Here is a 56,414-nt window from a genome sequence, read left to right as displayed (position 1 = left end):
CCCGGCGGCCCAGCAGCCGCAGCAGATCCGCGGCCACGTCGTCCACGTCCGCCCAGCAGGCCGCGTGCGCCAGGTAGTTGAGGTCGCGGAGTTCACCGGGGGCGACGGGGAGGTCCGGGCGGTCCGCGATCCAGCGCTCCCAGGTGCGGCGTACGTCGCTCACCGCGCCGTCGTTCTTCCAGTGCTGGCCGAGCCCCATGGTGGCGGACCGGCCCTGGGCGGTGTCCAGGGCGTGGCGGTACTCCTCGACGCGGGCGTACTGCACGAGGACCGGCAGCGGGCAGCCCGGCGGGGCCACTCCGGCGGCGTCGCGGGCGAAGTCGTACATCAGTCCGTGCGAGCCGTGCCAGCGGGCCGAGTAGTAGTGCAGGACCTGGAGGTGGCCCTCCATGCTGTAGGGGTCGCGCTGGTGCAACTCGTCCCACCAGCGGGCCAGTTCCTGCCGGCGGACCCCGGAGGGGTACAGGCGGGCCACCGAGATGAGGGAGACCCACGGCGTCGGGTCGTCGAGGTACGCCTCGGTCGCCGACAGACACGCCATCACCGCCGCGTCGATCCGCAGCTGGTCGATCGGCACACCGCGGCCCGCCGCGATGGCCAGGTTGAACGCCCGGGCGGTCTCGGTGGCCGCCCGCAGCACCAGCGCGTCACCGCTGTGCGGCTCGGCGGCCAGCCAGCTCTCGGCCGTCGAACTGCCGGCGCAGGCCTGCGCCAGCAGCCGGACGCGGTGGCCGCGGGCGAGCCAGTCCGGGCCGGTCGCCCGGATCAGCTCCCGCAGCCCCTGCCAGCGGCCGATCACGATGTCGTGCCGGGCGGAGGACAGGGACACGTCCCCGCAGTCGGGGTCGAAGTCCGGAGCGAAACGGTCTCGCACCATCGGGTTCCCCCTCAGAAGTCGGTCGGGAGACCCTCGTAGGCGGTCGCGTGCGCGCCCGCGTGGCCGTCGGGCGCGTAGTCGGCCACCACGGTACGTGAGGCGTCGAGGCGGGCCGGCCGGTAGTAGTCACTGCCCTGCCGCCAGTACCAGAGCATCGGCACCAGTCCCACGATGAGCCCGCCGAGGCCGATGGCGATGGCCGCGGGGTGCAGGTCCCCGAGTGACTCCGCGAAGATCCAGAACATGAACAGGGCGCCGAACAGCGGCCACAGCCCGCCGAGCAGGAAGTCGGAGGCGGACCGCAACAGCGTCCTGCGGTAGGCGACCACCGCCGCGAGGCCCGCGAGGCCGTAGTAGACCGCGATCTGCAGCCCGATGGCCGAGATGGCGTCCTCGAGGATGTCGCCCACCGAGCCCAGCGCGTTGGAGGCCACGAACATCATCAGCGACACCCCGCCGACCACCCCGATGGCGATCCAGGGCGTGTTCCACACCCGGTGCACCCGGCCCAGCGCGGACGGCATCGTCCGGTCGCGGCCCATCGCGAACAGCGAGCGCGTGACCTGGATGAGGGTCGTCTCCAGGGTGGCGACGGTGGACAGCAGCACGGCGACGATCAGCAGTTTGCCGCCCACGCCCGGCCACACCTCCTCACCGAGTTCGGCCAGGACGTTCGCGCCGTTCTCCTCGATCCGCTGCGAGCTGAGGACCACGTTCACGGCGATGGTGAACACCTCGAACAGGAGGAAGACGATGCCGACCCCGATCAGGCCCGCGAGCCCGGTCGTACGGCGGCTGTCGCGGGTCTCCTCGCTGAGGTTGCTGGTCACGTCCCAGCCCCAGTAGTAGAACGCCGCCACCAGGGCGCCCGACGCGAAGCCGCCGACCCCGTCGAAGTGGCTGAAACCGAGCCAGGACCAGTCGAAGGGCAGGGCGTTGTCCTGCGTGTGGAAGCAGACCAGCAGCGCGAACAGGGCCAGGATCGCGAGCTCCACGCCCGACATGATCAGCTGTGCGCGTACCGTGAGCCGGGCCCCGCCCAGCACCACCAGGAGCATGATCACGAACCAGGCCGCGCCCACCGCCGTGGACAGCATGGTGTTGTCGGCGAGGTCCCGGTCGAACAGGGCGAGCGTCATCGACCCGGCCGGCAGCGACCCCGCCACCATGAAGATCGTCGCCGAGACGACCAGCGCCCAGCCGCTGAGGAAGCCCAGGAAGGGATGGAGCGTGCGGCCCACCCAGGAGTAACTGGCCCCGGCGTTCACGTCGATCCGGCTGAGGCGGCTGAAGGCCAGCGCGATGCCCAGCATCGGTATCGCGCAGTACAGCAGCGCCGCCGGGCTGGCCAGGCCCACCGCGCCGACCAGGACCGCCGTCGTGGCGGCGATGGAGTACGCGGGGGCGCTGCCCGCGACCGCCATCACCACCGTGTCGAAGGTGCCGAGGACGTTGGCCTGCAGCCCTCTTCCGGTGCTGTTGCTCATGCTTGTGCTGCTTTCCGTCGTGCACACCGCCGACGGGGGTACGGTCCCGTCGGCGTATGGGGGGTGAGGGTGGAGCATGGCGGTTACCGGCCACCAGAGCGTCCGGGGTCGGTCACACCGAGTGTGCGAGTGATGATAGCCCCAACGCTTTAGGTTTCAAGATTGGCGGGGGTGATCGGGGTGCGCCCGGCATGTGCCGTGATTGGAGCGGCCGTCACGGGAAACGCGGACGAGGTCAGTGACAACCCGGCGAACCAGGAAGGCATCCATGGGTACCGAGTCCGCGGCGATGGGCGACGACGCCTACCAGCCCACCGGCACGAACGAGGAACAGCAGGACGCGGCCCCGCTCGACCTCCAGGACGCCGTCGGCGAACGCACCTACGACGACACCCTCGACGAGGGCTACTCCCCGCCGGAGAAGCCCCTCGGTGTCACCAAGTACGGCACCACGGCGGCCGAGCAGCACGACGGCGAGAGCCTCGACCAGCGTCTCGCCCAGGAGGTCCCGGAGGTGTCCGGACCGGCCGGGGACGACGTGGGCGACCTCCCCGGAGGCGAGGGCGAACCCGTCGACCCCGAGGCGGGCGACCGCCGCGCCGGCCGCCTGGTCGCCCCCGACGAGGGCGCCCACGCCGCCACCACCAAGGAGGAGATCGCCGAGGACATCGGGATCGACGGCGGGGCGGCGGGCGCGGAGGAGGCCGCGGTGCACATGGTCGAGGAGTGAATATCCCGGTCCGGGGCGGTGTTCACTCCCCGATCCGGTCCAGCTGCCGCAGCCGGTTGGTGGCGTCCAGGGCGGCGACCTTGTACGACTCCGCCAGCGTCGGGTAGTTGAACACCGCGTCGACCAGGTAGTCGACCGTGCCGCCGCAGCCCATCACCGACTGGCCGATGTGGATCAGCTCGGTCGCGCCGGTCCCGAAGCAGTGCACTCCGAGCAGTGTGCGGTCCTCGGGGGACACCAGCAGTTTCAGCATGCCGTGGGCGTCACCGATGATCTGCCCGCGCGCCAGCTCCCGGTAGCGGGCGACACCGACCTCGAACGGCACGCTGTCCTCGGTGAGCTGGTCCTCCGTCTTCCCCACGAAGCTGATCTCCGGGATGGTGTAGATGCCGATCGGCTGCAGCTGGTGCATCCGGCCCACGGGCTCCCCGCAGGCGTGGTACGCGGCCGCCCGGCCCTGCTCCATCGAGGTGGCCGCGAGCGCCGGGAAGCCGATGACGTCACCCACGGCGTAGATGTGCGGCACCTGTGTGCGGAAGTGCTCGTCGACCTCGATCCGGCCACGAGGGTCCGCCGCAAGCCCCGCCTTGTGCAGGTCGAGTTCGTCGGTGAGACCCTGCCGGCCCGCCGAGTACATCACGGCGTCCGCCGGTATCTTCTTGCCGCTGGCCAGCACGGTCAGCGTGCCCCGCGGATGCCGCTCCACGGCGGCGACGGTCTCCCCGAACCGGAAGGTGACCGCCAGGTCCCGCAGGTGGTACTTGAGCGACTCGATGACCTCGACGTCGCACATGTCGAGCATCCCGGCCCGCTTCTCCACCACCGTGACCTTGCTGCCGAGCGCGGCGAACATGCTGGCGTACTCCATGCCGATCACACCGGCGCCGACGATCACCATGGACCGGGGGACCCGCTCGATCGTGAGGACGTTGTCGGAGTCGAGGATGGTCCGTCCGTCGAACTCCACGCTGTCCGGGCGCGCGGGCCGGGTCCCGGTGGCGATGATGATGTGCTCGGCGCCGATCAGCCGTTCCTGCCCGGTGATCTCGCGCAGCGCGATGGTGTGGTCGTCGGCGAACCGGCCGGTGCCGGCGAACAGGGAGACGTGGTTGCGGGACAGCTGGCTGCGGATGACGTCGGTCTCCCGGCCGACCACGTGCTGGGTGCGCGCGGTCAGGTCGGCGACGGTGATGTCCTCCTTCAGCCGGTAGCTCTGGCCGTAGAGGTCGCGCTGGGTGAGACCGGTGAGGTACAGCACCGCCTCGCGCAGGGTCTTGGAGGGGATGGTTCCGGTGTGGAGGGAGACCCCGCCGACCATGTCGGGGCGGTCGACGACGGCGACTCGGCGGCCCAGTTTGGCCGCGGCGATGGCGGCCTTCTGGCCGCCGGGACCTGATCCCAGGACGAGCATGTCGAAGTCGGGCACCCTCCGCAGTCTGACAGCGCGGAGGGTCCCGGGGAAAGGGCGTGGGGACGCGGGTTCCGGGAGAGCCGGCCCGCGGCGTCGCTCACGCGGATCGACAGGCCTACGGCAGCAGCTTCTCGATCGCGCTCGGTCCCTCCCTGTCGAGCTTGCGCCTGGCCCACTCGAGGTTGCGGGGGGTGAGGTCCCGTCCCGTGGCCAGGACCATGTCCTCCGGCGACACCTCGGTGCCGGTGCGGGTGTGGAGCAGGCTGTCCGGGGTGACGCGGTCCGGGGAGGGCCGGGCGGCGCCTGGCTGTGACGTCGGCATGATGTCTGCTCCTCGCGTCCGAAGGAATGTACTAACACCATTCATCCTGGAGCCGCACCCTGCAATGTCGATCAGATCCCGGGTCCGCCGGCGACCGGCCCCGCCCGAGATGCCGGGAAGATCGTGTTGTCGTGTAATGGGCCCTATGGCACCCACCACCGCCGGGAAATCCGGGCGCGGAGGACTGCGCAGGCTCGGCGCCTGGTGCGCCCACCACTTCCTGATCGTCATCATCGCCTGGCTCGTGGCCATGGTCGCCCTCCAAGTGATCGACCGTTCCGTCGGCGGGACCTACGAGGACAACTTCCAGCTGTCGGACGTGCAGTCCGAGAAGGGCCTCGACGTCCTGAAGGAGCACGACCCGCAGGCCGGCGGCTACAGCAGCCAGATCGTGCTCCACGACGACAAGCAGGCACTGAGCGCGCTCGGCTCGCAGATGTCCACCACGGTCGGCGACCTGCAGAAGCTGCCGCACGTGCTCAGCGTGCAGAACCCGCTCTCACAGACCCCCACCAAGATCGGTCCGGTGTCGAGCGACGGGAAGACCGGCTACATCACCATCCGCTTCGACGTCCAGCCCTCCACCCTCGGCGACGGCTACCTGACCGGCGTCGACCAGGCCGTCCAGCCGCTGCGGGCGGCCGGCGCCGAGGTCGAGTACGGCGGTTCGCTCGGCGAACTGGCCCGGCCCAAGGCCGACGACCGGGTCAGCGAGCTGATCGGCTTCGCGGTCGCCATCGTCGTCCTGCTCATCGGCTTCGGCAGCGTCATCGCCGCCGGGCTGCCCCTGATCACCGCGCTGATCAGCGTCGTCGGCGGACTCGCCATTCTCGGGCTGCTCGCCGCCGCCTTCGTCTTCGCCACCGTCTCACCGACCCTCGCCACCATGATCGGCCTCGGCGTCGGCATCGACTACGCGCTCTTCCTGACCACCCGGTACCGGCAGAACCTGATCGACGGCGCCGATCCCGCAGAGGCCGCCGGACACGCCGCGGCCACCAGCGGCCGCGCCGTCCTCGTCTCCGGCACCACCGTGATCATCGCACTCGCCGGCCTGTACGCGTCCGGGGTGTCCTTCATCGGCAAACTCGGCCTGGCCGCCGCCGTCACGGTGGTCTCCGCCGTCGCCGGCGCCCTCACCCTCGTGCCGGCCCTGTTCGGACTCATCGGCCGGCACATCGACCGCTACCACGTCCGCAGACCGGTCGCCGAGACCGACGCCGAACCGGGCGCCACCCCGCACGGCACCTGGCACCGCTACGCCAAACGCGTCGAGCGCAGGCCCTGGGAGTACCTCGGGGCGGGCGTCGCCGTCATCGCGATCCTCGCGATCCCCGTGTTCTCCATCCAGCTCGGCCACATCGGCGACGGCGCCGACCCGACCTCCTTCACCGACCGGCGGGCCTACGACCTGATGACCGACGCCTTCGGACCCGGCTCCAACGGCCCCCTCACCGTCGTCATCGACCAGACGTCCGTCCCCTCCGACAAACGATCCGCCCTCTCCTCCCAGGCACAGAAGACCCTCGGCGCCGTGCCGGACGCGGCCGTCGTCACCCCGCTGACGGCCACCCAGGACGGCGACGTCCTGATCGCCACCGTCTACTCCACCCAGGCCCCGCAGGACGCCACCACCACCGACCTGACGAACCGGCTCATCGACCACACCCTCCCCGACGCGGTCTCCGGCTACGACGCCAAGGGCTATGTCACCGGCACCACGGCCGCCCAGGTCGACTTCCGCGACATCGTCGCCAGCCGGCTCCCCGTGATCATCCTCGTGGTCGTCGGCCTCGCCTTCCTGATCATCCTCGCCGTCTTCCGCGGCCTCCTCGTCGCCGTCAAGGCCGCCGTCCTCAACGTCCTGTCGATCACGGCCTCCTACGGTGTCGTCGTCGCCGTCTTCCAGTGGGGCTGGGGCGGGCCCGCGCTGGGCGTCAACGGCGATGTGCCCATCGAGAGCTATGTGCCGATGATGATGTTCGCGATCATCTTCGGCCTCAGCATGGACTACGAGATCTTCCTGCTCTCCCGCGTCCACGAGGCCTGGCTGCGCACCGGCGATGCCAAGGACTCCGTCGCCCACGCCCTGGAGATCACCGCCCGGGTCATCACCTGCGCGGCCCTGATCATGGTGAGTGTGTTCGCCGCGTTCATCATCAGCGACAACATCGTCGTCAAGATGCTCGGCCTGGGCCTCGCCGTCAGCGTGCTCATCGACGCCACCGTCGTACGCCTGCTCATGGTGCCCGCGGTGATGACACTGCTCGGCCCGCACGCCTGGTGGACACCGCGGTGGCTGGACCGGATCCTGCCGCACATCGACGCCGAGGGGGACACCGAGACCCTCAACGGCCCGCGGGATCCCCGGGGGCGAGAACGAGCATCGTGACGTCGTCACGGACGGCGGGGGAGTGGCGCAGGAGATCGGCCCAGACGCGGTCGGCCGTGGCCGCCGGGCCGGTGCCGTCGGTCAGGGCGGGCAGCCGGTCCGTGAGCGGATAGAAGGCGCCCGCGGTGTCCCTGGACTCCCAGACGCCGTCGGAGGCGAGGAAGAGCCGGTCGCCGGGGCGCAGCGCGAGGGCACGGCCGCCGGGCGGGGCCGCACCCGGCAGGCCCAGACCTAGGGGTGTCCACGGGACGACGGCCACCTCCGTCGCCGTACCGTCGCGCAGCAGCACGGGCGGCGGATGCCCGCACACCACGATCCGCACGGCGTCCGCGGCCGGTGTGAACTCCAGCAGGACGGCCGTGGCGAAGAGTTCGGCGTGCGCGACCCGCGCCGAGTCCACCGCCAGCCGCCGGTCCAGACGGGCCGCCACCTCCTCCAGGGACGGCCGGTCCAGCACCGCCTCACGGAACGCCCCCATCAGGGACGCCACCGTAGCGATCGCCGCCAGTCCGTGCCCCTGGACGTCCCCCAGCACCGCCCGCACCCCGTGCGCGCTCTCCCGCACGTCGAAGAAGTCGCCGCCGACCAGCGTCCCGCGCTCGGCCGCCCGGTACAGGCCGGCGCAGCGCACCGGACCCACCCGCTCCGGCACCGACGGCACCACCGCGCGCTGGGCCGCCTCCGCGACCGTGCGCTCCATGTCCAGCTGCATGTCCCGGCGGCGGCGCACGAACGCCACGAACACGCTCAGCGCGGCGACGAAACAGATCGTCAGCAGGTCCGTCTGGCCCGGGTCGTCCAGCCGGAACGCCGGCACGTTCAGTATCACCACCACGGCCGCGCCGAGCACCGCGGTCGCCACGGGACCGTAGGACAGCACGGCCAGCGGCGGGATCGCGCCCAGCAGGAAACCGATGTCCAGGGGATCGGGGTCGGCCAGGGTGGCCGCGGACACCCCCGCGATCAGCAGGATCGGCAGCGCCCGCACCCACGGCGGCGGGGGCGCGCCCCGCAGCCAGCCCCGCCGCTCCCCGTCCACTCGTGCCACACCACCACGCTCCCCCCGGGCACCGGCGGACGCACGCCGAAAATATCGGTTGGACTCCCCGTCGGACGATCTTCTACTGTGTGACCGCACGCCCGGACACCACGGAAGGAGGCGAGCGCCGATGAACCTCTCATCCACCCCGCGCTCCCACCCCGTGACCCCGGCGTGCCTCGCCTGACCTCCGTGTCGGGCGCCCGGGAGCGCATCACGTCATACGCATCCCGGAGGAATCCGTGACCGATCTGGTCATCCGCGCTCTCGACGAGAGCGACGTCCATGTCTTCGACACCCTGCCCGACCCGCTGCGCGCCGCCGAGGCGTTCGGCAACGACACCTACCGGCCCGAGTGGAAGCGGGTCGCGCTGCGCGACGGCCGGGTCGTCGCCCGCGCCGCATGGTGGGGCGGCCCCGACGACGCCGAACCGGTGACCGTCGAGTGGTTCGACTTCGCCGACGGCGAGGAGGAGGCGGGCGCCGAACTGCTGCGCACCGCGTCCTGGCGGGTCGGCCTCAACCTGGTCCTGCCCACCGGCTGGCGTGAGGACCCCGCCACCCGGGCCGCCGCCGAGGCCCGCTACGCCGCCGCCCGCGCGGCCGGGTACACCCTGCTCGTGGAGCGCTTCGTCTACCGCTGGACCCCGGAGTGCGGCCTGCCCGACCGTCCCGGCAGGCTGCGGTTCGCCCCCGAACCCGACGACGCGGTGTTCTTCGACGCCCTGCGGCGCATCCACTCCGACACGCTGGACGCCCACGCCCGCAAGGCGATCGAGGAGGGCGGACCGGACCGGGCCGCCCAGGAGGAGCTGGACTTCTTCCGCTGGTGCCCCTCCCCGCGCGAGTGGTGGCAGACCGCGTACACCCCGGACGGCGAGCTGGCCGGCATCCACATCCCGGCCCACAACCCGGTCGGCCCCTGCATAGGCTTCATCGGGGTCCTCCCACAGCACCGGGGGCACGGCTACGCCTACGACCTGCTCGCCGAGTGCACCCACTACCTCGCCGAACGGGGCGCGCGGTTCATCGCCGCCGCGACCGACCAGGCCAACTTCCCCATGGCCGCGCACTTCACCAGGGCGGGCTACCCCGTCGCACGGGAGCGGGCGAACTTCGAGGCCCGCTGATTCAGTCCGCGGCGCCGGCGCCGGAGCCCAGCAGGGCCTCGGCGTCGGCGAGGATCTCGGTGACCCGCAGGCCGAACGCGGCGTCGCAGGGGTGGGCCCGGCCGTCGCGGGCCGCGGCGAGGAGTTCGTCGGCGGCCCGGGTGAGGGCGTCGGCGGCGCTTCCGGTGGGCTCGGGGAGACGGGCGGTGCCGGTCTCGCCGTGCAGGGCGACGGCCGCGCCCGAAGCCGAGGGCGGGGCCGTCAGACTGAGCGTCACGGTGCTGGAGGCGCCGCCGGTGTGATCGAGGACCAGGTGCACGGTGTCACGCGCACCGCGGGCCGCGGCCGCCACCCGGCGGACGTCGCCGAGCACCGGCAGCAGCACCGACAGGGCGTGCGGGCCCACGTCCCACACCGCGCCCTTCTCGCGCCGCCAGGGCGTGGCGAACGGGCTGCCGTTCTCCTCGGCGAACACCGACCCCAGCCACTGGGCGTGCGCGGTGAACCAGCCCCCGGCGGCCGTCTGCGCCGCGATCCAGTCCGCGGTCTCGGACAGGTACCGGGTGGTGAAGAAGACCACCGAGGCGACCTGCGCCTTCTCGGCGGCCCGCACCACGGCCCGTGCCCCGTCCGGCGTCGTGGCGACCGGCTTGTCCAACAGGAGGTGGCAGCCCGCCGAGGCGGCCCGGACCGCCAGCTCGGCCTGCACGTTCGGCGGCAGCGCGACGGCGACGGCGTCCACGTCCGCGAGGAGGTCGTCGACCTCGGCGTAGGCCCGCGTGCCATGACGGTCCGCCAGCTCCCCGGCGGCCTCCGGGCGGCGGCCCCACACCCCGGTGAACTCCAGCGCCTCGTGCGTGGCGAGTACCGGGGCGTGGACCATCTGGGCCCAGGGGCCGGTACCGAGCAGACCTATGCGCATGCCGTGAGCTTCGCACACCGGTCCCGCCAGGGCACACCCGGGTTCAGCGCAGCGACGGCACGGCGAACCCCGTCAGCAGGGCGTCCGCCCGGTGCAGTCCGCTCTCCGCGGAGATCTCCCGCACCGACTGCGCGGGCCGCACCGTGGCGAAGGCGGCCCGGCCGTCCCGCACCAGATACCCGTACACGGCCGGCCTCGGCAGGCTGTTGTACGCCCAGGGCGCCGAGAAGTAGTAGGCGCCCGTGTCGTGCAGGACGACCACATCGCCCTCCGCGAGCTCGGGCAGCGGACGCTCGTGGGCGACGACGTCCCCGGCGAAGCACAGCGGCCCGGCGATGTCGTGGGGCACCAAGGGACCCGTCTTCGGCGTGCCGTCCGGGCCGTACGCGGACACCCGCACCGGCCAGTCCTCCGGCATGAAAACCGTGCGCGTGGCGACCTGGGCCCCGGCGTGGGTGAGCGCGATCCGGCGGCCGCCGGACTCCTTGACGTACTCGACGAGGCCGGCGGTGAAACCGTTCTTGGCGAGCAGCGAGCGGCCGAACTCGGTCACCAGCTGATAGCTGCCGTCCAGCAGGGCCGGCTCCACGGCGGTCAGCGCCGCCACGTACTCGGCGTACGTCGGTGTGACGCAGTCGTCCGCGAAGTTCACCGGCAGTCCGCCGCCCAGGTCGAGGCTGGTGACCTGGCGGTGGCCGACACGCGCGTTGATCTCCTCGGCGAGCCGGTGCAGCGCCGCGAGACCCCGCGCGATCAGGGGCAGCGGGCAGCCCTGCGAGCCGACGTGGGCGTGCAGCCGGGTCAGCCAGGGGCGGCGCGCGTAGGCCTCGACGACCCGCTCCCGGGCGCCCGGGTCGCGCAGCGCCACGCCGAACTTGGAGTGCGCGGTCGCCGTGCTCATCGCCCCGATCGACCCGCCGCCGACCTGCGGATTGACCCGCACGCCGAGGACGGACGCGCAGTCGGCGGGCCGCAGGGCGTCGATCCGCTCCAGCTCGGCGAGGTTGTCGGCGTTCACCGCGATGCCCAGCGAGAGCGCCTCCTCGAGCTCCCGGCGGGTCTTGGCCGGGGAGTCCAGCACGATGCGGGAGGGGGCGAAACCGGCGTCCAGCGCCACCCGCAGCTCACCCGGACTGGCCACCTCGCAGCCCATTCCGGCGTCGGCGAGCAGCCGCAGCACGGGCACCAGCGGACAGGCCTTGGCGGAGAAGGCGTGCAGCACGTCCGGCACCCCCGCGAACGCCTCGTGCAGCGCGGCCACGCTCTCCCGCACCCCCTGGACGTCGACGAAGCCGGCCAGCGGCCGGTCCTCCCCGAGGAGCCCGTCGGCGACGGCCTGCCGGACGGCGAGCGTGAGGTTGTCGGTGCGGGGCGGTGCGGGGTGCGACACGTCCGGATCTCCTTCGCTGAGGGAGCACAACTCCAGGATCTCCAGGTTTGCGCGCGACCGCGCCACATGTCTTCGGCCTCCGGCACGAAGACGCCCGGAATCCTTGTGGTACCGGGCCTCCCGCGCCCGCAGCGCCCGCACGGCGAGGAAAAGAAGCGGTTTCTGTGACGCTGAGTAGTGGTACGGACGAGCTGGGTGGTTACTGTGTGTTACGCTGGGTGGAGGAGCGGAGGACGCTCGGTTGAGGCCGTTCGTGGCGCGATCGTGCCCCCGGAGGGTGACATGTGTCTCCCCTGTGCATGAATCGCCCAGGTCCGGGCACACGCGGTGCAACAACCGTAGAGAGGGGCGCGCTCGTGATCGTTCCCGACCCGAAGGTCGCCAGGACGTTGCTCACCCGGTACGCGACGCTGAGGATCGCCCAGTCGGAGCAGGAGCGGCCGGAGGCCGCCCGGGAGCTTCAGGACGTGACGTACACGCTCTGCGTGCTCATGGACACGTCCGACGTCGGGGAGGCGCTCGCGGCGGCGGACGCCCTGCTGGACTCCCTGACCCCGGCGACGGGCCGAGGGCTGTCCCTGGCCGTCTGAGGAATCGAAGGGCGCGGCCGGAGCCCCGGTGTGGGGCTCCGGCCGCGCCGTGGTGCCGTCAGGAGGTCGCCGAGCCGCAGCGGTCGGCGGTCCGGCGGTCAGACTTCGGGGCCGGTCCGGCCAGCCACTCCGCGATGGTGCGGGCGATCGGCTGACCGGTGTCCACCTCCACGAAACCGAACTGACCGGACTGGTTGCACTCCAGGAACCACCAGGTCCCGTCGGCGTCCTCCGCGAAGTCGAAGGCTCCGTAGGACAGTTCCGCCTCGCGCAGATACATCCGTACGGCCTCGGCGAGGCGCGGCGGGACGTCGGCCTCCCGCCACGGCGTCGTGGAGGGCGCGTACCGCACGTCCACCACGTCCGGGTCGGCGCCCGGAGCCGTGTCCTTGCGGGCGGCCAGGAGCCGCTCGCCCACCGCGGTCAGCCGTATGTCGGCCCGCTTGGCGATCCTGCGCTGCAGCAGCGTCGGACCGTAGGCGACGGCCGCGAAGTCGGCGCCCTGCGGGACCCGTGTGGTGGGCACCGCACGCGGCGGGTCCTGCGGATGCGCCCCGGACACCGGCTTGACCACCAGGTCCGGGTAGCGTTCCGCGAAGTCCCGCGCGGCCTGCGGGAAGCTCGTGACCAGGGTGGCGGGCACGGGCAGCCCGCTGCGCTGGGCGAGCCGCAGCTGCCACGGCTTGTGCCGGGCGCGCAGGGACGCGTCGGGATGGTTCATCCAGCGCGCCCCGGTGCCCCGGAGCATGCCGTAGAGGGCCTGCGAGGACTCCTCCGTGAGCCATGCGGACGGCTGCGCCGCCCGTGCCGCCGCGGTGCCGGGCCGGCGGACCCACACGGACCTGAGTCCGTCGAGGCTCACCAGCCGGCCGGCCGACGACAGATGGCCCCGGAAGGCACCGTGGACGAACTCGCCGGAGAGTGCGACGGTGCTGGTCAGGTCGGCCGGGTCGAGCCGTACGACCGGGACGCCCGCGGCGTTCAGGTGCACGACCACCATGTCCGCCGTGACGTCCTCTTCGCAGGTCAGGATGAGCACGGTCATCGATCTGGACCCGTGCTCAGTCGTCGAAGTGGGTCTTGGAACCCGCTGTGGAGGTGGTCGTCCCCAGTTCTCTGAGCAGGGCGTGGTCACGAGCGGCGACACGGCCGTCGAGGAGTACGTTCAACTGCAGTCCAGGGTCATAGGCGTACGGAGTTGCGAACTCCAACTTCGCCGCAGGGCGTGCGTAGTTGAGCGCGAACGGTTGCATGTTCTCTCCCTCGTCGGTACTGCCTCGATCAAGCGGTGCCGCTGTGCGACGTCACTCGGGCCCGCTGCATTGTTGCGACCTTCAGTCACTTATACGATTCGAACGGGTGGTTGGTTTCCTTACTCTCCGTGATCATCGGCGAGTCGGGACACCAGCAGGGCGCGGAGCAGGGGAGATGGGCCGAACGGGGGGTGAAAACGTCTTCAGATACGGTCAGTTGGGAGCCCCGCGCGCTCGGGAAAGCGGCGCAGGGAGCGCAGGGCCAGGAGCAGGACACCGATGTCGTCGAGATAGACCGGGTCGGGCAGTACGTCGGTGGGAAGCACGAAGTACAGGACGGCGCCCCAGAACACCCAGCGCGGGCCGGAGGGCAGCCCGGCACGTCTGAGGTCCCGGCGGGCCCGGACCAGCCGCACCAGGACCACGACGGCCAGGGCCAGGAGGACCGCGGCCACTGCCGCGGCGACGACGAGCACGGTGGTCGTGTCCATGGGCCTCTCCCTTCGCGGTCCGTCGTACGGCGTGCGCCCCGGTCGGCCTGCGCTGCGCAGCCCTTGTTGGTCGAATTCCCCGATTTCGGTTCCCGAATTCCCGTTTCCGGGTCGATTACCGCATCGGATGGGGCACTTTCCGGCCGTTCGGCGACCCCTGTGCGCCCCCAAAGGGGCCGCGTCCGAGGGCGAGTTGCGTCATATGACCGTGGTTCAGGTCGGCGTAGGGCCGCGTGTCGCACCTCGGAGGCGCAGGGTGGCCGCAGTCTTCGGGGCGATCCGCCCGGCGGCCGAAAATCGTTCCCGTGGACGGCTCCCACGGGGTGAGCCGGTCGTCCCGGAACCCCGGGCCGCACCCGGCGCCGGGCCGGTGCGGGGCCATGTCGAGCCGACGGGTGTGACCGACCTCACCCGCGCGATCCTCGTCCCGGCTACTGACCGGCTGTCGGCTCGGAGCCGTCGGCGGCCCTGTGCCCGGCCGTCTCGGCGGCGTCGGCAGGTGCCTTGTCCGTCGCCTCGTCAGTGGCTTCGCCGGAGACCTGCCGGGCTTCGTCCCGGACCCGGGACGACTCCGTCGACGCGGGGCGCAGGCTGCCCATGGTGGACTCCTTCAGCCGCTCCAGGGTCCGGCCCAGCTGCTGGAAGGGCGAACCGCTCTTCTTCGGCGCAGGCGCGGACCCCGGCGCGGACGCCTGCGCCGGCAGCCGCGGCTCACCGGCCTCGGCGGCCGCCTCCCGGTACGCGGCCAGCGCCTCGTGCGCCTGTTCGGCGGCCTCCCGGTACAGGTCCCGGGACTGCGTCATCGCCTCCAGGGCCTCCTTGTACATGGCGACCAGCTCCCGTTCCCGCGCGAGCTCCTCCTCGAGGGTGAGCAGCTGCCACTTCTCCCGCAGCAGGGTCAGCAGGGCGTCGCCGCCCTCCGGCAGCGGTGCGGGCAGAGCGGCGTACCGCCGTACCGAGTCCAGGACCTCGGTCGGGTGCGAACCGTCCAGGAAGACACTGCGCACCGCGAAGTCACCGGCGTCGTACCCGTCCGGCGCCGGGCTGCCCGGCAGGACCAGCGCACCGCCGCGCGGCACCTCGACCCCGAAGTCCTTCAGGGCCCAGTTCACCGTGCGCAGCTGATGCGGCGCCGCCCGGTGCTCCACCACCCGGTGGTGCAGGCCGGGCGGCAGCAGCCCGACCAGGGAACGCCGGCCCCGCTCGTCGGGCGTCATCGCCTCGTGGACGACGAGATGGACGGTCCAGGTGTCGTGCAGGGCGGCCCGGAGCGTCCGGCGCAGCTCCTTGTCGTCCGCCGGCAGCGGGTTGGTGTCGAGGAACCGCAGACCGGTGACGGTCTCCTGGCCCCACGCGGTGTCCGTCTCCCACGGCCAGAACATTCCGGCGGGCGACGGCCATCGCAGGTCCCAGGGCCGCTCCGCCTCCGCGACCAGCGCCCATTCCTGACCCCGGCCCGACCACTCCGACAGCTTCAGCCGGGCGCGCACGGTCACCTCGTCCGGCACCTGCCAGCGGGCCTCGAACGCCGACTCCCCCTCGGCGGTCTCGGTGTCGGGCAGCTCCGAGAAGTCCTGGAGGGTCCCGCTGTCCTTGCACTCCCGGAGGTGTTTGCGCAGCACGTCCGGCCCCGTGGGACCGGTGTGGCGGCCGCGGGCGAGCCAGACCGTGGAAGGGGTCGGGGGCGGGACGGTCGTGGAGATGTGCATGAGTCCGTTCGTGAGGGATGGGCGCGAGGTGCCGTGCGTGCGGTACGGGGTGTGCGGGCGGGGCGTGCGGGGTCGTCGACGAGCGTGACCCGCGAAGGCCAGTATCGCCCGTCGTGAGGTGTGGTTGATCACATGGGGGTGGGCGGACGGCCTTCGGCTTGCGCCTGCCCAAGCGACCGCGCGGTCACGCGTCCCACCCCCACATTCGTACGGGGTGTGCCCGGCGCACACGGCGTGGACTTGTTTCACCACGGCCGCCCCGCCCGCACCCATGGGCCCCGGAGCGCCCCGCCCCGACAATCGACCGGGTGGACAGGGCCCGCCCACCATCCGCGTCGGGGCGGGTCCTGTCCGCGTGCCCGCGCGGACAGGAACCCGTTCGCCGCGTCCCTTCAGCTCTGTCGGCGCTCGGCGCCCTCGCGCAGTTCCCGGCGCAGCCGTCCGGGGTTCCAGTCCTCGGTGACGGCCTGCCAGAGGGTGTCGGCCTGGGAGGGCGGGGCGAGACCGCCGACCGGCGGGTCGAGGTCGAGGTTGGTGGGGAAGGGATAGCCCTCGGCGGTGGCGGCGACCACCCGGCGCAGCCAGTCCTCGCCGGCGCCCTCGGCCTTGCGCCGCAGCAGTACCGGGAACAGCGCCTCGGCCATCGCGGCGCGGTCCACCGTCTCCATGGCGCGGCCGAAGGCGGAGGAGATCTGCAGCAGGTTGGCCATGCGGCGGATGTCGCCCGAGACGTTGTGCCCGGCGGCGTGGAACAGGGCCGGGTTGAAGAAGGCCGCGTCGCCCTTCTCCAGCGGCAGCTGGACGTGGTGGGCGTCGAAGTACTCGACGAACTCCGGCAGCCGCCACGCCAGATAGCCGGGCTCGTACTTCTGCGAGTGCGGCAGGTAGAGGGTCGGGCCGGACTCGACGGGCATGTCGCAGTGGGCCACCGCGCCTTGGAGGGTGAGCACGGGAGAGAGCCGGTGGACGTGCGCCGGGTAGGCGGCGGCCTGCTCCTGGGAGAGGAAACCGAGGTGGTAGTCGCGGTGCGCGCTCTGCGCGGCGCCGCCCGGGTTGACCACGTTGACCTGCGAGGTGACCTGGTAGGCGGGGCCGAGCCAGGCCTCCGCGATCAGAGCCAGGATGTCGTTGGCGTAGTAGTCGGCGAACACCTCGGGCGCCCGCACCGCCACCTTGTCGAGGGCGTTCCAGACGCGGTCGTTGGCGCCCGGCTTGGCGAAGTGGTCGCCGCGGGCCGTGCCGGCGGCGCGCTCCTGTTCGATCAGCTTCCGGAAGACCTCGGACGTGCGGTCCACGACGGCCGGGTCGGTGAAGGCGCCTTTGAACACCACGATGCCCGGCCCGTCCAGCAGGGCCCGCACCAGCTCGCTCCGCACGGCCCGGAGGCCCTCAGGCGAGGCGGCCAGTGAGCGGAGCCGGCCGCTGTCGTAGAGCGGGACGTTCTGTTCGATCCGCAGGGCCGAGGGGTGGTCGGCGGGCTCGGTGCGCCGCTCCACGAGCGAGCGGAACGCGTCGAGATCGCAGTCGGCCTCGGTCAGCCAGATCCGTGATCGCGCGGCGGCGGTGGTGGTCATCGCGGGTTCCTTTCGCTGCCCTGGCACTTCTGCCAGTCTTGGGAACCCGAGCTCGTCATTCAATCCTCAGCAGCACATCAAAAGTCCATCAGCCGTCCGGGGGGATCAGCCATGCGGCACCCTTACACGATCAGGGAAATCGCCCGTCAGGCCGGGCTGAGCACGGCCACGGTCGACCGGGTGCTCAACGAACGGGGCAACGTCCGGGAGAGCACCGTCAGGGAGGTGCGGCAGGCCGTCAAGGACCTGGACCGCCAGCAGAGCCAGGTCCGCCTCGCGGGGCACACCTTCATGATCGACATCGTGATGCAGACCCCGGAGCGGTTCTCCACCGCCGTACGCGAGGCGCTGGAGGCGGAACTGCCCTCGCTGCACCCCGCCGTGGTGCGTTCCCGCTTCCACTTCCGTGAGACCTGTCCTCCCGCGGAACTCGTCGCGATCCTGGACAGGATCGCCGAGCGGGGCTCGAAGGGCGTGATCCTCAAGGCTCCGGACCTGCCGGAGACCACGGCCGCCGTCGGCCGGCTGACGGCGGCCGGCATCCCCGTCGTCACCCTGGTCACCGACCTGCCGCACAGCACGCGGCTCGCGTACGTCGGCATCGACAACCGGGCCGCGGGCGCCACCGCCGCCTACCTTCTCGGGCAGTGGCTCGGCGGACGGCCCGGCCATGTGCTCATCACCATCAGCCGGGGCTCCTTCCGGGGCGAGGAGGAACGCGAGATGGGCTTCCGCAGCGAGATGCGGCTGACGCACCCCGGGCGGTCGCTGGTGGAGGTCACCGACAGCGACGGCCTGGACGCCACCCAGCACGACCTCGTCCTCGAGGCGCTGCGGCGCGACGAGGACATCGTCGCCGTCTACTCCGCGGGCGGCGGCAACCTCGCGACGCTCGACGCCTTCGACGCGCTGGGGCGGGAGTGCGCGGTGTTCATCGCCCACGACCTCGACCACGACAACACCCGGCTGTTGCGCGAGCGCCGCCTCACCGCGGTCCTCCACCACGACCTGCGCCAGGACATGCGCCGCGCCTGCCAGATCGTCATGCGGGCCCACCGGGCGCTCCCCGACGACGGCCCCGCGCTGCCCTCGGCGATCCAGGTGGTCACCCCCTTCAACCTGCCCGTCACGAGGCCGTAGCCCACCGGACCCGTCCGCTTGTCGCCGCTCCGGTGCCGCACTACCGTGCCGGCGTGGATCACTTCTCGTACTCCTGGCAGGCGTTGCGCACGGCGGTCGCCGGACTTCCGGACGAGGACTTCACCCGGCCGTCGGGCTGCTCCGGCTGGCTCGTGCGGGACCTGGTGTGCCATCTCGTCATCGACGCGCAGGACGTCCTGATCACCCTCGTCACCCCCGCCGTCACCGAACCCACCGTCGACGCCGTGACGTACTGGCACGTCGCCGACCGTCCGCCGACCGGCGAGGACCCTCTCGACGCGCTGACCGTCCGGCTCGCCGCCGCCTACGGGGAACCGCACCTGCTCAGGTTCCACCTCGACGACGTCGGCTCCGCGGCCGGACGCGCCGCCGGGCTCGCCGACCGCGGCGCGCGGGTGAGCACCCGCGACGAGGTGCTCACGGCGGGCGACTACCTCACCGCGTACGTCCTGGAGTGGACGCTGCACCACCTCGACCTGATCGCCCACCTCCCGGGCGCCCCGCGACCGCCGGCCGAGGGCCTCGCCCGCTCGCGCGAGCTGCTGGAAAGGATCGCCGGCGCCGCGTTCCCGGCGTCGTTCACCGACACGGACGCGCTGATGGTCGGCACCGGCCGCCGGGCACCGACCGGCGCCGAGCGGACACAGCTCGGCGAACTGGCCGCCCGACTGCCGTTCGTCCTCGGCTGACCCGCCGGATCAGGGCCGCCACCGGGCCTGACGATGCCCGAGCAGCCGCGAGTGGTGTAGCTCGGGCCGCTGGTGAAGTCCCCCCTTCCCCACCGTGGGCGGCTCGTGGGCGGAACACTTCGACCTGCTCACCGGCCTGCCGAACCTGTTGCGCGGGCATCCGGACCCCGATGTGCGGTACCGGGCCCACGAGACCGCGACGTCGACGGAACGACCGCCACTGTCCCCACTGCCCCTCCATCCGCTAACATAGAATAATTAGATAGATGATTTGTCCAATGGTGGCGAGGAGTGGCCGTGGACTTCGGGCTGACCGACGAGCAGGACCTGTTGCGCGCGACGGCACGGCAGTTCGTCGCCGACGTGTGCCCGGCCGAGCGGGCGAAGCGTTGGGACGAGGAGAGCGTCGTACCGCCCGAGTTGTTCCGGGGCATGGCCGATCTGGGCTGGTTCGCCCTCCCGTTCAGCGAGGAAGAGGGCGGCGACGGCGGCGGGCCGCTCGAACTCATCCTGATCGCCGAGGAGTTGGGACGGGCAAGTTTCGACGTCGCCATGTGCTACATCGGGGTGCTCATCCCCGGGATCACCGTGTTCCGGTGGGGCAGCGAGACACAGCGGGACTTCATCCGCGAGCAGGTGATGACCGGGCGCCACCGGCTCGCCGTCGGTCTCAGCGAGCCGGACAGCGGGTCCGACGCGGCGGCGCTGCGCACCACCGCCCAGGATCACGGGGACCACTTCCTCGTCCGCGGCCAGAAGGCGTGGTGCACGGGCGGCGGACTGCCCGACACCACCATCGCGACCTATGTGCGCACCGGGCCCCGCGAGCCCAAGCACGGCGGGATCAGCCTGCTGCTCGTCGACCCCGCCACGGAAGGCGTCGAAGTGCGCCGCACCCCGACCCTGGCCCGGCACATCCTGGGCACCAACGAGATCTTCTTCAACGACGTGCTGGTGGCGAAGGAGAACCTCGTCGGGCCGCGCGACGAGGGCTGGAAGGTCATGCTCTCCAACATCGAACTGGAGAAGGTCATCATCAGCGGCGGCTATCTGGGCGCCGCGCAGGCCACGCTCGACGAGATGCTCGAGTACGCCCGCGCCCGGCACGCCTTCGGCCGGCCGATCGGCAACTTCCAGTCGCTCGCCCACGCCATGGCCGACCTGCAGACCGAGATCGACTCCGCCCGGCTGCTCGCCTACCGCGCCGCCTGGCTGCTGGCCCAGGGCAAGCCCTGCACCCGCGAGGGCTCGATGGCCAAGCTGAAGGGGTCGGAGACCTATGTGGCGGCCGCCCGGCTCGGAATGCAGGTCTGCGCGGGGCACGGCTTCTCCACGGAGAGCATGATGAGCTTCCGCTACCGGGAGTCGATCGTCGCCACCATCTCCGGCGGGACGAGCCAGATCCAGCGCAACGGCATCGCCCGCAGCATGGGGCTGCGCTCCTACTGATCCTCACCCCGCCCTTCCTGGGCGGCCAGCCACTCCTCGTGCCGCGCGAAGTGGCCCGGGTCGCGGGTCACCCAGATCCCCGAGGCCCGGGCCAGTACGGCCCGGTTCGGCAGCAGCACCATCTCGCCCGCGATGTACCAGCGCCGGCCCTCCCGCCGCTCGACCCAGGCCCGCACCTCGAGCGGCCGCTCCACCGGCACCGGTTTCACGAAGCTCACGCTCAGTTCCGCCGTCACGCTCAACACCCGGTGCAGCAGCGGGAGATGGCCGAGGCAGTCATCGAGGACGGCGGCCGTCCAGCCGCCGTGCGCCACATTGGGACCGCCCTCCTGGTCGCGGGGGCAGGTGAGCCCGAACCACGCCGCACCGTCCTCGTCCAGCCGCTCGCCCGCCACCCCGAGCCGGCAGGCACCCGCGACCCGGCAGGCGCCGCACAGCGCCACCCCGCCCGGGGTGCGGGGCGGCTCCTGGAAGTCCGCCCCCGCCCAGTGGCCGTCCGTCGTCGTCACCATGCCGCCTCTCCTCGTGTCAGACATCGGCAAGCAGCGGGCGCAGCTTGCCGGCGATCAGCTGTACCTGCCGGGCCACCATCTCCTCCGGCATTCCGGCCAGCGAGGCCCACAGGAACACCCCCTCGACGGGCAGGCCCGCGACGTACGCCTTGACGGCGTCGGCGGTCTCCTGCGGGGTGCCGTAGAGGAACTGACCGACTCCACTCGCGCGCAGGCCGGTCTGCCGCCACTTCTCCGGATCGATGGGGCGGGGGGCCGGCTGGTCGGTCCCCTCCACCATGTACCGGCGGTAGCTGTCCCACTGGTAGGACAGGTGCTTGCGGACCACCGGCCAGTCGCCGTCCGGGTCCTCCGTGACGAACGTCGTGAACGAGCCCTGCATCCGGGCCGCCGCCGCGTCGTGCCCGCCCTCGGCGAGGCCCTCCCGGTACGGCGTCAGCAGCGCCGGGTTCAGCGACAGCAGCCCGGTGCCGAGCCGGCCGGCCCGCCGGGCGCCCTGGGGGCCCTGGTAGCCGAGCCAGATCGGCAGCGGGTCCTGGACCGGGCCGGGGGTGACCGCGGACCGCGCCCACAGGTCGCGGATCTCCCGGACCCGCTGGTCGGTGGTGGTGTAGCGCTTGGCGAGGTCCGCCCCGAACAACCGGTACTCGGGCACGCGGTAACCGGTGCCGAGACCGAGGTCGAGGCGGCCGCCGCTGATGATGTCCACGATCGCGGCCTGCTCGGCGATCTCGGGGGCCGCGTGCAGCGGCGCCGGGAGGACCGCGGTGCCCAGGCGCACCCGCCGGGTGCGGGCGGCGGCCGCGGCGGCCATGGTGAGCGGCTGCGGGAGGTATCCGTCCTCGAAGCCGTGGTGTTCGGAGAACCAGACGGAGTCCAGGCCCAGCCGGTCGGCCTCCTCGCACATCTCCAGGGCGAAGCCGTACACCCGCGACCAACTCTGGCGCCACGGCGGAGGGTTGCGCAGGTCGAAGTAGATGCCCACCTTCATGAGGGGGTTCCTCCTGTCGGGTTGTCCGTGAGCCGGAGCGTCGCGTGCGCGACGACGACCCCGTCGCCGGGCGGCAGCAGCCGCACCGGGCGCAGATGCAGTGCCTCGATCGCGGGGACGTCCTCGACCAGGGCCGAGACCCGCAGGACGGTCTCCTCCAGAGCGGTGAGGTCCACGCCCGGGCCGCCCGCGCGGCCGTCGAGCAGCGGGGCCGCCCGCAGTGAGCGGATCATCTCCCGGGCGTCGCGGTCGCTGAGCGGCGTGACCCGGTGCGCCACGTCCGCCATGAGGTCGGCGTAGTCCCCGGTCAGCCCGAAGGAGAGCACCGGCCCGAACACCGGATCCGCGTCCACGGAGAGGAACGCGTCGGGGCCGGGTCCCGTACCGGCAGCGCGGACGGCGATCCCGTACGCGGCCAGCACCTCGGCGGCGACCGCCGCGGGGACCGGGCCCGGGGCGCGGCGCGCGAGCAGCGACCGGGCGCGCTCGGCGTCGGCCCCCGCGAGGTCCGGTACGACGCCGGCGGGGGTGCTGCGCCAGGCCTGGTAGGCGGCCGCGTGCCCGAGCGAGGCGGCCGCCGCCTCGGGGAACGTGTAGGTCGGCACGACCAGGTCGCCCCGGTGCAGCAGATCGGCCACGCCCGCGCCGCCCAGGAAACTGGTGACGACCGGCTTCTCGGGCCGGCCCGCCGCCGCGTCGAGGATCGCCGCCGCCACCTCGTCCGGCTTGTCCGCCAGCGGCGGCATGAACAGGACGACGGCCGCGTCGATGCCGTCGTCGTCCAGGACCGCGTCCAGCGCCCGGCGGTAGTGCGCGGCGGTGGCCGTCGGGGTCAGGTCGACCGGATTGGAGACCTCGGCGTGCGGCGCGAGGGCCGAGCGCAGCGTCCGCCGGGTGGCTTCGCCGAGCGCGGGCACCCGCAGACCGCTCGCCTCGCACGCCCCGACCGTCAGCGCGGCGGGCCCGCCCGCGTTGGTGATCACGGCGACCCGGTCGCCGGGCGGCGGGGGCTGGTGGGCGAGCAGCAGCGCCACGTCGAACAGCTCCTGGAGACCGCGGGTGCGGATCACGCCGGACTGCGCGAACAGCGAGCCGGCCGCCGAGTCCGCGGGGCCGGGATGCACCGCGACGATCGGTTTGCGCGGCGCGATGCGCCGGGCGACCCGCGCGAACCGGCGCGGATCGCCGAACGTCTCGACGTGCAGCAGGATCACCGAGGTCCCCGCGTCCCCCTCCCACCACTGCAGGAGCTCGTCGGTGGAGACGTCCACGGCGTGGCCCACCGACACGAAGCCGGAGAACCCGAGCCGCAGCCGCCGCGCGAAGTCGAGCACCGCGAGGCCGAGCGGCCCGGACTGGCTGGACATGGCGACCCGGCCGGGCGCCGGCAACGCGGGCGAGAAGGTCGCGGCCAGCCGGGCCGCGGCCGTCGTGTTGACCACGCCCATGCAGTTCGGGCCCACCAGCCGCATCCCGGAGGCCCGGGCGAAGCGGGCCAGCTCCCGTTCCCTCGCCCGTCCCTCGGCGCCCGCCTCCCCGAAGCCCGTCGAGACGACGACCACCGCCTTGGCGCCCACCTCCGCACACTGCCGTACGACGTCCGGCACCGCCTCGGCCCGCACCGCCACCACGGCCAGGTCCGGCGGCCCGGGAAGGTCCCGGACGCTGCCGTACGCCTGCACCCCGGCGATCCGCTCCGCCCGCGGGTTGACCGGCAGGACAGCGCCCTCGAAGCCGCCCCGCAGCAGGTTGGCCACGATCTCGTGACCGATGGTCAGCGGTTCGCGGTTGGCCCCGATCACGGCGACCGACCGCGGTTCGAGCAGCGGCCGCAGGGACCGCCGTACGGCCGTCTGCTCACGGCGCTCGGCCCGGGCGACCGCCGGCGCCTGCGGGTCGACGGCGATCTCGAAGTGGAGGATCTGGCCGGGCGGCCCGGTCTCGACCCGGTGGCCGGAGCCGAGGAACACGTTGATCATCCGGCTGTTGTCGGCGAGGACGTCGGCCTCCAGCACCCGGATGCCGCGGGCGCGCGCGGCGGCGGCGATGTGCTCCAGGAGCAGCCTGCCGAAGCCCTCGCTCTGGTGGTCGTCGCGGATGGTGAAGGTGACCTCGGCGCGCTCGGGATCCCCGGCGTCGCGTACGTAGCGCACCAGACCGGCTATCTCGTCGCCGGCCAGCGCGACGAGCGCCAGCTCGTCGAGGTAGTCCACGTGCGCGCCGCGCCGGATGACGTCGTCGCGGGCCCGGACCACCGGGCCGAGGGACCGGTAGGCCAGGGTGGCCCGGGACAGGCCGCCGACGAAGGCGACCAGCCGGTCGGCGTCCTCGGGCCGGATGGGCCGTACGAAGGTCGACCGGCCGGTCCTGACGAGCCCGGGCCGTTCCAGGTCCTCCGGATAGAGGTCCCGGCGGTCGAGGCCCTCGGGATACGGGGGAGTGGTCACGGTGCTGCGCCGTCCGCGCGGATCAGACCGCCGCCTCTCGTGCGGTCTGCTCCGGCAGCCGGAAGAGCTCGTTGAAGGTGCCGCGGGTGACCCGCTCGCGGACGTCGTCCGGCACACCGTCGAACAGGTCGTGCAGCGTGGCCTGGGTGTGCCCGTACGTCCCCTCGAGGTGGGGGTAGTCGTCACCCCACATGACGTTGCGGTAGCCGGTCGCCTCGACGATCTCCACCGAGCTGCGGTCGTGCTGGAAGGAGGCGTACACCTGCTGCCTGATGATCTCGCTGGGCAGCCGGCTGAGCTTCGGCCGTACGAACATGCCGTGCTGGCGGTACGCCTCGTCCATCCGGTCGCCGATGGCCGGCATCCAGCCCGCGCCGCCCTCCGCGATGAGGATCCGGAGGTCGGGGTGGCGGTCGAGGGCGCCGCCCGCGACCATGTGCGACACCACCCGCATGCCCGGGTAGGTCGTCTCCATGTAGTTGACGACCGCGCCTCCGGGCCCGCGGAAGACGACGTTCTCCCCGCCCGTGCCGATGTGGAAGCCCAGCACCAGGCCGGCCCGCTCGACCGCGGTCCACAGCGGTTCCCAGCGGTCGAGCGCGTACTCCTCGCCCGGCCTTGTCGAACACGGCAGGAAGATCGCCTGGAAGCCGAGTTCCGCGACCCGCTCCACCTCGGCGACCGCGTCGCCGATGTCGGCCGTGGAGACGCACGCGGTGGTGATGACCCGCTTGTTCCGCTTCAGGATCTCCTCGTGCGCCCAGTCGTTCCAGGCGCGCACGGTCTCCCTCGCCAGTTCCCGGTCGGTGATCGACACCAGCCAGAACCCCATGGAGGGAAAGGCCAGTTGGCCCCACACCCCCTCCTGGTCGAGATCCTCGAGCCGGACGTTCAGGTCCCAGGCGCCCGGCGGACGCATGGCGTCCATGAAGTCGCCGAGCTGACGGTCGATGCGCTCGCCGTCGATGTAGAGCACCTCGTACTTCTCGCCGCGCTCGCTGCGCGGGGCGCGGGCCCCCAGCCGTGCGGGCAGCCGCTCGGTCCACACGTCGGCGGGTTCCATCACATGGGAGTCCCCGGAGTTGACCCAGATCTTCGTCATGACGCCCCTTCGGGTCAATGGATGCAATCAGTTAGCGATTTTAGTTGTTTGGGGGGCGGAAGGGAAGGCTGGGTGGACGCCGCTCTTTTAATCAGTCCAATTGGTTGACTGATTGCGCTGATGGCTGCAAGATCTGGGCAGCTGAGCCGCGAGGAGGCGTCATGGTCGGTGACCGGGACACCGGTGACAGGTACTTCGAGCCACAGGTGGAGACCATGCCGCGCGCCGAGTTGCGGGCGCTGCAGGAGGAGCGGGTCCTGGAACTCGTCGACTACGCCTACGGCCGCTCCGCCTTCTACCGGGAGCTGTGGGACGCGCACGGAGTGCACCCGCGCGAGATCCGCTCACTGGCGGACTTCCGGGCACGGATCCCCTTCATCACCAAGGACATGGTGCGCGCCCACCGGGCCCGCACCGGCGACCCCTTCGGCGGACTGCTGTGCGTGCCGGTGGAGGAGCTGACCTCGGTCTCCTCCAGCTCCGGCACCACCGGCGACCCGGAGTTCTTCGCCGAGATCTGGCAGGACGCCCCGCCCCTGGTGACCGCGCAGGTCCGTGACCTGTGGGAGCTCGGCCTCAGACCGGGCGACCGGGTGCTCAGCCCGCCCGGCACCTTCCGCAACCTCATGGACCCCGGCTTCCAGGCGCTGGGCGCCGTGGTCATCGAGGTGGACACCTGGATGGGGAACATGCCCGAGGTCGTCGAGGCCCTGCGCACCTACCGCCCCGCCTATCTGCAGATGATGTACCCGCAGATGGTGGAGCTGGAGCACCTGGCCGAGCACACGGACCTGAAGGAGGCGTTCTCCTCCCTCAAGGGCGCCTCCTGCGCGGGCCAGCCCCTCAGCCGGCGGATGCGCGAGCGGATCCGCGACGACTGGGGCATCGACGTCTACGAGTACACCAGCGCCGCCGACACCGGCACCGCCTGGGAGTGCCGCGAGCACGACGGCTTCCACCTCTGGGAGGACACCGTCTTCGCCGAGTGCGTCGACGTCGGCCAGGACGGCGGCCGGCACGACACCCCCGAGGGCGACCTCGGGGAACTGGTCGCCACCGACCTGGACAACCGGGCGGCGCCGCTGATCCGCTACCGCAGCGAGGACCTCGTGCGCCTCTCGGGCGACACCTGCGGCTGCGGCCGCACCCATGCCCGGATGTGGGTGGCCGGCCGGCGCGGCGACGAGACGGTCGTGCGGGGCCGCTCCGTCGTCCTGCGCGACGTCTGGCAGGCGGTGGAGGACCAGCCGGAGACCGTGGCGGGGGTGTTCCAGATCGTCCGGGACCGCCGCGAGGTCGACGAACTGCGGCTGCGCGTCGGCTACGACCCCGCGCTCACCGGCGACGTCGACGCCCTCGCGGGCCGGCTGGGCGAGGCCGTGCGCGAGCGGACCGGAGTCAAGCCGGTGCTGGACCTGCGCACCGAGGAGGACCTGTTGAAGACCATGACCAGTGTCGCCAAGTTCCCCCGGGTGGTGAAGAGCTGATGGCCCGCGCCGACACTCTCGCCCGGGCCAGGACGCTGCAGCGGCCCGAACTCGCCTACCTCGTGCGCTTCCCCACCGCCGCAGGCATCGGGGAGACGGACCTGACCTGGGCGGAACTCGCCCGGGACACCGAGTGGGCCACCGCACGGCTGCGCGAGCACGGCCTCGCCGCCGGGCAGCGGGCCCTGCTCACCACCTCAGGCTTCGAGGGCTTCTGGGGCCACACGGTCATCGGCGCCCTGCGCACGCTGAAGGTGACGTACGGCATCGCGGAGGCGATGGGCTGGGACCACCGCCGCACCGCGGTCTTCCACCGCGAACTGACCCCGCATGCGGTGATCGGCCTGTCGGCCGAGACCCTGGAAGGGCTGGCCGGATCCGCCGACATCGGCGAGATGTTCCGGCCGACCCCGGTCGTGCTGGCCCGGCCCGCCGCCCTGCCGCTGCTGAACGGGGTCGGCATCGCCGCCTGTCTGATCTCCGCCCTGGGACCGGCCCTCGCCCTGGAGTGCCCCGAGCGCCGCGGCGCCCATGTCAACGCGGCCGAATGGCGGGTCGACGAGCGGGACGGACAGCTGTCCGTGGCGGCGGGCGAGGGCCGCGCCTCGGTACTGCCACCGACCCCGCTCGGCATCCCCGGCCGGGTCGTCACCGGCCGGTGCGCCTGCGGCAGCGACGACCCGAGGGTCCTGCTCGCCGAGGCCGGCCGGCCGTCATCATCGAGGAGTTGAGAATGTCCGAAGGAGTGGTCGACGGCCGGGTCGTGGTCGTCACCGGGGCCGGCAACGGGATCGGCCGGGCACACGCCCTGGCGTTCGCCGCGCACGGCGCGAAGGTCGTGGTCAACGACCTGGGCGGCGCGCGCGACGGCAAAGGCGCCTCGGCGGGCCCCGCCCAGGCCGTGGTGGACGAGATCCTCGCGGCCGGCGGCGAGGCCGTCGCCAACACGGACGACATCTCCGCCTGGGACGGCGCCGGCCGGCTGGTCCGGCAGGCCGTGGACACCTACGGCGGTCTGGACGTCCTGGTCAACAACGCCGGCATCCTGCGCGACCGGATGATCGTGTCGATGACCGAGCAGGACTGGGACGGTGTGCTCGCCGTCCACCTCAAGGGCGGCTTCGCCACCCTGCACCACGCGGCCGGGTACTGGCGCGAGCGCGCCAAGGCCGGTCACGGCAACGACGCCCGGGTGATCAACACCACCTCCCCGTCCGGACTCTTCGGCAACCCCGGCCAGTCCAACTACGGTGCCGCCAAGGCCGGCATCGCGAGCCTCACCGTCATCGCGGCCGCCGAACTCGCCCGCTACGGCGTCACGGTGAACGCCATCGCGCCCACCGCGCTCACCCGGCTCACCGAGGACATCGAGATGATGCGGCGGGCCGCCGAGGACCAGGACCTCACCCCCGAGGCCATCTCCCCGCTCGTCGTCTGGCTCGGCTCGGCCGCCTCACGCGAGGTCACCGGCCGTGTCTTCGGCGTGGTCGGCAACCGGATCACGGTCCTGGAGGGCTGGGTCAACGGCCCCGGCGCGGGGGCCGGGTCCCGCTGGACGCCGGAGGAACTCTCCTCGGTCGTCCCGAACCTGGTCGCCAAGGCCGCGCCGAACGCCGACGCCCTGGGCAACCGGAACGGAGCGTGAGATGACCACACCACAACTCCCGGTGGCCGAAGGCCTGTTCACCTCGCCACCCGCCCCGCTCAGGCTCATCGGCTCCGAGTGCGCGGACTGCGGTCTGGTGAGCTTCCCGGCCGCCCCGGTCTGCGTCCGGTGCGCGAGCGCCCAGCCGAAGGAACGGCTGCTGGCGGACCGCGGCACGCTGTGGACGTACACCACCCAGGACTTCCGCCCGCCCTCCCCGCCGTACGACGGCCCCGAGGCCTTCGAGCCCTACGCGGTCGGATACGTCGAACTCCCCGGCGAACTGCTGGTGGAGGCCCGGCTCACCGAACCCGATCCGCGGAAACTGCGCATCGGGCAGGCCATGCGGCTGACCCTCGTGCCGTACACCGTGCGCGAGGACGGCACGGAAGTCATGACGTTCGCGTTCGCGCCGGAAGACCAGCAGGAGGAGGGACAGTGACCGAGGCCGTCATCATCGGGGTGGGCCTCCACCCCTTCGGCCGGTTCCCCGGCAAGCCCGCGCTCGACATGGGCGCCGACGCGGTACGCCTCGCGCTCGCCGACGCCGGCGTCGACTGGCCGCGGATCCAGGGCGGTTACATCGGCAGCTACGAGGTCGCCAACCCGGACGCCATCGTCGCCCGGCTCGGCCTGACCGGCGTACCGCTGCGCGGAGTGTTCAACGGCTGCGCCACGGCCGGCACGGCGGTGGCGCTGGCCGCCCGTGCCATCGAGACCGGCGAGCACGACCTGACCATCGCGATCGGCCTGGACAAGCACCCGCGCGGCGCGTTCGCCGCCGACCCGTCCGTGGCCGGCATCCCCTCCTGGTACGGGCGGACCGGGCTCTTCCTCACCACCCACTTCTTCGGCATGAAGATCAACCGCTATATGCACGACCACGGCATCTCCCACGAGACGCTCGCCCGCGTCGCCGCCAAGAACTTCGGCAACGCGGCCGGCAACGACAAGGCCTGGCGCCGCACACCCCTCTCGGTCGAGGAGATCCTCGCCTCCCCGGTCCTCAACCACCCCCTGCGCCAGTTCATGTACTGCGGTCCCAACGAGGGGGCCGCGGCGCTCGTGCTGTGCCGCGCCGACCAGGCCCACAAGTACACCGGGAAACCCGTCCGGGTCCGCTCCACCGCCCTGCGCAGCCGCCGGCTCGGCGCCTTCGAGGTGCAGAGCCCGTCGTTCCCCGTCGGGGACGTCGTCGAGAGCCCGACGGTGGACGCCTCCAGGGCGGCCTGCGAACTCGCCGGCATCGGCCCCGAGGACGTGGACGTCGCCCAGCTCCAGGACACCGACGCCGGGTCGGAGATCATCCACATGGCGGAGAACGGCCTCTGCAAGGACGGCGAACAGGAGCGGCTCGTCGCCGAGGGCGCCACCGGGATCGGCGGCCGGCTCCCGGTCAACACCGACGGCGGACTTCTCGGCAACGGCGAACCGATCGGCGCGTCCGGACTGCGCCAGATCCACGAGATCGTCCTCCAACTGCGCGGCACGGCCGGGGCCCGCCAGATCCCCGGCACACCCCGCGTCGGCTACACCCACCTGTACGGCGCGCCGGGCGTGTCGGCGGTGACGATCCTCTCGACCTGAGGGACACGTGATGCACCAGGACATGCAGGACTTCGCCGCCGAGGCACGCCGCTTCCTCGACGCGCACGCGGCGAAGGCCCCCGACCGCGCCGCCTTCACCTGGGGCGAGGGCGACGACTCGATGGCGTACTTCAGCAGCCTTCCGCCGGAGGAGGAACAGGAACAGGTGCGGCGGGCCCGGGCGTGGCAGCGGACCCGCCACGAGAACGGCTTCGGCTGGATCACCGGCCCGCCCGAGTACGGCGGACGCGGCCTGACCCCGGTCCACGACCTGCTCTACGACGCCGTCGAGTCCGAGTACGACGTCCCCGACACCGGCGTCCTCAGCGTGATCGGCCTGGGCATGATCGGCCCCACGATCCTCGCCCACGCCCGACCCCACCTCAAGGAACGCTGGCTGCCCGCGATGTACCGCGGCGACGCCATCGCCTGTCAGCTGTTCAGCGAGCCCGGCGCCGGGTCCGACCTGGCGAGCGTGACGACCAGGGCCGTGAGGGAGGGCGAAGGGTGGGTGCTGAACGGGCAGAAGGTGTGGACCTCCGTCGCGCAGCACAGCCGCATCGGCCTGGCCCTGACCCGGACGAACCCCGACGCGCCCAAGCACCGAGGCATCACCGCCTTCCTGGTCCCCATGGACACCCCAGGTGTCGAGGTCCGGCCGCTGCGGCAGATGACCGGCGGCGCCGACTTCAACGAGGTCTTCCTCACCGACGTCCGCGTCCCCGACGACCACCGCCTCGGCGAGGTCGACGGCGGCTGGACGGTCGCCCTGACCACCCTGATGAACGAGCGCGCCACGGTCGGCAGCGAGGGCGCCGGACCGGTCGCCGCGGCCCTGTCCCCGGACCGGCTCGCCGCGCTGATGCGCGCCACCTGGACCTGGGACGACCGCGCCCTGCGCGCCCGCCTCGCCGAGGTCCTCGTGGACGCCATGGCCACCGAACACCTCAACAACCGTGCCCTGCGCAAGCTGCGCGGCGGGGTGGCGCCCGGCCCCGAGATGTCCGTATCCAAACTGATGTACGGTCAGAACCTCACCCGGGCCGCCCACTTCGTGGCCGATGTGCTCGGGCCGCGCGCCATCGCCGACACCGGGCAGTGGGGCACCTACGCCTGGACCGAACTGCTGCTGGCCACCCCGGCGTTGCGCATCCTCGGCGGCACCGAGGAGATCATGAAGAACATCCTCGCGGAACGGGTCCTCGGTCTGCCGAAGGAGGCACGCGCATGAGCGACGACGAAAGCGGGCTGCGGGAACTCCGTTCTGCCGTACGGGAGTTCCTGGAAGCGAAGTCGTCCGAGGAGGCGGTCCGCAAGCTCATGGAGAGCGAACCCCGCTTCGACCCGGACGTCTGGGCACAGGCCGCCGACCAACTGCGGCTGCCCGCCCTGGCCGTCCCGGAGGAGTACGGCGGGGACGGATTCGGACCGGTCGAACTCGGCGTCGTCCTCGAGGAGATGGGCCGCGCCCTGTTCTGCTCGCCCTTCTTCGCCACCGCGGTCCTGGCCGCCCAGGCACTGCTGGCCTCCGGCGACGGCGCGGCCTGCGCGCGCCACCTGCCCGGGATCGCCGCCGGACACACCACCGCCACCCTCGCCGTCGCCGAGGAGGGCGGCTCCTGGGATCCCGTGCTGATCTCCGCACGGGCGGTGCCGGACGGGGACACCGGCTGGAAGCTGAGCGGGCGCAAGTGCTTCGTCGTCGACGGTACGACGGCCGGCCTGATCCTCGTCGTCGCCCGCACGGTCGCCGGGCCCTCGCTGTTCGCGGTGGACCGGACGGCCCCGGGGGTGACCGCGGAGGCGATGCGAACCCTGGACGCCACCCGGGCGATGGCCCGGCTGACCCTCGAAGACGTGCCCGCGACCCTCGTCGGCGCGGACGGGGCGGGCGGCCGCGTCATGGCCCGGGTCCTGGACCTCGCCACGACGGCGCTCGCCGCCGAGCAGGCCGGCGGGGCCCGCCGGTGCCTGGAGACGAGCACGGAGTACGCCCGCACCCGCCACCAGTTCGGTCGCCCGATCGGCTCCTTCCAGGCGGTCAAGCACAAGTGCGCGGACATGCTCGTCCAGGTCGAACTGGCCGAGGCCGCCTCCCGGGAGGCGGCGCGGCTCGCCGCCGAGGGCTCCGCGGGCTTCCCCGTCGCCGCCGCGGTGGCCCATGCCTGCTGCTCACGGGCGTACACCTTCGCCGCCACGGAGAACATCCAGGTCCACGGCGGCATCGGCTTCACCTGGGAGCACCCGGCCCACCTCTACTTCCGGCGGGCCAAGTCCTCGCAACTGCTCTTCGGGGGACCGGCGCTGTACCACGAGCGACTGCTCGACCGCCTCGGCATCTGAACCGGCCTCATCCGAACCGGCCTCGGATCAGCGCCAGTTCCACGCCTGGTTGCTGCTGCCCGCGCAGCTCCACGCCTGCACCCGCTGACCGTCCTGGCCGGAGCCGGAGGCCTCCGCGTCCAGACAGAAGCCGTCCGGGACGCTGACCAGGGTCTTGCCGCCGGGCGCACCGGAGTTGCCCAGGCTCCAGCGCTGCGCCGCAAGGCCGCTGCACCGGACGCCCTGGATCCCATGGCCGTTCTGTCCGACGCCGGCCGCGTCCGCGTCCAGGCAGCGGTGGTCGCCCTGGTTGACGACGACGTACTGGGAGGGCCGGCCGGGCACCGGGTACAGCGCCCACTTCTGGTGGGGGGCGCCCGTGCACTCCCAGATCTGCACCGTCTGCCGCGCGAGACCCGCCGTGCCGGTGTCGGCGTCGAGGCACCTCGCGACCGCCGCCCCGTTCACCGTCTCGGTCACGGTGAGCGTGCCGGTGCGGACGGCACCGCCCGGGCTGCCGTACAGCATCGCCTTGGTCTCCGTGCCGACCTTGCCGTCGGCGGTGAGCCCGGCCTCGGTCTGGAAGACCTTGACCGCCGCGAGGGTCTTCGCCCCGAACTCTCCGTCGACCGTGACATCGAGGCCGTAGCCCGACAGCAGGTACTGCAGCGCGGCGACGCAGTCCCCGTGGTTCCCCGAGATGATCTCCTTGAGGCAGGCGGCGGCCCGGAGGTCCAGCGTCCGCGGAGCCTTGGAGGCCTTCGCGGAGGGCTTGGCCGACGTGGCTTCGGACGCCGAGGCGGTGGCAGCGGAAGGCGTCGGATCCGGCGACGACGCGCCGGCCGTCGGGGCCGGGGGCTGCGTCCCGGCCGAGGTGGGTGCCGGGCCCGGCGCGGCTTCCACCGGGGTGTCGGACCGGTCCAGCAGCGCCACGGTGAGCCCGGCGGTGACCAGTGCCGCCACGACCGCCGCCAGCAGGATGTTCCTGCGCCGGCGGCCGCGCGAGACGGCCGGGGCGGAGGCCGTGCCGGTGCCGGCCGGAGGCGCGGGCGGACCGGCCGGCGCCGCCCGGTCCCGCGCCGAGGACACATCGCCGCCGGCGGACGCGCCGAGCGGGGCGAACGCGGAGAACGGGGCGTCGGCGGACCGCGGAGCGGACGCGGGGAGCGCGGCGGAATCGGCCGGCGCAGTGGTGCCACCGGGCCCGGCCGGCCGGTTCCGGGACGGGCCGTCGGCCGGCGCGGACAGCTGGTGCCCGATCGCCGTCCTGAACACCGCGTCCGGGGCCGGCCGCAGCTCGGGTTCCTTCTGCAGACAGAGGCGTACGTACGCGGCCAGCTCCGCGTCGACGGCCGCCACCTTGGCGAGGACGTCCTCGTGCGGCGGATCGAAGGCCACCCGGTGCAGCACGTCCACGCCGGTTCCCCCGCCGAAGGGCGCCTCCCCGGCGACCGCGTACGTCAGGGTGGAGGCCAGGGTGAACACGTCGGACGCGGCGGTCACCTCCTTGCCCCGCACCTGCTCCGGGGACATGAACGCGATCGTGCCCACGTTCTGGCCGGTGCCGGTGATGGAGGTGCCGTCTGCGGCCTGGACGATCCCGAAGTCGATGACCCGGGCCCCGTCGGCCGCCAGGATCACGTTGGACGGCTTGAGATCGCGGTGCACGATCCCCGCCCGCCACATCGCCTCGATCGCCCGGCCGAGGTCGGCCATCAGCCGCCAGGCCGCCTCCGCGCCGATCGGCCCGCGCTGCTCCACCGCCTCCTCGAGCGTCGGCCCCGGTACGTACTCGGTGGCCACCCACAGCACGTCCCCGTCGGTGCCGCTGCCCATCAGCCGCACGGTGTGCGCCCCCTGGACGCGGCCCAGCGCGCCGACCTCCCGCTCGAACCGCTTGCGGAACTTCGGGTCCTCCGCGTACTCGGGCCGGATCACCTTGACGGCGGCCGGTCCGGGCCCGCCCTCGGTGTCGCGGCCCAGAAAGACCCGCCCCATCCCGCCACTGCCGAGCACCGACACGAGAACGTACGGCCCGACCCGCTCGGGATCGCTCTTCCGCAGCGGGACCGGAGGCGGCGGCTCCATGCCGGCCGCCGCGTAGGCGAGCGCGTGGGACCGACTGTGGTGAGGGTCAGACATGGTGAATCCGGTCTCTCGCGTGACATGTGTGCTGTGCACGGCTGTTGTCGGTCAGCGGGAGACTATCGCAACACCTTTGCCGAAAAGACGAGTTGGTGTTCGATTCAATCGCGGCTCGCGTCGCCCAGCAGTGCCTTCGCGATGATCACCTGCTGGATCTGGCTGGTGCCCTCGTAGATGCGGAACAGCCGCGCGTCGCGGTAGAAGCGCTCCACGGCCACCCCGCGCATGTAGCCCGCCCCGCCGTGGATCTGCACCGCCCGGTCCGCGACCCGCCACACCATCTCGCTCGCGAAGTACTTCGCGCAGGACGGGCCGACCTTGAGGTCCGTACCCGCGTCGAAGGCGCGGGCGGCCTCCAGAACCGTGGCGCGTCCCGCGTAGTAGTCGGTCATCGAATCCGCGATCAGGCCCTGCACGAGCTGGAAGGAGCCGATCGTCCGGCCGGACTGACGGCGGGTGCCGGCGTAGGCGACCGACTCGTCGACCAGCCGCTCGGCCATGCCGACACAGAGGGACGAGATGTGCACCCGGCCGTGCGCGATACAGCCCATCGCGGTGTGGAAGCCCCGGTTCAGGCCCTCGTCACCGCCGACCAAGGCGGTGGCCGGCACCCGTACGTCGTCGAAGAACACGTCCGCCGTCCAGGCTCCGAACTGGCCCATCTTGTGGTCCTTGGGCGCCACGGTCAGCCCCGGTGTGCCCGCCGGGACCAGGAAGGTGGAGATGCCGCGGGTTCGCGGGGCGTCCGGGTCGGTGCGGGCGAAGACCATGAACACGTCGGCGAGCGGCGCGTTGGTGATGTACCGCTTGGCGCCGTTGATCACCCATGTGTCGCCCTCGATGTGCGCCTTCGTGGTGAGCGTCGAGGGATCGGAGCCCGCGTCCGGCTCGGTGAGCGCGAACGACGCGAGGACGTCGCCCGACGCGATCCGCGGCAGCCACTCCGCCTTCTGTTCCTCGGTGCCGCCGACCATCAGCACGTGTCCCGCGATGCCGTTGTTGGTGCCGAACATCGAGCGCAGGGACGGTGTCGTGTAGCCCAGCTCGAACATCAGCCGGGCCTCCTCGTACATCGACAGCCCCAGCCCGCCGTACTCCTCGGGCAGCGCGAAACCGAACAGGCCCATCTTCCTGGCCGCCTGCCGGATGTCGTCGGGCATCGCGTCCTTCTCGTCGATCTCCGCCTCCAGCGGTACGACGCGCTCCCGGACGAACCGCCGGACCTCCGACAGCACCGTGGTGAAGTCCTCCGCGTCCATGTACTCTCCCTCGCCCCTCACTTGTCCGTCTCGTTCGGCTTCTCGGCGGGCCGGTAGCAGACCGCGAGCAGGGCCGCCGCGCTCGCCCCGCCGAGCACGGCCGCCAGCAACGCCGCCCTCGTGCCCGCCCGCCGTCGCCCCAACAGCCCGTCCACCGAGTACCGGCCGTTGCCCAGCGCCGCCATCGCCACCGCCGCGCCGCCCACCACACCGGCGTACTCCCAGCCGCCCTTGAAGACGAAGAAGCCCTTGCCGCGGTGGTCCGTGCGGGCCGCCACGGTCATCAGGCCGACGGCCGCCGCGGCGGGCAGCGGATTCGCGATGCCCAGGGCGATGCCCGCCCCGGTCGCCATCTCGGTCCCGGCCGCCATCCGGGCGTGCACCCCGGCGGGCCTGAGGCCGAGCGCCTCGAACCAGCCCGTGGTGCCCTTCAGCCCGCCCGGACCCGCGACCTTGTTCCAGCCGTGGGCGAAGAGCATCGGGCCGAGCGTCGCGCGCAGGGCCAGGGCGGCGGCGTCATGGCCCTTCACTGGCCGGCCCCCGTGGCCCGGCCGGCGGGCATGACGCCGTACAACTGCGGTACGGCCTCGACGAGTTCGTCGTAGCCGAGGGCCTTTCCTGACCGGCTGGGGTGGACCGCGGCGACGGTCCAGCCCTGCAGCCGGTTCAGCTTGTCGCCCTCGATGCGCAGCACCTGGCCGGTCAGCCAGGCCGCGGCGTCGGAGGCCAGGTAGACGACCACGCCCGAGGCGTTGGCGGGGTCGCGCGGGTCGAAGTCGCCGTCGGCCGGGAGGGAGGCGCCGACTTCGAGTCCCTCCGTCATCCGGGTCGCCGCGATCGGCGAGATCGCGTTGGCCGTGACGCCGTAGCGGCGCATCTCCAGCGCGGTGAGGACGGTGAGCCCCGCGATCCCGGCCTTCGCGGCCCCGTAGTTGGACTGCCCCTGGTTGCCGAACAGGCCGGTCCCAGACGTGGTGTTGATGACCCGCCCGGCCACCTTCCCGCCCCGCTTGGACTCCTCTCGCCAGTACGCGCACGCATGCCGGGTCAGCGCGAACGAGCCCTTGAGATGGACGGCGATCACGGCGTCGAACTCGGCCTCGCTCATCGAGAACAGCATGCGGTCGCGGACGATCCCGGCGTTGTTCACGACGATGTCGAGCCGCCCGAACTCCGCGACGGTGTCCGCCACCATGGCCTCGGTCGCACCCCAGTCGCTGACCGAGCCGTGGTTGGCGACCGCCCGCCCGCCGAGCTTGGTGATCTCGGTGACCACCTCGTCGGCGGGGGAGTCGCCGGTCGCCTCGCCGTGCACGCCGGCGCCGAGGTCGTTCACCACCACCGTGGCTCCGGCTTCGGCGAGCGCCAGGCAGTGTGCCCGGCCCAGCCCCCTGCCGCCACCCGTCACGATGGCGACCTTGTCGTCGAGGATGCCCACGCCCTACCTCCCTTTTCCGTCCAGCTCGTCCAGTACGTCGGTGGTGTGCTCGCCGAGCGTCGGCGCGCCCGTGCGCGGCTTGTCGTCCACGCCCCAGAAGCTCACCGGCGTCGCCACCGTCCGCAGTGGCGGCGCGTCCCCCATACCGGGCTGTTCGACGAACGCCCCCACCGCCTCGGCCTGCGGGTCGGCCGCCACCTCGGCCAGCGTCTGCACGGGGGCCCACCACACGCCCTCGGCGTCGAAGCGGTCCGCCCACTCCTGAAGCGGCCGCCGGGCGAACTCCTCGTCGAACACGGCGATCAGCTCGCGGACATGACCGCGCCGGGCCTTGCCGGTCGCGAACCGCCCGTCGTCGAACAGGTCCTCGCGGCCGAGCGCCCTGACGATCCCGGGCCAGTGCCGGTTGCCCTCCAGGCCGACGAGCCAGAACCAGCGGTCGTCGGCGGCCCGGTAGCAGTTGTAGAGCGGGGACTCGTGCTCGGTGCGGTGCCGGGTACGGCCGCGCCGGCCGAAGAAGTTCTGCAGCGCCAGGTCGTTGCCGTTGGCGTACGTCCCGGACCGCAGCAGCGACACGTCCACCACCCCGCCCTCGCCGGTGCGTTCACGGCGCAGCAGCGCGGCCAGCACCCCGGCCACCAGGTTGGACGCGGCCGTACGGTCGCCGAGACCGGGCCGGATCCCCGGCGGCGGCTCCCCGGCCGGGTTGAGCATCGCGGCGATACCGGGCCGGGCCCAGAAGGCGGAGACGTCGTATCCGGCCCGGTCGCGCTCGGTCCCCGTCCAGCCGTATCCGGTCAATGTGCCGATGACCAGGCGGGGATGGCGGGCGCGCAGCTCCTCCGGGGCCAGCCCCAGCCGCTCCAGCGCGCCGGGCCGGAGGTTGGTGACGAACACGTCGGCGCGCGCCAGCAGCCGTTCCAGCGCCTCCTTGCCGTCCTCCGCGCGCAGGTCGAGCACGATCCCACGCTTGCCGCGGTTGTCGGTCTCGAACGGGGGCGCGCTGTCGATGTCCTGGCCGACGTGCCGGAGCGTGTACCGGTTGGGGTCACCGGTAGGCGCCTCCACCTTCACCACGTCCGCGCCCCAGTCGGCGAGCATGGTGGCCGCGGCCGGCGCGGCCACCCACATGCCCAGCTCGACGACGGCAATGCCCTCCAGTGGCCGCACGGCCCACCTCCTGAGATCTCTAGACACCGCGGAACTCACCGGGGCGCCGCTCACGGAACGCCTTCAGCCCCTCGGCCCGGTCCTCGGTGCAGAACAGCACCGAGACGGTCTCGCGCTCGTACGCGATCGCCGCCTCCAGGTCCATGCCGAGCCCGTGGTCGACCAGCCGCTTGCCCGCCGCGAGCGCCAGCGGGGCGCCCGCGGCCAGCCGGGCGGCGAGTGTCTCCGCGGCCTTCAACGCCCCACCGGGCGGGGCAACTTCGTTGACCAGCCCCAGTGCGTACGCCCGCTCGGCGTCGACGGGTTCGCCGGTGAGGATCATCTGCTTGGCGACGGCGGGCGGCACGAGACGCGGAAGCCGCTGGGTGCCGCCCGCGCCCGGCAGCACGCCGAGCTTCATCTCCGGCAGCCCGAGCCGGGCGCCGCGCTCCGCGACGCGCAGGTCGCAGGCGAGCGCCAGTTCCAGACCGCCCCCGAAGGCGAACCCGTGGACGGCCGCGACCGACGGCTTGGGGAACTCCTCGAGGAGCGCGAACGCCGCGGTGAGCCTTCCGACGAAATCCCGGAACTCCCCGGGCTTCGTGAACGACTCGATCTCGCCCAGGTCGGCCCCGGCCGAGAACGCCCGGCCGGCTCCGGTCAGCACCAGGGCGCGGACGCCGTCGTCGTCGCGGCACCGCTCCAGGGCCTCCCGCAGCAGGCCCACGGTCCGAGTCCCGACCGCGTTGAGACGCTCCGGCCGGTCGAGGGTCAACACGGCGATCCGGTCGCGGAGTTCGACACGCAGCACGGTGTCCACCTCAGACCATCGTGAGGCCGCCGCTGACCGAGAGCGTCTGCCCGGTCATGTAGGCGGCGTCGTCGGACGCGAGGAAGGCCACCACGCCGGCTATCTCGTCCGGCCGGGCGACGCGGCGCAGGGGGATCGCCCGCACGGTCGCGTCGTACATCTTCCGGCTGTACTCGGCGACCTGCCCGAGCAGCGCGGTGTCGGTCGGGCCCGGACAGACGCTGTTCACGGTGATGCCGTGCCGGGCGACCTCGCGGGCGAGGGCCTTGCCGAAGGCGATGACCCCGCCCTTCGTGGCCGAGTACACGACCTCGCCGGAGGAGCCGACCCGGCCGGCGTCCGAGGCGACCAGGACGACCCGGCCGCCCCCGCGCTCGATCATCGGGTCGAGCACGGCCCGCGTCACCGTGATCGTGCCGCGCAGATTGACGGCGATGATCCGGTCCCAGGTGTCCTCACCGCTGTCGACGAACCGGCCGATCACGTCCACGGCGGCGTTGTTGACCAGGATGTCCACCGGGCCGAGCGCGGTGGTCACCTGCTCCACGGCCGAGCGCACCGCCGCGCTGCGGGAGATGTCCGCGCCGACACCCGCGGCGCGCACCCCGTACCGCTCCGTGAGCCGGGCGGCGACCTTGCCGGCGGCCTCCGGGTCCAGATCGCAGACGGCGACCGCGGCTCCCTGGGCGGCGAGCCGGTCGGCGATCGCCTCACCGATGCCGCGTCCCGCCCCGGTGACGAGTGCCACCTTGTCCCGTACGCTCACGCGCCCTCCCTCGCTCACCCGCCGATACAGCGCTATCATATAACTGTTTCAGCTAAATAAGCGAGATGCATGAGTGGAGTCGAGTATGCGCCGTACGATCTTCACCGAGGAGCACGAGCAGTTCCGGGAGACCGCGCGCTCCTACTACCTGCGCGAATGCGCCCCGTATGCCGACCAGTGGGAACGTGACGGCCAGGTGGGCCGGGCCGCGTGGACGGCCGCGGGCAAGGCCGGTCTCATCGGCTGGGAGTTCCCCGAGGAGTACGGCGGGCAGGGCATCAGGGACTTCCGCTACAACGCGATCATGGCGGAGGAGATGGCGGCCACGGGCGCGGTCGGCATCGGGCTGGGGCTGCAGAACGACGTCATCCCGCCGTACCTGACGCGCCTCACCACTCCGGAGCAGAAGGCGCGCTGGCTCCCCGGAGTGATCAGCGGTGAGACGATCTGCGCCCTCGCGCTGTCCGAGCCGTCCGCCGGCTCCGACCTGGGAGCCCTGCGCACCACCGCCCGCCGGGACGGCGACGAGTGGGTGATCGACGGGTCGAAGACCTTCATCACCAACGGCATCCTCGCCGACCTGGTGGTCGTCGCCTGCAAGACCGACCCGGCCGCCGGGCACAAGGGCATCAGTCTGATCGTCGTCGAGCGGGGCGCCGAGGGCTTCGAGCGCGGCCGCAAGCTCGACAAGGTCGGGATGAAGGCCCAGGACACCGCCGAGCTCTTCTTCCGCGAGGTCCGCGTACCCGCCGAGAACCTCATCGGGCAGGAGGGTCGCGGCTTCTACCACATGATGGGCAACCTCCCCACCGAGCGGCTCGCCATCGCCGTCTCCTCGCTGGCGGCCGCCGAACGGGCGTGCGCGCTGGCGCTGGAGTACGCCAGAACCCGTACCGCGTTCGGCAGGCCGATCGGCGAGTTCCAGGCCAACAGGTTCGCCCTGGCCGACATGAAGGCGAGACTGAGCGCGGCCCGGGTCTATGTCGACGGCTGCATCATGGCGCTGGTCGAGGGGGAGCTGACCGCGGAGGAGGCCGCCGCCGCCAAGTACTGGACCTCCGAGAACGCCTGGCAGGTCATCGACCGCTGCCTGCAGCTCTTCGGCGGCTACGGCTATGTCAACGAGTACGAGATCGCCCGGATCTGGCGGGACAGCCGGGTGCAGCGGGTGTTCGGCGGCACCTCGGAGATCATGCAGGAGATCGTCGGGCGGTCGCTGGGGCTGTAGTCCGTCCACGACCCGGCCGGTCCACGCCCGGCCCGTCGGTCCGGTCAGTCCGTGCCGGCCCGTCCATGGCCTGGCTCATCTATTGACTACCTCGGTTCAATAGGTTAACTATTTAACGTGCCCCTCCGAAGCCTTGGAGCCAAGAGCATGCATCCCGCCCGTCGCCTGACGTTCGGCGACATCATCCGTGAGCACCGGAGGTCCTACCCGGACGGCGTCGCCCTCGTCGACGGCGCAGTCCGGTTGACCTGGCCGCAGTTGGACGAGCGCACCAACCGGCTCGCCCACGCCCTGACGGACGCGGGCGTCGGCCCCGGCGACCGGATCCTGTGGCTGGGGCAGAACTCCTTCCGGATCTGGGAGCTGCTCGGCGCCGCGGCCAAGGTCGGAGCCATGGTCTGCCCCGGCTACTGGCGCTGGGCCGTCCCCGAGATGGCGTTCGCGATCGAGGACTTCGCCCCCCGCGTGGTGGTCTGGCAGGAAGAGGAGATCGGCGACACGGTCCGCAAGGCCCGCGCCGAACTCGGCAGCGACCACAGGGCGTTGTGGCTGCGGCACGACGCCGAGGGCTCGGACTCCTATGAGTCGTTCCTGGCCTCCGGCTCGCCCGGGGACCCGGCCGCCGACGTCGACCCCGACTCCGCCCTCCTGGTCATCTACACGGCGGCGATCAGCGGCCGGCAGTCCGGTTCGATGCTCTCGCACCGCAACCTGCTCACGATGGGCGCGAGCGCCGCCTGGATGGGCGACATCGGCCGGGAGACCGCCTTCCTGGGCGCGGGACCGATGTTCCACATCGGCAACTACCAGTTCTGGGGCGTCCCCGTCTTCGTCCACGGCGGAAAGAACGTCGTCGTCCGCCGGGTGGTCGCCGAGGAACTGCTGCCGCTGCTGGCGGGCGAGCGGTGCACCCACGCCTACCTGATGCCGCCGACCATCGCGCAGCTGGTCGCGCTGAACCGCGAGGCCGGACACGACCTCTCTCACCTGCGCGCCGGCGTCGCCGCGACGCTGTGGCAGGGCACCGTCCCCACCGACGAGAGCCGCTTCACCCGCAACGGCGGCGGCGAGGGCCGCGGCTACGGCCAGACCGAGGTCACCGGATTCGCGGTCACCGGCGCCCACGGCGGCTCGGGCACCGGCAACGCGGGACGCCCCGGGCCCTTCGCCGCGGTACGCATCCTCGACGAAGCGGGGAAGGAACGCGGCGTCGGCGAGGCCGGCGAGATCTGCGTCCGCGGCGACCTCGTCCACCTCGGCTACTGGAACCGGCCCGAGATCAACGAGCGGCGCTTCCGGTTCGGCTGGTGGCACACCACCGACCTCGGCCGGCGCGAACCGGACGGCACGATCAGCTTCCTCGGCACCACGACCCGCATGCTGAAGTCGGCGGCCGAGAACATCTTCCCGGCCGAGGTCGAGAACTGCATCGAGGCACACCCCGCGGTGAAGGAGGCGGCGGTGATCGGCGTGCCCAACGAGCGGTGGGCGCAGGACGTCAAGGCCGTCGTCGTGCTCCACCCGGACGCCGCGCCGGTCACCGCCGAGGAGGTCATCGAGCACTGCCGGGCCCGGATCGCCTCGTACAAGAAGCCGAAGACGGTCGAGTTCGTCGACGCGCTGCCGCGGACGAAGGACTTCGGCAAGGACTACGACGCCCTCGACGAGCGCTTCGGCGGGGGCGGCTACCCGGGCGGCGACCAGCTCGGCGCCGGACGGTGAGCCCCGTGGACGGCCGGCGGCCCGTCGTCGTCGGCGTGTACGCCACCGAGCAGGCACTCTCCCTCCCCGACCGCGACGCCATGGACCTCGCCCTCGAAGCGGTGCGCGGTGCCGTCGAGGACGCCGGGCTCACCCCCGCGGACGTCGACGGCGCCCAGGCCGACTGGCCCGGCCCGGGCGGCGTACCCGGCGAGGGCAGCTCCTGGGCTCGCATGTTCGGCCGCGATCTGCGCTGGACCAGCGACTCCATGCTCGACAACGCGGGCTCGCGCGGCCTGCTGAAGGCGGCCGCGGCGGTCCGGGCCGGATTCGCCGACACCGTCGTCGTCGGCGGCTGCAAACTGGTCTCGCGCGGGACGGGGCCCGTCGGGGCCGGGGTTCCGCTGGAGTTCGCCGACGTCTGGGGCAGCTATGTCGTCGCCCAGTTCGCGCTGGTCGCGGCCCGGCACATGCACGAGTACGGCACGACCTCCCGCCAGCTCGCGGAGGTCGCGGCGACCATCCGCAACAACGGCACCACCAACCCGGAGGCGATGATGTACGGCCGCGGGCCGTACACGGCCGACGACGTGCTCGCCTCCCGCATGGTGGCCACGCCCTTCCACCTGCTGGACTGCTGCATCGTCGGCGAGGGCGGCGCCGCGCTCGTGGTGACCACCGCCGAACGCGCCCGCGACCTGCCCCACCCGCCCGTCGCCGTGCTCGGCGGCGCCATGGAGTACCACCAGGCCGCCTACGCCAACCCGGCGCTGTACCGGGAGGTGGGACAGCTCGGCCGGGACGCCGCGGCCCGTGCCTACGCCATGGCCGGTATCGGCCCGCACGACGTGGACGTCTTCTCCCTCTACGACCCCAACTCCTTCGAGGTCGTACGGCAGTTGGAGGCGTTGGGTGTGTGCGGGGAGGGCGAGGGCGGTCCGCTGGCCGCCTCCGGCGCCATCGCCGTGGAGGGAAAGCATCCGGTCAACCCGGACGGCGGCTGTCTGGCCTACGCGTGGAACGGCACCCAGCAGATGACCCTCAAAGTCGTCGAAGCCGTACGGCAGTTGCGCGGCACCGCGGTCCACCAGGTGGACGGCGCGGAGCTGGCGGTTGTCGGCAACGCCGGTTCGGGCGCGCAGCACTACGAGATGAGCGTGCTCGGGAGGATGCGATGACCGGCAGACCCGTACCCCGCCCCACCGCCCTGTCGGAGCCGTTCTGGGCGGCGGCCCGGCGCGGCGACCTCGTCGTCCCGCACTGCGCCTCCTGCGGGCTGCGCTTCTTCGTCCCCGAACCCGCCTGCCCGGGATGCATGTCCCGGAACTGGCGGTACGCGCCCAGCGCCGGACGGGGCACCGTCTACTCGGTGACCGTCGTCCACCGGGCGCCCGGCCCGGGCTTCGACACCCCCTTCGCCCTCGCCGTGATCGACCTCGACGACGGAGGCACCCTGCTCTCCCATGTCGACGCCGGCGATCCGGACCTCGTCAGGATCGGACTGAGGGTGCGGGTCGACTTCCGGACGCTGACCGGTGAGATCACCCTGCCGTACTTCGTACCGGACACAAGAGACTGAGGGCGGAGGTGGGCGCCGTGGCGAACACACCGGTACGGGTCCCCAAGATGGCCGAGCTGGTGGCGGCCCGGCTGCGCCGCATGATCGTGCGCGGCGAACTTGCCGAGGGCGACGCGCTGCCGTCCGAGACGGCGCTCATGGAGGAGTTCGCCGTCTCCCGGCCGACCCTGCGCGAGGCGTTCCGGGTGCTGGAGTCCGAGGCGCTGATCAGCGTGCGCCGGGGTGCCCGGGGCGGGGCGCGGGTGCAGATCCCGGAGGGCACGGTGGCGGCCCGCTACGCGGCCGTGGTGCTGGAGTACCGGCACACGACCCTCAAGGACGTCTACGACGCCCGTACGGTGATCGAGGCGCCCTGCGCCGGCCTGCTGGCCGAGCGGCGCACCGACGAGGACCTGCGGCGGCTGCGGGCCGCCGTCGCCGAGGCCGAGGGGCTCATGGACGACCCGTCGGCCTTCATCCGCGCCCACATGGAGTTCCACGCCCTCGTCGTCGAACTGGCCGGCAACCAGACGCTCAGTGTCGTCAACGGGATGGTCCGGCACATCATCGACCAGGCCAACTGGTCCCACGTCGACCTCGACGCGGGCAGTCCCGAGAACATCCGCGCCAACCGCCGGGGTTTCCGCGCCCATGTCGCCCTCGTCGCCCTGGTGGCCGCCCGCCGAGCCGAGGACGCCGAGGAACTGTGGCGGATCCACCTGCAGGAGGCCGAGGACTATCTGCTGCAGAGCAGGTCCATGACGACGGTCCTGGACCTGCTCGGCTGACCTGCCGTCAACTGCCGTGCAGCTCCTGCACGATGGGCTCCCACACCGACGCGCCGATCTCATAGGCGGTGTAGAAGGAGACCCGGTCGACCAGTGCGCCGTACCGTCGCCGGATCTCGGCCGCCACCCGGTCCGGCTCCGCCACCACCGCGAAGGTGTGCAGGACCTCGTCGTCGACGAGCCCGGTCATCGCCTCCCACCTGTCCTCGCGACGGGACGTCGACAACGTGTGCAGCTCGTCGCCGAGCGCCCCCCAGCCGTGCAGTTCCAGGACACCGCGGTAGGCGGGCGTGCTGCCGTAGAAGGCGATCTGCTGCCGGGTGCCGTCGATCGCGCGGGCCATTTCCTCCTCGGTGCGGCCGGTCGCGGTCAGCAGCAGGTGGGAGACCGAGAAGCCGGGTCGCGTGCGGCCCGACTTCACGAGGCCGGCCTCGACGGTCGGCAGGGTGACCTCCCGCAGATACCGCTCGGTGGTGAAGCCGTGCGCGAGCAGCCCGTCCGCCACCTCGCCCGCCACCCGGGTCATCGCCTCCCCGACGGCGGCCACGAACACCTTCGGCGCCCCACCGGTCGCGGGCGGCGGGGAGAAGAAGGGGGACATCAGCGTGTGCGAGTAGAAGTCCCCGCGGAAGTCGAGCCGTTCGCCCTCGTTCCAGGCGGCCCAGATGGCACGCAGCGCGCTTACGTACTCCCGCATCCGGGCCGCCGGCCGGCTCCAGGGCATGTCGAAGCGCCGCTCGATGTGCGGCTTGATCTGACTGCCCAGACCGAGGGAGAAGCGCCCGCCGGAGTAGGTCTGCAGGTCATGGGCGGTGTACGCCAGTTGCATGGGGGAGCGGGCGAAGGCGACCGCGATGGCCGTGCCGACCTCCAGCCGCTCGGTGTGCTCGGCCGCGAGCAGCAGCGGCAGGAACGGGTCGTGCTTGGACTCCGAGGCCCACAGGCCGTCGTAACCCGCCTTCTCGTGGTGCCGGGCCTCCTCGGCCACTTCGGCGGTGCCCCACACGCTGAGCTTGCCGTCGACCTTCATGCCGCTCCTCCGACCGTAACCGTGTCGATGTGCCGTGCGAGCAGCTCGCGGTGGTACGCGGAGTCGCCGAACAGCAGCTGTGATGTCTTCGCCCGCTTCAGATACAGATGGGCCGGGTGTTCCCAGGTGAAGCCGATGCCGCCGTGCACCTGGATGTTCTGGCTCGTGGCCCGGAGACAGGTGTCGGAGCAGAACGCCTTCGCCAGGCTCGCCACGGCCGGCAGTTCCGCGCTGTCGGCCTCGGCGGCGAGGAGCGCGTAGTGCGCGGCCGCCCGTGCCGACTCCACTTCGAGGAGCACGTCGGCGAGGAGGTGCTTGACGGCCTGGAAGGAACCGATGGGCCGCCCGAACTGGTGGCGCACCTTGGCGTACTCCACCGCCGTCTCCAGCGCCCGCGAGGCCACCCCCACCTGTTCGGCGGCCAGCGCCACCGCGACCCGGTCCAGCACCTGCGCCACCAGCTCCCAGCCGTCGCCGTGCGTGCGCAGCCGCTGCGCCGGTACGTCGTGGTAGTCGAGGCGGGCCTGGCGGCGGGTCGGGTCGAGCGTGGGCAGGGGAGTGCGGGTCAGCCCCGGTGCGTCGCCTTCGACCAGGAACACGCCGATGCCGTCGGCCGCCCGGGCCACGGTGAGGACCACATCGGCCGCGGCCCCGTCGAGGACGAAGGTCTTGTGGCCGTCCAGCAGCCAAGTGCCCTCGGTCTCACGGGCGTCGAGCGCCACTCCGGCGGCGTCCCAGCGGGCGGAGTCCTCCGTCAGGGCCAGCGTGGCGACGAGTTCACCGGCGGCCAGGCCGGGCAGCAGCCGCCTGCGGGCCTCCTCGTCGGCGGACCGCAGCAGGGCCGTCGTGGCCAGCACCGCCGAGGACAGGAACGGCGCGCACAGCAGAGCGCGGCCCGTCTCCTCCATGACCGCGCCCACCTCGACCGGCCCGCAGCCCGCGCCGCCGTACTCCTCGGGCACGGCCAGCCCCTGGAGGCCGAGTTCGGTGCCCATCCGGCGCCACAGCGCCCGGTCGAACCCCTCCGGCGTCTCCATCAGCCGCCGCACCTCGGTCTCGGGCGAGGTGTCCGCGAGGAACGCCCGTACCGTGCGCCGCAGTTCCTCCTGCTCCTCGCTGAACGCGAAGTCCATGCCTGTGCTCCTCTCCGGTTCAGCGACGGCCGCGCGCGGCGAGGATCCGCTCCACGGCGGCGGCGTGGTCCGCGGACCGCATGGTGTCCCGCTCGGCGAGCAGGGCCGGCTCCATCACGGTCTCCAGTGCCTGTTCCAGATGCCGGTTCACCGCCCGTTTGGTCTCGCGCAGCGCCTGCGCGGGCTGGGCGGCCAGCCGTCCGGCCAGCTCCATGGCCTCGGCCCGCAGCTTGTCCCTCGGTACGGCACGGGTGGCGAGGCCCAGCCGGACCGCGTCCTCGGCGGCCACCCGGTCGCCGAGGAACAGCAGCTCCTTCGCGCGGGTCGCGCCGACGAGCAGCGGCAGCAGATAGGCGCCGCCGTCGCCCGCGACCAGTCCGACCTGCACATGCGGGTCGGCCAGATAGGCCTCTTCGGCGATCAGCACCAGGTCGCTGAGCAGGGCGAGGCTGCATCCGAGGCCGACCGCCGGTCCGTTGACCGCCGCGACGACGGGCAGCGGGCAGCGGAGCATGCCGACGATGATCCTTCGGGCCTCGTCGACCTGCTGCTCCCGGAACGCCTCGTCGCGCTGGACCCGGGTCATGACCTCGAGGTTGCCCCCGGCGCTGAACGCCCGGCCGCGCCCGGTGAGCACGATCGCGCCCGCCTCGGGGTCGGCGGCCAGCTCGTCCCAGACCGAGGCGAGCCGGGTGTGCAGCTCCTCGCTCATCGCGTTGAGCTGCTCCGGCCGGTTGAGTTCCACCAGCCTGACCCGCCCGACCGCCGTCACCACCAGATCCGTCATCTCCACCGCCGTGTGCCTCCAGTGAGAACAGACCCTCTAATGAGTAAGTAGAGTTGAATGGTATAACTAATTCAGCTCAGCTGGGAACCGGGTCGCCGGACCGGCGGCCGGCGAGAGGACGCGCATGCAGTACGAGACCGTACGGGCCGAGACGGCGGACCGGATCCTCACCGTCACCCTGGACCGGCCCGAGAAGCTGAACGCCTTCAACCCGCGGATGATGCAGGACCTGCTCGACGTCCTGGACGCGGCCGACGCCGACGACCGGGTGCGGGTGATCGTGGTGACCGGCGCCGGACGCGGCTTCTGCGCCGGCGCCGACGTCAGCTCGGGCGGCTCCTCCTTCGACCACCGCAGGGCGGGCGCCTGGCACCGGGACACCGGCGGGCGGGTCGCGCTGCGGATCTTCTCCAGCACCAAGCCGGTCATCGCGGCCGTCAACGGCCCGGCGGCCGGCGTCGGGGCCAGCATGACCCTGCCCATGGACATCCGGCTGGCGTCGACCTCGGCCAGGTTCGGCTTCGTCTTCGCGCGCCGCGGCATCGTGCCGGAGTCGGCGGCGAGTTGGTTCCTGCCGCGGGCCGTGGGCATGCAGCGGGCCATGGAGTGGGTGGCCACCGGCCGTGTCTTCGGCCCCGGCGAGGCGCTGGCGGCCGGCCTGGTCCGCTCCGTCCACCCGCCCGAGGAACTGCTGCCGGCCGCGTACGCGCTCGCCCGGGAGATCGCCGAGAACACCTCGGCGGTCTCGGTCGCCCTGTCCCGCCAGATGATGTGGCGGATGCTCGGCGAACCCCACCCCATGACGGCACACCGGCTTGACTCGCGCGTCATGAGCCAGATCGGCGGCGGACCCGACCCCGTGGAGGGTGTCGAGTCATTCCTCGCCAAGCGGCCGCCGAAGTTCCCGGGCCGGGTCAGCGCCGACATGCCGCCCGTCTACCCATGGTGGCGGGACGACGAGTTCCGGCCGATCGACGAGTGACACGAACGCCCTGACCATGAGATCTGCCCGAAACATTGTCGTGGTTTCGGTGAGGTGTTAGCGTCCGGGGCGCGCCATTCAGCTGAATGCGTTAACCATTCATCGCTTGGACGGTCATCATGGGCGATGGTCTGCTTCAAGAGTTCCTGACCGGTGTCGACTGGGGCGTCGCCACCGCGGACACCCTCGCCGCCCCGCCGCCGCCCCCGCTGGAGCGGAGCGGCCACTTCCGGCAGTGGACCGACGACATCCGCCGGGTGGTCGGCGTCGTCCCGGACACGCACCGGATGGTCGCGGGCTGGCCGCTGCTCCAGCCCGACGGCCCCGGCAGCTGGAACCGGGCGGCACTGGACCGCTGTGACCGCGCCCTGGACGCACTGCTGGCCCGCGGCACCCGCCCCGGTCTCACGCTCGTGCACCAGGCGCTGCCGCCCTGGCTGGACGACTCCGGCGGCTGGCTCGCCCGCGGCGCCGCCGAGCACTTCGCCGGATACGCCGCCGAGCTGGGCCGCCGCTTCGGCGACCGGGTGGAGCGCTGGATCACCTCCACCGACCTGGCGAGCCCCACTCTGGCCGACCATGTGGCCGGACTGTATCCGCCGAGTCGCGGCATCGGCCGGGCCGGGCTGCGCTCCGTCCACCACATCCTGCTCGGCAACGGCCTCGCCCTCCAGGCGCTTCGGGCCGCCGGCGCGCACGGCCGGCTCGGCACCACGGTCACCCTCGTCGGCGGCTACGCCGCCACCGACGACCCTTTCGACCGGCTCGCCGTGGAGCGGCTGGAGAACTGGACCAACCGGATCTTCCTCGACCCGATGCTGCTCGGCACCCACATGGTGACCGAGGACGACGTCTCCCCCGTGGAGGCCACCGGCTGCGTCCACCCCGGCGACCTGGAGACCATCGCCACCGCGCAGGACGTGCTGGGCCTGTCCTGGCACACCCCGTTCCGGGTGACCGCCCCGGAGAACCTGCCCCGCGCCCTGCCGGCCGGGAAGTGCCCGGGCACGCTGAACGAGGTCAACCGCCTGCTGGCGGGCCTCGGCTTCGCGATCATCCCGTTCGACGACGTCGAGACCACGGCGTACGGCTGGCCCATCCTCCCCGAGGGTCTCGCCGACGCCGTCGCCGGACTCCATGACCTCTACGGCGACCTGCTGCCGCCGCTGTCCGTCGTCGACAACGGCATGGGCGACCTCGACCTGGTCGACGACAAGGGCCGCGCCGACGACGCCCGGCGCAGGTCCCTGCTGCGCGCCCGGCTGTCCTGGCTGGCCCGGGTCGTGGACCGGGGCGTGGACGTGTGCGGCTACGAGTACTGGTCGGTGCTGGACAACCTGGAGGCGAAGTTCCGCTACACCCGGCTGTACGCGATGGCCGTCCCGGACCATGAGCCGCCGCCGCGCCCCGAGATGCCGTCCGACTGGGTGCACGGCGGGGCTTTCGCCCCCGACACACCGGCACCCGCTGCCACCCCGGCACCGGGCCTGACCTTGGTGCCGAGCCCTCTCCGCTCCTAGAAAGTGCGGTGGGCCCGGCTATTGACCGGTCAATTGGGTGATTGTACGGTCGTCATGTGACCGTGCCGCTTTACGTACAGATCAGGCGAGAGATCGAAGCGAGGATCCGGGCCGGGGACCTGCCCTCCGGCGCGCGGCTGCCGACCGAGAAGGAACTCTCCACCCGGTACGGCGTCAGCCGTGCCACGGCCCAACGGGTCCTCAATGACCTGGCGGAGGCGGGACTGGCGATCCGCCGGCGACGCCACGGAACGTTTGTCGCGGACGTGACGAGGCAGATCAATCTGCTCAACTTCGTCACCCCGGCGGCAGCCGCGAAGGGTGTCCCCGGCAGACACGAAGTCGTCTCCGCGCGGATCGTCAGGGCCGCCGACGCCGTCCTGGCGCTCCCCGGTTGCCCGGCCGACACGGCCGTGGTGGAACTGGTCCGCCGCAAGCTCGACCTGCGCGAGGAGCCGCAGTCCGTCGAGCGGCACGTCGTTCTCTTCGCGGTCGCCCCCGACCTGCTGAACGAGAACCTCGAAGACGTCGTCACCCTGCCGTACCTCCAGCGCAGAGGAGTACCGATCGACGCGATCCGGGTCTACCTCGACCCGGTGATCCTCGATGAGCGCGACGCAGGATTCCTCAACAGCGAGATCGGAACGCCTGCGCTGATGAGGCGCAGGGAGTTGCGTGCCGACGACGGAAGCACCGTCGAGGTGGTCACGACCCTTGTCCGTCCGGGAACCGCCGAGTTCTTCCTGGAGCTTCCCGTCCCGGCCATGTGAGCAGCGTGTCGCTGCCGGAAAGGACGTGCGCACAATGAAGGTCGTCATCATCGGGGCCGGCGTGCTGGGCGTGAGCGTCGCGAGGCAGCTCGCCATCGCCGGCGAAGACGTTCTCCTGCTCGATCAACGGGGGGTCGGCACCGGTACGACCGCGACCACCTTCGCCTGGACCAACTCCAGCCGGAAGCCCGACCCCGACTACCACCGGCTGAACCTCGCGGGGATGGAGGAGCACGGCAGGCTCGCCGGGCAATTACGCGGCGAGCCGTCGTACTTCCCCAGCGGAGCGCTGCAGTGGGCGGACGCGGCGAACGAGCAGCGGCTCGCCGGCAACGTGGAACGACTGCAGTCCCTCGGCTACCCCGCCCACTGGGTCACGCCCGACGAAGCGACGCGGATCGCGGGCGACCTCCGGATTCCGGCGACCATCACGTCCATCGCCCACTTCCCGGGCGAGGGATACGTTCTGCCGGAACTCTTCGTGGGCAACCTGCTGGCGGACGCCGAGCGGCATGGAGCCGACTGGGCGATCGGCGAGGTCGTGGCCATCGACGACAGGCCTGACGGGGTGTCCGTCACCCTGGCCGGAGGCGAGGTCCGCAGGGGCGATCGAGTCGTCCTGGCGGCAGGCCGCTGGACGGAACGGCTCGCCGCCCGGGCAGGGATCGACGTTCCCATGGTGACGGAAGCCGGTCGCGGAGCGCAGGCCGTCGGTCTGCTCGGGTACGCCAGGTCACCGGAACTGGACCTGCGCTGTGTGATCCACAGCCCCGGCCTCAATCTCCGCCCCGCGGCCGGTGGGCACACCGTCCTGCAGGCTCTCGATCTGAACGCCGACGTCGATCCGGAAGACCCTCCGTCCGCGGACGGGGACATCGCGAACACCCTCGCCCGGCGGTTCTCCGCACTGCTGCCCGACCCGAGCCGGGCACCGACGATCGACCTGCGCGTCGGCATCCGGTCACTGCCCGCGGACGGCCACACCGTCGCCGGCTATGCCTCGACACACTCCCGCGTGTACTGCCTCGTCTCGCACAGCGGGGTCACTCTGGCGCCGATTCTGGGACGCCTGGCCGCGGCCGAGATCACCACCGATCGGGAAGAGGCACTCTTGCGGGCCTTCCGGCCCACCCGATTCGCCGGCGTACGGCGCTCGGACACCGAGGTGGATCAACACGCCACCGGTCTGGGTGAGCAGTAGCCGGCGGCCCCGCTGCGATTCCGGGACAGCTTTCAACCGCGGTCGGCCTCGTAGTCCCTGCCCCGGATCAGCCGTACCGGCGTATAGACGAGCACGTCCTCGTCCCGTTGGTTGCGTACGGTGATCCGGCTGGTGACCACGCCCCGGCCCGGCTTGCCGGAGGGACGGCAGCCGGTGGTCTCCACGACGGCGTACAGCGTGTCGCCGACGTACACCGGACCCCGCACGGTGAGTTCCATGTGCAGGAAGGCCAGACCGGTCCCGTGCAGCACGTTCGTCTGGAGTACGAGTCCCTCGGCGAGGCAGTAGGTGAGCCCTCCGGGGACGAGCCGCCCCGTGTATCCGCCCTCCGCGGCGTGCGAGGCGTCCCAGAAGAGGGGCTCGGTGAAGCCGCCCCAGGTGACGAAGTTGACCAGGTCGGTCTCGGTGACGGTCCGCCGGGCGGTCCGGAAGACCTGCCCGACCGGCATCTCCTCGTAGGTGAGTCCCCTGACCAGCGGGGGGATTTCGGTCGAAGTCGGTTCCATGGCGCGTCCTCTTCCGCAGGGATCACAGGCTCCACGGGCTTCACAGGTCGATCGGGTGCTTGGCGCCCACGCCCTCGAAGTCCGGTGTGCGCTTCTCGCGGTGCGCGGTCAGTCCCTCGGCCACCTCGTGGCCGCCGAACCCGAAGAACTCCAGACCCAGTGAGGCCTCGAAGATCGGCTGCGCGGTGCGGTACCAGTGGTTGAGGGACCGCTTGGTCCAGCTGATCGCGCTCGCGGGGCCGGCGGCCAGGGCCGTCGCCACCCGCAGGCCCTCGGCGTGCACGTCCGCGTCGTCCACGCACTTCGACACCAGCCCGATCCGTTCGGCCTCCTCGCCGGTGAGCGGTTCGCAGGTCAGCAGGTAGTACTTGGCCTTGGCCATGCCGCACAGCAGCGGCCAGCAGATGGCCGCGTGATCCCCGGCCGCGACCCCGAGGCGGGTGTGCCCGTCGACGATCTTCGCGGTACGGGCGGCGATCGAGACGTCCGCGAGCAGGCCGATGACCAGTCCCGCGCCGACCGCCGGGCCGTGGATCGCGGAGACCACCGGCTTGGAGCAGTTCATCACGCCGTAGACCATCTCCCTCGCCTCCCGCATCACCCGGGCGCGCACCGTGTACTCCTCGGTCATGGCCTCGATGGAGTCGAAGGTCCCGCCCGCCGAGAACGCCCGGCCTGCCCCCTGCACCAGCACCGCGCGGGTCTGCTCGTCCCGGTCGACGACCGGCCAGATGCCGGCCAGTTCGCCGTGCGTCCGCGGGTCCACGGCGTTGAGGTGCGGGGCGTCGAGCACGATGCGGAGCACACCGGGTGCGGGCCGCTCGAAGGGCAGGCTCGTGAACTGCTCGTAGAGATCGGTCACGTCACGCTCCTGGTGTATTCAGTGTGGATACTATAATTATCTAACTGTATCGAGGAGGGAGCGGCAAGATGGATCTCACCTTCAGCGAGGAACAGGACGAACTGCGCAAGGTCGTACGGTCCTTCCTCGCCAAGTACTCCGGCGAGGCGGACGTGCGCCGCCTCGCAGCCGACCCCCGGGGCCACGACCTCACCGTCTGGCAGCGGATGGCCGGCGAACTCGGCCTGCAGGGACTCGCCGTCCCGGAGGAGTACGGCGGCTCCGGTTTCGGGTACGTCGACCTCGGCGTCGTCTTCGAGGAGGCGGGCCGCGCGCTGCTGTGCGCCCCGTACTTCGCCACCGTGGCCCTGGCCGCCGAGGCCCTCCTGCGCTGTGACGACGAACAGGCCAGGCATGATCTGCTGCCGGGCATCGCCGCAGGCGGGACGGTGGCCACCCTGGCGCTCACCGAGGCCGCGGGCCGCTGGGACGAGCCGGGCATCCGGCTCACCGCCCGCGAGACGGCCGCCGGCTGGCGGCTCACCGGCGTCAAGACCTACGTCCCCGACGGCCAGGTCGCCGACCTGCTCCTCGTCGCCGCCCGCACCCCCGCCGGCATCAGCCTCCTCGCGGTCGACGCGGGCGCACCCGGCCTGGTCCGCACCTCCCTGCCCACCCTCGACCAGACCCGCAGACAGGCCCGGCTCGACTTCACGGACACCCCCGCCCGCCTGCTCGGCACCGAGGGCACCGCCTGGCCCGTGCTCGAACGCGCCCTCGCCACCGCCGCCGTCCTGCTCGCCGCCGAACAGGTCGGGGGAGCGGCCGCCGCGCTGGACGCCGCCGTGGAGTACGCCGGGATCCGGGTGCAGTACGGGCGGCCCATCGGCTCCTTCCAGGGGATCAAGCACAAGTGCGCCGACATGCTGGTCGAGATCGAGTCCGCCCGCTCGGCCGCCTACGCGGGACTGTGGGCGCTGGACGCCGGCGACGAGAGGGAGACCGCCCTCGCCGCGGCCCTGGCCCAGGTCCACTGCTCGGAGGTGTTCACCCGGGTCGCCGGCGACAACATCCAGGTCCACGGCGGGATCGGCTTCACCTGGGAGCATCCCGCGCACCTCTACTTCAAGCGGGCCAAGAGCTCCGAGATCCTGCTCGGCACCCCCGCGTACCACCGGGAACTGCTCGCCGCCCGGCTCGGCATCTGACGGAAAGCAACGGAACGCAAAGGAGCCGGCATGGAGTTGGACTTCGGGCCCGCCGTACGCGACTTCCGCGACGAACTGCGGGACTGGCTCGCGGACCACCTGGTGGGGGAGTTCGCCGCGCACCGGGGCGTGGGCGGCCCCACCGACGGAGCGGCCTGGGAGGTCCGCCTCGCCTGGGACCGCGAACTGTCCGCCGGCCGCTGGCTGGGCGTCGGCTGGCCCGGCGAGTACGGCGGACGCGGCCTCGGACTCCTCGAGGAGATCGTCTTCGAGTACGAGTACGCCCGTGCGGACGCCCCCTACCGGGCCACGGTCAACGCGCTCGACCTGCTCGGCCCGATGCTCCTGAAAGTGGGCAGCGAGCCTCAGCGGAAACGCTTCCTGCCGCCGATCCTCGCCGTCGAGGAACTGTGGGGCCAGGGCTTCAGCGAACCCGGCGCGGGCTCCGACCTGGCGTCGGTGCGCACCCGGGCGGAGCGTGACGGCGGGCAGTGGGTGGTCGACGGCCAGAAGGTGTGGACGTCCTTCGGCACACACGCCGACTGGCTCTACGTCCTCGCCCGCACCGACCCGGACTCCCGGCGCCACAAGGGCCTGACCATGCTGCTGCTGCCCACCGACCAGCCCGGCGTGGACATCCGCCCCATCCGCAACCTCGCAGGACAGGACGAGTTCGCCGAGGTCTTCCTCTCCGGCGCCCGCACCGAAGCCGACCTGGTCGTGGGCGAGGTCGGCGAGGGCTGGCGCACGGCGATGGCCACCCTCGGCATCGAACGCGGCACCACCCTGCTGCCGCAGCAGCTCACCTTCGAGCGGGAGGCACAGGCGCTTCTCGACCTGGCCCGGGAGCGGGGCGCGCTCGACGACCCGATGCTGCGCAGCCG

53 protein-coding genes (2 of these 53 cut by a window edge) are annotated in these 56,414 nt (G+C 72.2%); 25 read left to right on the top strand and 28 right to left on the bottom strand.

Translation table 11 applies throughout. From position 1 onward, the window contains the following. Nucleotides 1-877, bottom strand: partial view of a hypothetical protein gene (locus ABT057_RS03200; RefSeq protein ID WP_352340691.1) — the 5' portion only. The gene continues 83 nt to the left of window position 1, outside the view; the window shows 877 of its 960 coding nt (coding positions 1-877); it begins with the start codon at nucleotides 875-877; its stop codon lies off the left edge, out of view. An 11-nt stretch (nucleotides 878-888) separates the two neighbouring features. Then, nucleotides 889-2,364, bottom strand: coding sequence for an APC family permease (locus ABT057_RS03195; RefSeq protein ID WP_352340690.1), 1,476 nt, complete (start codon nucleotides 2,362-2,364; stop codon nucleotides 889-891). A 268-nt stretch (nucleotides 2,365-2,632) separates the two neighbouring features. Here ABT057_RS03195 and ABT057_RS03190 point away from each other — a divergent pair, with 268 nt between their 5' ends. After that, the gene (locus ABT057_RS03190) at nucleotides 2,633-3,094 is read left to right on the top strand and encodes a DUF5709 domain-containing protein (protein ID WP_352340689.1); all 462 of its coding nucleotides are present in this window, start codon (nucleotides 2,633-2,635) and stop codon (nucleotides 3,092-3,094) included. 22 nt (nucleotides 3,095-3,116) lie between these two features. On the opposite strand, the gene sthA is transcribed toward ABT057_RS03190, so the two are convergent. Beyond that, complete coding sequence (sthA, locus tag ABT057_RS03185) at nucleotides 3,117-4,520, bottom strand: Si-specific NAD(P)(+) transhydrogenase (RefSeq protein WP_352340688.1); 1,404 nt, start codon at nucleotides 4,518-4,520, stop codon at nucleotides 3,117-3,119. Between the two features lie 100 nt (nucleotides 4,521-4,620). Beyond that, on the bottom strand, nucleotides 4,621-4,827 hold the full coding sequence (locus ABT057_RS03180) for a hypothetical protein (protein ID WP_352340687.1): 207 nt from the start codon (nucleotides 4,825-4,827) through the stop codon (nucleotides 4,621-4,623). Between the two features lie 136 nt (nucleotides 4,828-4,963). On the opposite strand from ABT057_RS03180, the gene ABT057_RS03175 reads away from it, so the two are divergent. Continuing rightward, nucleotides 4,964-7,219: an MMPL family transporter gene (locus tag ABT057_RS03175; RefSeq protein ID WP_502973761.1), complete on the top strand. Its 2,256-nt coding sequence runs from the start codon at nucleotides 4,964-4,966 to the stop codon at nucleotides 7,217-7,219. Here ABT057_RS03175 and ABT057_RS03170 read toward each other — a convergent pair. Continuing rightward, the gene (locus ABT057_RS03170; protein WP_352340685.1) at nucleotides 7,176-8,267 is read right to left on the bottom strand and encodes a PP2C family protein-serine/threonine phosphatase; all 1,092 of its coding nucleotides are present in this window, start codon (nucleotides 8,265-8,267) and stop codon (nucleotides 7,176-7,178) included. The genes ABT057_RS03175 and ABT057_RS03170 overlap by 44 nt on opposite strands. Nucleotides 8,268-8,500: 233 nt before the next feature. Here ABT057_RS03170 and ABT057_RS03165 point away from each other — a divergent pair, with 233 nt between their 5' ends. Further along, complete coding sequence (locus tag ABT057_RS03165; protein ID WP_352340684.1) at nucleotides 8,501-9,388, top strand: GNAT family N-acetyltransferase; 888 nt, start codon at nucleotides 8,501-8,503, stop codon at nucleotides 9,386-9,388. A gap of 1 nt (nucleotide 9,389) precedes the next feature. Here the strand turns inward: ABT057_RS03165 and ABT057_RS03160 are convergent, their stop codons facing one another. Both ABT057_RS03160 and ABT057_RS03155 read right to left on the bottom strand, forming a co-directional pair. Further along, complete coding sequence (locus tag ABT057_RS03160) at nucleotides 9,390-10,289, bottom strand: Gfo/Idh/MocA family protein (RefSeq protein WP_352340683.1); 900 nt, start codon at nucleotides 10,287-10,289, stop codon at nucleotides 9,390-9,392. Between the two features lie 43 nt (nucleotides 10,290-10,332). Continuing rightward, entirely contained in the window at nucleotides 10,333-11,679 is a 1,347-nt protein-coding gene (locus ABT057_RS03155; RefSeq protein ID WP_352340682.1) for a type III PLP-dependent enzyme domain-containing protein, read from the bottom strand. Nucleotides 11,680-12,035: 356 nt separating this feature from the next. Between ABT057_RS03155 and ABT057_RS03150 the strand changes: the two genes are divergently transcribed. Next, nucleotides 12,036-12,269, top strand: a complete 234-nt coding sequence (locus ABT057_RS03150) for a DUF5133 domain-containing protein (RefSeq protein ID WP_352340681.1) — start codon at nucleotides 12,036-12,038, stop codon at nucleotides 12,267-12,269. Between the two features lie 58 nt (nucleotides 12,270-12,327). On the opposite strand, the gene tgmB is transcribed toward ABT057_RS03150, so the two are convergent. The 5 genes from tgmB to ABT057_RS03125 all read right to left on the bottom strand — a co-directional run bounded on the left by tgmB (nucleotide 12,328) and on the right by ABT057_RS03125 (nucleotide 17,296). Continuing rightward, a complete protein-coding gene (gene tgmB, locus ABT057_RS03145) occupies nucleotides 12,328-13,314 on the bottom strand; it encodes an ATP-grasp ribosomal peptide maturase (RefSeq protein ID WP_352340680.1) in 987 nt (328 codons plus the stop codon). A gap of 16 nt (nucleotides 13,315-13,330) precedes the next feature. Further along, entirely contained in the window at nucleotides 13,331-13,522 is a 192-nt protein-coding gene (tgmA, locus tag ABT057_RS03140) for a putative ATP-grasp-modified RiPP (protein WP_352340679.1), read from the bottom strand. 203 nt (nucleotides 13,523-13,725) lie between these two features. Next, complete coding sequence (locus tag ABT057_RS03135) at nucleotides 13,726-14,013, bottom strand: DUF1232 domain-containing protein (protein ID WP_352340678.1); 288 nt, start codon at nucleotides 14,011-14,013, stop codon at nucleotides 13,726-13,728. Nucleotides 14,014-14,444: 431 nt separating this feature from the next. Next, a complete protein-coding gene (locus tag ABT057_RS03130) occupies nucleotides 14,445-15,722 on the bottom strand; it encodes a hypothetical protein (RefSeq protein ID WP_352340677.1) in 1,278 nt (425 codons plus the stop codon). A gap of 392 nt (nucleotides 15,723-16,114) precedes the next feature. Next, a complete protein-coding gene (locus ABT057_RS03125; RefSeq protein ID WP_352340676.1) occupies nucleotides 16,115-17,296 on the bottom strand; it encodes a phytanoyl-CoA dioxygenase family protein in 1,182 nt (393 codons plus the stop codon). A 111-nt stretch (nucleotides 17,297-17,407) separates the two neighbouring features. On the opposite strand from ABT057_RS03125, the gene ABT057_RS03120 reads away from it, so the two are divergent. From ABT057_RS03120 to ABT057_RS03110, 3 genes are all read left to right on the top strand, one after another. Further along, a complete protein-coding gene (locus ABT057_RS03120) occupies nucleotides 17,408-18,436 on the top strand; it encodes a LacI family DNA-binding transcriptional regulator (protein WP_352340675.1) in 1,029 nt (342 codons plus the stop codon). 53 nt (nucleotides 18,437-18,489) lie between these two features. Further along, nucleotides 18,490-19,146 (top strand): maleylpyruvate isomerase N-terminal domain-containing protein, encoded by a 657-nt coding sequence (locus ABT057_RS03115; RefSeq protein WP_352340674.1) that lies wholly within the window; start codon nucleotides 18,490-18,492, stop codon nucleotides 19,144-19,146. A 297-nt stretch (nucleotides 19,147-19,443) separates the two neighbouring features. Continuing rightward, nucleotides 19,444-20,595: an acyl-CoA dehydrogenase family protein gene (locus ABT057_RS03110; RefSeq protein WP_352340673.1), complete on the top strand. Its 1,152-nt coding sequence runs from the start codon at nucleotides 19,444-19,446 to the stop codon at nucleotides 20,593-20,595. Here ABT057_RS03110 and ABT057_RS03105 read toward each other — a convergent pair. From ABT057_RS03105 to ABT057_RS03090, 4 genes are read right to left on the bottom strand one after another with little or no spacing between them, the layout of a single operon-like run. Next, nucleotides 20,589-21,107: a PaaI family thioesterase gene (locus tag ABT057_RS03105; RefSeq protein ID WP_352340672.1), complete on the bottom strand. Its 519-nt coding sequence runs from the start codon at nucleotides 21,105-21,107 to the stop codon at nucleotides 20,589-20,591. The genes ABT057_RS03110 and ABT057_RS03105 overlap by 7 nt on opposite strands. A gap of 16 nt (nucleotides 21,108-21,123) precedes the next feature. Next, nucleotides 21,124-22,098 carry an LLM class flavin-dependent oxidoreductase gene (locus tag ABT057_RS03100; RefSeq protein ID WP_352340671.1) on the bottom strand — a complete coding sequence of 325 codons (975 nt, stop codon included), beginning with the start codon at nucleotides 22,096-22,098 and terminating at the stop codon, nucleotides 21,124-21,126. Continuing rightward, complete coding sequence (locus ABT057_RS03095) at nucleotides 22,095-24,545, bottom strand: bifunctional acetate--CoA ligase family protein/GNAT family N-acetyltransferase (RefSeq protein ID WP_352340670.1); 2,451 nt, start codon at nucleotides 24,543-24,545, stop codon at nucleotides 22,095-22,097. Before ABT057_RS03095 ends, ABT057_RS03100 begins: the two co-directional genes overlap by 4 nt. A gap of 22 nt (nucleotides 24,546-24,567) precedes the next feature. Beyond that, the gene (locus ABT057_RS03090) at nucleotides 24,568-25,647 is read right to left on the bottom strand and encodes an amidohydrolase family protein (protein ID WP_352340669.1); all 1,080 of its coding nucleotides are present in this window, start codon (nucleotides 25,645-25,647) and stop codon (nucleotides 24,568-24,570) included. Nucleotides 25,648-25,808: 161 nt separating this feature from the next. Between ABT057_RS03090 and ABT057_RS03085 the strand changes: the two genes are divergently transcribed. The 7 genes from ABT057_RS03085 to ABT057_RS03055 are packed head-to-tail and all read left to right on the top strand — an operon-like array spanning nucleotide 25,809 to nucleotide 32,709. Continuing rightward, on the top strand, nucleotides 25,809-27,134 hold the full coding sequence (locus tag ABT057_RS03085) for a phenylacetate--CoA ligase family protein (RefSeq protein WP_352340668.1): 1,326 nt from the start codon (nucleotides 25,809-25,811) through the stop codon (nucleotides 27,132-27,134). Continuing rightward, nucleotides 27,134-27,865, top strand: a complete 732-nt coding sequence (locus ABT057_RS03080; RefSeq protein WP_352340667.1) for a hypothetical protein — start codon at nucleotides 27,134-27,136, stop codon at nucleotides 27,863-27,865. Before ABT057_RS03085 ends, ABT057_RS03080 begins: the two co-directional genes overlap by 1 nt. 2 nt (nucleotides 27,866-27,867) lie before the next feature. Beyond that, entirely contained in the window at nucleotides 27,868-28,779 is a 912-nt protein-coding gene (locus ABT057_RS03075) for an SDR family oxidoreductase (protein WP_352340666.1), read from the top strand. A 1-nt stretch (nucleotide 28,780) separates the two neighbouring features. Further along, entirely contained in the window at nucleotides 28,781-29,221 is a 441-nt protein-coding gene (locus tag ABT057_RS03070) for a Zn-ribbon domain-containing OB-fold protein (protein ID WP_352340665.1), read from the top strand. Further along, a complete protein-coding gene (locus ABT057_RS03065) occupies nucleotides 29,218-30,366 on the top strand; it encodes a thiolase family protein (RefSeq protein ID WP_352340664.1) in 1,149 nt (382 codons plus the stop codon). The genes ABT057_RS03070 and ABT057_RS03065 overlap by 4 nt, the downstream gene beginning before the upstream one ends. 10 nt (nucleotides 30,367-30,376) lie before the next feature. Next, nucleotides 30,377-31,597, top strand: a complete 1,221-nt coding sequence (locus tag ABT057_RS03060) for an acyl-CoA dehydrogenase family protein (RefSeq protein WP_352340663.1) — start codon at nucleotides 30,377-30,379, stop codon at nucleotides 31,595-31,597. Further along, complete coding sequence (locus ABT057_RS03055; RefSeq protein WP_352340662.1) at nucleotides 31,594-32,709, top strand: acyl-CoA dehydrogenase family protein; 1,116 nt, start codon at nucleotides 31,594-31,596, stop codon at nucleotides 32,707-32,709. Before ABT057_RS03060 ends, ABT057_RS03055 begins: the two co-directional genes overlap by 4 nt. 27 nt (nucleotides 32,710-32,736) lie before the next feature. On the opposite strand, the gene ABT057_RS03050 is transcribed toward ABT057_RS03055, so the two are convergent. The 7 genes from ABT057_RS03050 to ABT057_RS03020 all read right to left on the bottom strand — a co-directional run bounded on the left by ABT057_RS03050 (nucleotide 32,737) and on the right by ABT057_RS03020 (nucleotide 40,256). Next, a complete protein-coding gene (locus ABT057_RS03050) occupies nucleotides 32,737-34,830 on the bottom strand; it encodes a protein kinase domain-containing protein (RefSeq protein WP_352340661.1) in 2,094 nt (697 codons plus the stop codon). A gap of 104 nt (nucleotides 34,831-34,934) precedes the next feature. After that, entirely contained in the window at nucleotides 34,935-36,092 is a 1,158-nt protein-coding gene (locus ABT057_RS03045; RefSeq protein WP_352340660.1) for an acyl-CoA dehydrogenase family protein, read from the bottom strand. Between the two features lie 17 nt (nucleotides 36,093-36,109). Next, nucleotides 36,110-36,622, bottom strand: a complete 513-nt coding sequence (locus tag ABT057_RS03040; RefSeq protein ID WP_352340659.1) for a DoxX family protein — start codon at nucleotides 36,620-36,622, stop codon at nucleotides 36,110-36,112. After that, nucleotides 36,619-37,530, bottom strand: a complete 912-nt coding sequence (locus ABT057_RS03035) for an SDR family NAD(P)-dependent oxidoreductase (protein ID WP_352340658.1) — start codon at nucleotides 37,528-37,530, stop codon at nucleotides 36,619-36,621. The genes ABT057_RS03040 and ABT057_RS03035 overlap by 4 nt, the downstream gene beginning before the upstream one ends. Before the next feature lie 3 nt (nucleotides 37,531-37,533). Further along, a complete protein-coding gene (locus tag ABT057_RS03030; protein WP_352340657.1) occupies nucleotides 37,534-38,700 on the bottom strand; it encodes a CaiB/BaiF CoA transferase family protein in 1,167 nt (388 codons plus the stop codon). 19 nt (nucleotides 38,701-38,719) lie between these two features. Next, nucleotides 38,720-39,499 carry an enoyl-CoA hydratase/isomerase family protein gene (locus ABT057_RS03025; protein ID WP_352340656.1) on the bottom strand — a complete coding sequence of 260 codons (780 nt, stop codon included), beginning with the start codon at nucleotides 39,497-39,499 and terminating at the stop codon, nucleotides 38,720-38,722. A gap of 1 nt (nucleotide 39,500) precedes the next feature. Continuing rightward, nucleotides 39,501-40,256, bottom strand: a complete 756-nt coding sequence (locus ABT057_RS03020) for an SDR family NAD(P)-dependent oxidoreductase (protein ID WP_352340655.1) — start codon at nucleotides 40,254-40,256, stop codon at nucleotides 39,501-39,503. 85 nt (nucleotides 40,257-40,341) lie between these two features. Between ABT057_RS03020 and ABT057_RS03015 the strand changes: the two genes are divergently transcribed. The 5 genes from ABT057_RS03015 (at nucleotide 40,342) to ABT057_RS02995 (ending at nucleotide 45,531) form a co-directional block, all read left to right on the top strand. Next, nucleotides 40,342-41,484, top strand: a complete 1,143-nt coding sequence (locus tag ABT057_RS03015; protein ID WP_352340654.1) for an acyl-CoA dehydrogenase family protein — start codon at nucleotides 40,342-40,344, stop codon at nucleotides 41,482-41,484. Nucleotides 41,485-41,631: 147 nt separating this feature from the next. Further along, nucleotides 41,632-43,206, top strand: a complete 1,575-nt coding sequence (locus tag ABT057_RS03010; RefSeq protein ID WP_352340653.1) for an AMP-binding protein — start codon at nucleotides 41,632-41,634, stop codon at nucleotides 43,204-43,206. A gap of 5 nt (nucleotides 43,207-43,211) precedes the next feature. Next, entirely contained in the window at nucleotides 43,212-44,363 is a 1,152-nt protein-coding gene (locus ABT057_RS03005; RefSeq protein ID WP_352340652.1) for a thiolase family protein, read from the top strand. Beyond that, a complete protein-coding gene (locus tag ABT057_RS03000) occupies nucleotides 44,360-44,764 on the top strand; it encodes a Zn-ribbon domain-containing OB-fold protein (RefSeq protein WP_352340651.1) in 405 nt (134 codons plus the stop codon). The genes ABT057_RS03005 and ABT057_RS03000 overlap by 4 nt, the downstream gene beginning before the upstream one ends. Nucleotides 44,765-44,781: 17 nt before the next feature. Further along, nucleotides 44,782-45,531 (top strand): FadR/GntR family transcriptional regulator, encoded by a 750-nt coding sequence (locus ABT057_RS02995; RefSeq protein ID WP_352340650.1) that lies wholly within the window; start codon nucleotides 44,782-44,784, stop codon nucleotides 45,529-45,531. A gap of 7 nt (nucleotides 45,532-45,538) precedes the next feature. On the opposite strand, the gene ABT057_RS02990 is transcribed toward ABT057_RS02995, so the two are convergent. Genes ABT057_RS02990 through ABT057_RS02980 form a run of 3 tightly spaced genes read right to left on the bottom strand, consistent with a single transcriptional unit; the run spans nucleotide 45,539 to nucleotide 48,481 of the window. Further along, a complete protein-coding gene (locus ABT057_RS02990; RefSeq protein ID WP_352340649.1) occupies nucleotides 45,539-46,561 on the bottom strand; it encodes an LLM class F420-dependent oxidoreductase in 1,023 nt (340 codons plus the stop codon). After that, entirely contained in the window at nucleotides 46,558-47,694 is a 1,137-nt protein-coding gene (locus tag ABT057_RS02985; RefSeq protein WP_352340648.1) for an acyl-CoA dehydrogenase family protein, read from the bottom strand. The genes ABT057_RS02990 and ABT057_RS02985 overlap by 4 nt, the downstream gene beginning before the upstream one ends. A gap of 19 nt (nucleotides 47,695-47,713) precedes the next feature. After that, nucleotides 47,714-48,481 (bottom strand): enoyl-CoA hydratase/isomerase family protein, encoded by a 768-nt coding sequence (locus ABT057_RS02980; RefSeq protein ID WP_352340965.1) that lies wholly within the window; start codon nucleotides 48,479-48,481, stop codon nucleotides 47,714-47,716. A 124-nt stretch (nucleotides 48,482-48,605) separates the two neighbouring features. Here ABT057_RS02980 and ABT057_RS02975 point away from each other — a divergent pair, with 124 nt between their 5' ends. The 4 genes from ABT057_RS02975 (at nucleotide 48,606) to ABT057_RS02960 (ending at nucleotide 52,954) form a co-directional block, all read left to right on the top strand. Then, nucleotides 48,606-49,463 carry a crotonase/enoyl-CoA hydratase family protein gene (locus tag ABT057_RS02975; protein WP_352340647.1) on the top strand — a complete coding sequence of 286 codons (858 nt, stop codon included), beginning with the start codon at nucleotides 48,606-48,608 and terminating at the stop codon, nucleotides 49,461-49,463. Nucleotides 49,464-49,582: 119 nt separating this feature from the next. Next, nucleotides 49,583-50,983: a family 1 glycosylhydrolase gene (locus ABT057_RS02970; RefSeq protein WP_352340646.1), complete on the top strand. Its 1,401-nt coding sequence runs from the start codon at nucleotides 49,583-49,585 to the stop codon at nucleotides 50,981-50,983. A 56-nt stretch (nucleotides 50,984-51,039) separates the two neighbouring features. Next, nucleotides 51,040-51,753 (top strand): GntR family transcriptional regulator, encoded by a 714-nt coding sequence (locus tag ABT057_RS02965; RefSeq protein WP_352340645.1) that lies wholly within the window; start codon nucleotides 51,040-51,042, stop codon nucleotides 51,751-51,753. Between the two features lie 34 nt (nucleotides 51,754-51,787). Beyond that, nucleotides 51,788-52,954 carry an NAD(P)/FAD-dependent oxidoreductase gene (locus ABT057_RS02960; protein WP_352340644.1) on the top strand — a complete coding sequence of 389 codons (1,167 nt, stop codon included), beginning with the start codon at nucleotides 51,788-51,790 and terminating at the stop codon, nucleotides 52,952-52,954. Nucleotides 52,955-52,986: 32 nt separating this feature from the next. Here ABT057_RS02960 and ABT057_RS02955 read toward each other — a convergent pair whose 3' ends face one another. Both ABT057_RS02955 and ABT057_RS02950 read right to left on the bottom strand, forming a co-directional pair. Continuing rightward, entirely contained in the window at nucleotides 52,987-53,481 is a 495-nt protein-coding gene (locus tag ABT057_RS02955) for a MaoC family dehydratase (RefSeq protein WP_352340643.1), read from the bottom strand. A 40-nt stretch (nucleotides 53,482-53,521) separates the two neighbouring features. Further along, entirely contained in the window at nucleotides 53,522-54,343 is an 822-nt protein-coding gene (locus ABT057_RS02950; RefSeq protein WP_352340642.1) for an enoyl-CoA hydratase/isomerase family protein, read from the bottom strand. Between the two features lie 68 nt (nucleotides 54,344-54,411). On the opposite strand from ABT057_RS02950, the gene ABT057_RS02945 reads away from it, so the two are divergent. Next, on the top strand, nucleotides 54,412-55,530 hold the full coding sequence (locus tag ABT057_RS02945; RefSeq protein WP_352340641.1) for an acyl-CoA dehydrogenase family protein: 1,119 nt from the start codon (nucleotides 54,412-54,414) through the stop codon (nucleotides 55,528-55,530). Nucleotides 55,531-55,560: 30 nt separating this feature from the next. After that, on the top strand, nucleotides 55,561-56,414 hold the 5' portion of the coding sequence (locus tag ABT057_RS02940) for an acyl-CoA dehydrogenase family protein (protein WP_352340640.1). It continues 325 nt past the right edge of the window; 854 of the gene's 1,179 nt are visible here — the first part of the coding sequence; the start codon lies at nucleotides 55,561-55,563; its stop codon lies off the right edge, out of view.

Origin of the sequence: Streptomyces sp. NPDC002588 (genome assembly GCF_040295925.1) — a bacterium.
Taxonomy (GTDB): domain Bacteria; phylum Actinomycetota; class Actinomycetes; order Streptomycetales; family Streptomycetaceae; genus Streptomyces.
This window is presented reverse-complemented; position numbering and strand designations above follow the sequence as displayed.

Bases quoted from the DNA above. Each gene is read 5' to 3' on its own strand.
- ABT057_RS03195 (WP_352340690.1), bottom strand. From the start codon at position 2,364: ATGAGCAACAGCACCGGAAGAGGGCTGCAGGCCAACGTCCTCGGCACC.
- ABT057_RS03190 (WP_352340689.1), top strand. From the start codon at position 2,633: ATGGGTACCGAGTCCGCGGCGATGGGCGACGACGCCTACCAGCCCACC.
- ABT057_RS03180 (WP_352340687.1), bottom strand. From the start codon at position 4,827: ATGCCGACGTCACAGCCAGGCGCCGCCCGGCCCTCCCCGGACCGCGTC.
- ABT057_RS03175 (WP_502973761.1), top strand. From the start codon at position 4,964: ATGGGCCCTATGGCACCCACCACCGCCGGGAAATCCGGGCGCGGAGGA.
- ABT057_RS03160 (WP_352340683.1), bottom strand. From the start codon at position 10,289: ATGCGCATAGGTCTGCTCGGTACCGGCCCCTGGGCCCAGATGGTCCAC.
- tgmB (WP_352340680.1), bottom strand. From the start codon at position 13,314: ATGACCGTGCTCATCCTGACCTGCGAAGAGGACGTCACGGCGGACATG.
- tgmA (WP_352340679.1), bottom strand. From the start codon at position 13,522: ATGCAACCGTTCGCGCTCAACTACGCACGCCCTGCGGCGAAGTTGGAG.
- ABT057_RS03135 (WP_352340678.1), bottom strand. From the start codon at position 14,013: ATGGACACGACCACCGTGCTCGTCGTCGCCGCGGCAGTGGCCGCGGTC.
- ABT057_RS03130 (WP_352340677.1), bottom strand. From the start codon at position 15,722: ATGCACATCTCCACGACCGTCCCGCCCCCGACCCCTTCCACGGTCTGG.
- ABT057_RS03125 (WP_352340676.1), bottom strand. From the start codon at position 17,296: ATGACCACCACCGCCGCCGCGCGATCACGGATCTGGCTGACCGAGGCC.
- ABT057_RS03120 (WP_352340675.1), top strand. From the start codon at position 17,408: ATGCGGCACCCTTACACGATCAGGGAAATCGCCCGTCAGGCCGGGCTG.
- ABT057_RS03105 (WP_352340672.1), bottom strand. From the start codon at position 21,107: ATGGTGACGACGACGGACGGCCACTGGGCGGGGGCGGACTTCCAGGAG.
- ABT057_RS03100 (WP_352340671.1), bottom strand. From the start codon at position 22,098: ATGAAGGTGGGCATCTACTTCGACCTGCGCAACCCTCCGCCGTGGCGC.
- ABT057_RS03090 (WP_352340669.1), bottom strand. From the start codon at position 25,647: ATGACGAAGATCTGGGTCAACTCCGGGGACTCCCATGTGATGGAACCC.
- ABT057_RS03085 (WP_352340668.1), top strand. From the start codon at position 25,809: ATGGTCGGTGACCGGGACACCGGTGACAGGTACTTCGAGCCACAGGTG.
- ABT057_RS03080 (WP_352340667.1), top strand. From the start codon at position 27,134: ATGGCCCGCGCCGACACTCTCGCCCGGGCCAGGACGCTGCAGCGGCCC.
- ABT057_RS03075 (WP_352340666.1), top strand. From the start codon at position 27,868: ATGTCCGAAGGAGTGGTCGACGGCCGGGTCGTGGTCGTCACCGGGGCC.
- ABT057_RS03070 (WP_352340665.1), top strand. From the start codon at position 28,781: ATGACCACACCACAACTCCCGGTGGCCGAAGGCCTGTTCACCTCGCCA.
- ABT057_RS03060 (WP_352340663.1), top strand. From the start codon at position 30,377: ATGCACCAGGACATGCAGGACTTCGCCGCCGAGGCACGCCGCTTCCTC.
- ABT057_RS03055 (WP_352340662.1), top strand. From the start codon at position 31,594: ATGAGCGACGACGAAAGCGGGCTGCGGGAACTCCGTTCTGCCGTACGG.
- ABT057_RS03050 (WP_352340661.1), bottom strand. From the start codon at position 34,830: ATGTCTGACCCTCACCACAGTCGGTCCCACGCGCTCGCCTACGCGGCG.
- ABT057_RS03045 (WP_352340660.1), bottom strand. From the start codon at position 36,092: ATGGACGCGGAGGACTTCACCACGGTGCTGTCGGAGGTCCGGCGGTTC.
- ABT057_RS03015 (WP_352340654.1), top strand. From the start codon at position 40,342: ATGCGCCGTACGATCTTCACCGAGGAGCACGAGCAGTTCCGGGAGACC.
- ABT057_RS03010 (WP_352340653.1), top strand. From the start codon at position 41,632: ATGCATCCCGCCCGTCGCCTGACGTTCGGCGACATCATCCGTGAGCAC.
- ABT057_RS03000 (WP_352340651.1), top strand. From the start codon at position 44,360: ATGACCGGCAGACCCGTACCCCGCCCCACCGCCCTGTCGGAGCCGTTC.
- ABT057_RS02990 (WP_352340649.1), bottom strand. From the start codon at position 46,561: ATGAAGGTCGACGGCAAGCTCAGCGTGTGGGGCACCGCCGAAGTGGCC.
- ABT057_RS02985 (WP_352340648.1), bottom strand. From the start codon at position 47,694: ATGGACTTCGCGTTCAGCGAGGAGCAGGAGGAACTGCGGCGCACGGTA.
- ABT057_RS02980 (WP_352340965.1), bottom strand. From the start codon at position 48,481: ATGACGGATCTGGTGGTGACGGCGGTCGGGCGGGTCAGGCTGGTGGAA.
- ABT057_RS02975 (WP_352340647.1), top strand. From the start codon at position 48,606: ATGCAGTACGAGACCGTACGGGCCGAGACGGCGGACCGGATCCTCACC.
- ABT057_RS02970 (WP_352340646.1), top strand. From the start codon at position 49,583: ATGGGCGATGGTCTGCTTCAAGAGTTCCTGACCGGTGTCGACTGGGGC.
- ABT057_RS02960 (WP_352340644.1), top strand. From the start codon at position 51,788: ATGAAGGTCGTCATCATCGGGGCCGGCGTGCTGGGCGTGAGCGTCGCG.
- ABT057_RS02955 (WP_352340643.1), bottom strand. From the start codon at position 53,481: ATGGAACCGACTTCGACCGAAATCCCCCCGCTGGTCAGGGGACTCACC.
- ABT057_RS02945 (WP_352340641.1), top strand. From the start codon at position 54,412: ATGGATCTCACCTTCAGCGAGGAACAGGACGAACTGCGCAAGGTCGTA.